The sequence below is a fragment of the Pseudoalteromonas phenolica genome (assembly GCF_001444405.1).
In the GTDB taxonomy this organism is placed as follows: Bacteria; Pseudomonadota; Gammaproteobacteria; order Enterobacterales; family Alteromonadaceae; genus Pseudoalteromonas; species Pseudoalteromonas phenolica.
In genome coordinates this window covers 3,229,603-3,287,273 of sequence record NZ_CP013187.1, presented here as the reverse complement: position 1 = coordinate 3,287,273, position 57,671 = coordinate 3,229,603, and the positions used below count along the sequence as shown (strand labels likewise).

Annotated in this window: 49 protein-coding genes (2 of these 49 only partly in view); 34 read left to right on the top strand and 15 right to left on the bottom strand. The window is 41.7% G+C overall.

Going from position 1 to position 57,671, the window contains the following annotated elements:
- From truD to rpoS, 5 genes are all read left to right on the top strand, one after another.
- Window positions 1–1,003, top strand: partial view of a tRNA pseudouridine(13) synthase TruD gene (gene truD / locus PP2015_RS14725; protein ID WP_058031028.1) — the 3' portion only. It extends 29 nt beyond the left edge of the window; only the last 1,003 of its 1,032 coding nucleotides appear in the window; its start codon lies beyond the left edge, outside the window; it ends in the stop codon at window positions 1,001–1,003.
- Window positions 1,000–1,749, top strand: a complete 750-nt coding sequence (surE, locus tag PP2015_RS14720; RefSeq protein ID WP_058031027.1) for a 5'/3'-nucleotidase SurE — start codon at window positions 1,000–1,002, stop codon at window positions 1,747–1,749. Before truD ends, surE begins: the two co-directional genes overlap by 4 nt.
- Window positions 1,750–2,391: a protein-L-isoaspartate(D-aspartate) O-methyltransferase gene (locus tag PP2015_RS14715; RefSeq protein ID WP_058031026.1), complete on the top strand. Its 642-nt coding sequence runs from the start codon at window positions 1,750–1,752 to the stop codon at window positions 2,389–2,391.
- A 67-nt stretch (window positions 2,392–2,458) separates the two neighbouring features.
- Entirely contained in the window at window positions 2,459–3,280 is an 822-nt protein-coding gene (locus PP2015_RS14710; RefSeq protein ID WP_058031025.1) for a peptidoglycan DD-metalloendopeptidase family protein, read from the top strand.
- 58 nt (window positions 3,281–3,338) lie between these two features.
- Window positions 3,339–4,322, top strand: a complete 984-nt coding sequence (gene rpoS, locus PP2015_RS14705; protein ID WP_058031024.1) for an RNA polymerase sigma factor RpoS — start codon at window positions 3,339–3,341, stop codon at window positions 4,320–4,322.
- A 64-nt stretch (window positions 4,323–4,386) separates the two neighbouring features.
- Here the strand turns inward: rpoS and mutS are convergent, their stop codons facing one another.
- Entirely contained in the window at window positions 4,387–6,978 is a 2,592-nt protein-coding gene (gene mutS / locus PP2015_RS14700; RefSeq protein ID WP_058031023.1) for a DNA mismatch repair protein MutS, read from the bottom strand.
- Window positions 6,979–7,000: 22 nt separating this feature from the next.
- Between mutS and PP2015_RS14695 the strand changes: the two genes are divergently transcribed.
- The 3 genes from PP2015_RS14695 (at window position 7,001) to PP2015_RS14685 (ending at window position 9,530) form a co-directional block, all read left to right on the top strand.
- On the top strand, window positions 7,001–7,492 hold the full coding sequence (locus tag PP2015_RS14695; protein ID WP_058031022.1) for a CinA family protein: 492 nt from the start codon (window positions 7,001–7,003) through the stop codon (window positions 7,490–7,492).
- A 66-nt stretch (window positions 7,493–7,558) separates the two neighbouring features.
- Window positions 7,559–8,605, top strand: a complete 1,047-nt coding sequence (recA, locus tag PP2015_RS14690; protein WP_058031021.1) for a recombinase RecA — start codon at window positions 7,559–7,561, stop codon at window positions 8,603–8,605.
- 250 nt (window positions 8,606–8,855) lie between these two features.
- Window positions 8,856–9,530 carry a site-specific integrase gene (locus tag PP2015_RS14685; protein ID WP_058031020.1) on the top strand — a complete coding sequence of 225 codons (675 nt, stop codon included), beginning with the start codon at window positions 8,856–8,858 and terminating at the stop codon, window positions 9,528–9,530.
- Between the two features lie 846 nt (window positions 9,531–10,376).
- Here PP2015_RS14685 and recG read toward each other — a convergent pair.
- Genes recG through asnC form a run of 3 tightly spaced genes read right to left on the bottom strand, consistent with a single transcriptional unit; the run spans window position 10,377 to window position 13,696 of the window.
- Window positions 10,377–12,464, bottom strand: coding sequence for an ATP-dependent DNA helicase RecG (gene recG / locus PP2015_RS14680; protein WP_058031019.1), 2,088 nt, complete (start codon window positions 12,462–12,464; stop codon window positions 10,377–10,379).
- A 26-nt stretch (window positions 12,465–12,490) separates the two neighbouring features.
- Window positions 12,491–13,186, bottom strand: coding sequence for a tRNA (guanosine(18)-2'-O)-methyltransferase TrmH (gene trmH, locus PP2015_RS14675; RefSeq protein ID WP_058031018.1), 696 nt, complete (start codon window positions 13,184–13,186; stop codon window positions 12,491–12,493).
- A gap of 51 nt (window positions 13,187–13,237) precedes the next feature.
- Entirely contained in the window at window positions 13,238–13,696 is a 459-nt protein-coding gene (gene asnC, locus PP2015_RS14670) for a transcriptional regulator AsnC (protein WP_058031017.1), read from the bottom strand.
- Between the two features lie 191 nt (window positions 13,697–13,887).
- Between asnC and asnA the strand changes: the two genes are divergently transcribed.
- Window positions 13,888–14,883: an aspartate--ammonia ligase gene (gene asnA, locus PP2015_RS14665; protein WP_058031016.1), complete on the top strand. Its 996-nt coding sequence runs from the start codon at window positions 13,888–13,890 to the stop codon at window positions 14,881–14,883.
- Between the two features lie 238 nt (window positions 14,884–15,121).
- Here the strand turns inward: asnA and PP2015_RS14660 are convergent, their stop codons facing one another.
- Both PP2015_RS14660 and PP2015_RS14655 read right to left on the bottom strand, forming a co-directional pair.
- Window positions 15,122–16,726: a DUF342 domain-containing protein gene (locus tag PP2015_RS14660; protein WP_058031015.1), complete on the bottom strand. Its 1,605-nt coding sequence runs from the start codon at window positions 16,724–16,726 to the stop codon at window positions 15,122–15,124.
- Between the two features lie 224 nt (window positions 16,727–16,950).
- Window positions 16,951–18,141, bottom strand: a complete 1,191-nt coding sequence (locus tag PP2015_RS14655) for a conjugal transfer protein TraF (RefSeq protein WP_058031014.1) — start codon at window positions 18,139–18,141, stop codon at window positions 16,951–16,953.
- Window positions 18,142–18,386: 245 nt separating this feature from the next.
- Here PP2015_RS14655 and PP2015_RS14650 point away from each other — a divergent pair, with 245 nt between their 5' ends.
- The 3 genes from PP2015_RS14650 (at window position 18,387) to PP2015_RS14640 (ending at window position 23,672) form a co-directional block, all read left to right on the top strand.
- The gene (locus PP2015_RS14650; protein WP_058031013.1) at window positions 18,387–18,755 is read left to right on the top strand and encodes a hypothetical protein; all 369 of its coding nucleotides are present in this window, start codon (window positions 18,387–18,389) and stop codon (window positions 18,753–18,755) included.
- Window positions 18,756–18,855: 100 nt separating this feature from the next.
- Window positions 18,856–22,488 carry a hypothetical protein gene (locus PP2015_RS14645; protein WP_058031012.1) on the top strand — a complete coding sequence of 1,211 codons (3,633 nt, stop codon included), beginning with the start codon at window positions 18,856–18,858 and terminating at the stop codon, window positions 22,486–22,488.
- 107 nt (window positions 22,489–22,595) lie between these two features.
- Entirely contained in the window at window positions 22,596–23,672 is a 1,077-nt protein-coding gene (locus PP2015_RS14640; protein ID WP_058031011.1) for a hypothetical protein, read from the top strand.
- Window positions 23,673–23,765: 93 nt separating this feature from the next.
- Here PP2015_RS14640 and gorA read toward each other — a convergent pair whose 3' ends face one another.
- Entirely contained in the window at window positions 23,766–25,124 is a 1,359-nt protein-coding gene (gene gorA, locus PP2015_RS14635; RefSeq protein WP_058031010.1) for a glutathione-disulfide reductase, read from the bottom strand.
- 177 nt (window positions 25,125–25,301) lie between these two features.
- Between gorA and prlC the strand changes: the two genes are divergently transcribed.
- The 4 genes from prlC to PP2015_RS14615 all read left to right on the top strand — a co-directional run bounded on the left by prlC (window position 25,302) and on the right by PP2015_RS14615 (window position 31,704).
- Window positions 25,302–27,338, top strand: coding sequence for an oligopeptidase A (gene prlC, locus PP2015_RS14630; protein WP_058031009.1), 2,037 nt, complete (start codon window positions 25,302–25,304; stop codon window positions 27,336–27,338).
- A 280-nt stretch (window positions 27,339–27,618) separates the two neighbouring features.
- Window positions 27,619–28,779, top strand: coding sequence for a response regulator (locus PP2015_RS14625; RefSeq protein WP_058031008.1), 1,161 nt, complete (start codon window positions 27,619–27,621; stop codon window positions 28,777–28,779).
- Between the two features lie 92 nt (window positions 28,780–28,871).
- Complete coding sequence (locus PP2015_RS14620; RefSeq protein ID WP_058031007.1) at window positions 28,872–29,651, top strand: class I SAM-dependent methyltransferase; 780 nt, start codon at window positions 28,872–28,874, stop codon at window positions 29,649–29,651.
- Window positions 29,652–29,781: 130 nt separating this feature from the next.
- Window positions 29,782–31,704 (top strand): methyl-accepting chemotaxis protein, encoded by a 1,923-nt coding sequence (locus PP2015_RS14615; RefSeq protein ID WP_058031006.1) that lies wholly within the window; start codon window positions 29,782–29,784, stop codon window positions 31,702–31,704.
- Window positions 31,705–31,789: 85 nt separating this feature from the next.
- Here the strand turns inward: PP2015_RS14615 and PP2015_RS14610 are convergent, their stop codons facing one another.
- Window positions 31,790–33,022 (bottom strand): helix-turn-helix transcriptional regulator, encoded by a 1,233-nt coding sequence (locus PP2015_RS14610; RefSeq protein WP_058031005.1) that lies wholly within the window; start codon window positions 33,020–33,022, stop codon window positions 31,790–31,792.
- A gap of 165 nt (window positions 33,023–33,187) precedes the next feature.
- On the opposite strand from PP2015_RS14610, the gene PP2015_RS21680 reads away from it, so the two are divergent.
- Window positions 33,188–34,006: a DUF2306 domain-containing protein gene (locus tag PP2015_RS21680; protein ID WP_083496599.1), complete on the top strand. Its 819-nt coding sequence runs from the start codon at window positions 33,188–33,190 to the stop codon at window positions 34,004–34,006.
- Window positions 34,007–34,112: 106 nt separating this feature from the next.
- Window positions 34,113–34,430, top strand: coding sequence for a hypothetical protein (locus PP2015_RS14600; protein ID WP_058031004.1), 318 nt, complete (start codon window positions 34,113–34,115; stop codon window positions 34,428–34,430).
- Window positions 34,431–34,556: 126 nt separating this feature from the next.
- On the opposite strand, the gene PP2015_RS14595 is transcribed toward PP2015_RS14600, so the two are convergent.
- Window positions 34,557–35,432, bottom strand: a complete 876-nt coding sequence (locus PP2015_RS14595) for a YicC/YloC family endoribonuclease (protein WP_058031003.1) — start codon at window positions 35,430–35,432, stop codon at window positions 34,557–34,559.
- 202 nt (window positions 35,433–35,634) lie between these two features.
- On the opposite strand from PP2015_RS14595, the gene rph reads away from it, so the two are divergent.
- The 7 genes from rph to trmB all read left to right on the top strand — a co-directional run bounded on the left by rph (window position 35,635) and on the right by trmB (window position 41,708).
- Window positions 35,635–36,348: a ribonuclease PH gene (gene rph / locus PP2015_RS14590; protein ID WP_058031002.1), complete on the top strand. Its 714-nt coding sequence runs from the start codon at window positions 35,635–35,637 to the stop codon at window positions 36,346–36,348.
- Window positions 36,349–36,369: 21 nt separating this feature from the next.
- Window positions 36,370–37,014: an orotate phosphoribosyltransferase gene (gene pyrE / locus PP2015_RS14585; RefSeq protein WP_058031001.1), complete on the top strand. Its 645-nt coding sequence runs from the start codon at window positions 36,370–36,372 to the stop codon at window positions 37,012–37,014.
- Window positions 37,015–37,323: 309 nt separating this feature from the next.
- Entirely contained in the window at window positions 37,324–38,691 is a 1,368-nt protein-coding gene (gene mpl / locus PP2015_RS14580) for a UDP-N-acetylmuramate:L-alanyl-gamma-D-glutamyl-meso-diaminopimelate ligase (protein WP_058031000.1), read from the top strand.
- Window positions 38,692–38,721: 30 nt separating this feature from the next.
- The gene (locus tag PP2015_RS14575) at window positions 38,722–39,345 is read left to right on the top strand and encodes a flavin prenyltransferase UbiX (protein WP_058030999.1); all 624 of its coding nucleotides are present in this window, start codon (window positions 38,722–38,724) and stop codon (window positions 39,343–39,345) included.
- Between the two features lies 1 nt (window position 39,346).
- Entirely contained in the window at window positions 39,347–40,267 is a 921-nt protein-coding gene (locus PP2015_RS14570) for an ABC transporter ATP-binding protein (RefSeq protein WP_058030998.1), read from the top strand.
- The gene (locus PP2015_RS14565) at window positions 40,264–41,037 is read left to right on the top strand and encodes an ABC transporter permease (RefSeq protein WP_058030997.1); all 774 of its coding nucleotides are present in this window, start codon (window positions 40,264–40,266) and stop codon (window positions 41,035–41,037) included. Before PP2015_RS14570 ends, PP2015_RS14565 begins: the two co-directional genes overlap by 4 nt.
- Window positions 41,037–41,708, top strand: coding sequence for a tRNA (guanine(46)-N(7))-methyltransferase TrmB (gene trmB, locus PP2015_RS14560; RefSeq protein ID WP_058030996.1), 672 nt, complete (start codon window positions 41,037–41,039; stop codon window positions 41,706–41,708). Before PP2015_RS14565 ends, trmB begins: the two co-directional genes overlap by 1 nt.
- Before the next feature lie 64 nt (window positions 41,709–41,772).
- Here trmB and PP2015_RS14555 read toward each other — a convergent pair whose 3' ends face one another.
- A complete protein-coding gene (locus PP2015_RS14555) occupies window positions 41,773–43,650 on the bottom strand; it encodes an EAL domain-containing protein (RefSeq protein ID WP_058030995.1) in 1,878 nt (625 codons plus the stop codon).
- Window positions 43,651–43,899: 249 nt separating this feature from the next.
- On the opposite strand from PP2015_RS14555, the gene panP reads away from it, so the two are divergent.
- Together panP and PP2015_RS14545 are read left to right on the top strand one after the other, a co-directional pair.
- Window positions 43,900–45,525 (top strand): pyridoxal-dependent aspartate 1-decarboxylase PanP, encoded by a 1,626-nt coding sequence (gene panP / locus PP2015_RS14550; RefSeq protein WP_058030994.1) that lies wholly within the window; start codon window positions 43,900–43,902, stop codon window positions 45,523–45,525.
- Window positions 45,526–45,789: 264 nt separating this feature from the next.
- Window positions 45,790–46,179, top strand: coding sequence for a VOC family protein (locus tag PP2015_RS14545; RefSeq protein WP_058030993.1), 390 nt, complete (start codon window positions 45,790–45,792; stop codon window positions 46,177–46,179).
- Here PP2015_RS14545 and PP2015_RS14540 read toward each other — a convergent pair.
- The 4 genes from PP2015_RS14540 to PP2015_RS14525 form a co-directional block, all read right to left on the bottom strand.
- Complete coding sequence (locus PP2015_RS14540) at window positions 46,156–46,506, bottom strand: DUF2750 domain-containing protein (protein WP_058030992.1); 351 nt, start codon at window positions 46,504–46,506, stop codon at window positions 46,156–46,158. The genes PP2015_RS14545 and PP2015_RS14540 overlap by 24 nt on opposite strands.
- A gap of 21 nt (window positions 46,507–46,527) precedes the next feature.
- Window positions 46,528–47,109: a glutathione S-transferase family protein gene (locus tag PP2015_RS14535; RefSeq protein ID WP_058030991.1), complete on the bottom strand. Its 582-nt coding sequence runs from the start codon at window positions 47,107–47,109 to the stop codon at window positions 46,528–46,530.
- Window positions 47,110–47,193: 84 nt separating this feature from the next.
- Window positions 47,194–47,475: a peptidylprolyl isomerase gene (locus PP2015_RS14530; RefSeq protein ID WP_058030990.1), complete on the bottom strand. Its 282-nt coding sequence runs from the start codon at window positions 47,473–47,475 to the stop codon at window positions 47,194–47,196.
- Window positions 47,476–47,556: 81 nt separating this feature from the next.
- On the bottom strand, window positions 47,557–48,096 hold the full coding sequence (locus tag PP2015_RS14525) for a glutathione peroxidase (RefSeq protein WP_058030989.1): 540 nt from the start codon (window positions 48,094–48,096) through the stop codon (window positions 47,557–47,559).
- Window positions 48,097–48,172: 76 nt separating this feature from the next.
- On the opposite strand from PP2015_RS14525, the gene PP2015_RS14520 reads away from it, so the two are divergent.
- The 3 genes from PP2015_RS14520 (at window position 48,173) to PP2015_RS14510 (ending at window position 51,898) form a co-directional block, all read left to right on the top strand.
- Window positions 48,173–48,658 carry a GNAT family N-acetyltransferase gene (locus PP2015_RS14520; protein WP_058030988.1) on the top strand — a complete coding sequence of 162 codons (486 nt, stop codon included), beginning with the start codon at window positions 48,173–48,175 and terminating at the stop codon, window positions 48,656–48,658.
- Window positions 48,659–48,750: 92 nt separating this feature from the next.
- Window positions 48,751–50,712, top strand: coding sequence for a hybrid sensor histidine kinase/response regulator (locus tag PP2015_RS14515; RefSeq protein ID WP_058030987.1), 1,962 nt, complete (start codon window positions 48,751–48,753; stop codon window positions 50,710–50,712).
- Between the two features lie 58 nt (window positions 50,713–50,770).
- Complete coding sequence (locus PP2015_RS14510) at window positions 50,771–51,898, top strand: response regulator (RefSeq protein WP_058030986.1); 1,128 nt, start codon at window positions 50,771–50,773, stop codon at window positions 51,896–51,898.
- 60 nt (window positions 51,899–51,958) lie between these two features.
- Here the strand turns inward: PP2015_RS14510 and queG are convergent, their stop codons facing one another.
- Window positions 51,959–53,092 carry a tRNA epoxyqueuosine(34) reductase QueG gene (gene queG / locus PP2015_RS14505; protein WP_058030985.1) on the bottom strand — a complete coding sequence of 378 codons (1,134 nt, stop codon included), beginning with the start codon at window positions 53,090–53,092 and terminating at the stop codon, window positions 51,959–51,961.
- Window positions 53,093–53,104: 12 nt separating this feature from the next.
- Between queG and PP2015_RS14500 the strand changes: the two genes are divergently transcribed.
- The 4 genes in view from PP2015_RS14500 to mutL are tightly spaced (at most 6 nt apart) and all read left to right on the top strand, a layout consistent with a single transcriptional unit that may run on beyond the window.
- Window positions 53,105–54,583: a bifunctional ADP-dependent NAD(P)H-hydrate dehydratase/NAD(P)H-hydrate epimerase gene (locus PP2015_RS14500; RefSeq protein ID WP_058030984.1), complete on the top strand. Its 1,479-nt coding sequence runs from the start codon at window positions 53,105–53,107 to the stop codon at window positions 54,581–54,583.
- A gap of 2 nt (window positions 54,584–54,585) precedes the next feature.
- Window positions 54,586–55,071, top strand: a complete 486-nt coding sequence (tsaE, locus tag PP2015_RS14495) for a tRNA (adenosine(37)-N6)-threonylcarbamoyltransferase complex ATPase subunit type 1 TsaE (protein WP_058030983.1) — start codon at window positions 54,586–54,588, stop codon at window positions 55,069–55,071.
- Window positions 55,049–56,389 carry an N-acetylmuramoyl-L-alanine amidase gene (locus tag PP2015_RS14490; protein ID WP_058030982.1) on the top strand — a complete coding sequence of 447 codons (1,341 nt, stop codon included), beginning with the start codon at window positions 55,049–55,051 and terminating at the stop codon, window positions 56,387–56,389. The genes tsaE and PP2015_RS14490 overlap by 23 nt, the downstream gene beginning before the upstream one ends.
- A 6-nt stretch (window positions 56,390–56,395) precedes the next feature.
- Window positions 56,396–57,671, top strand: the 5' portion of a protein-coding gene (gene mutL, locus PP2015_RS14485) for a DNA mismatch repair endonuclease MutL (protein WP_058030981.1). It continues 584 nt past the right edge of the window; 1,276 of the gene's 1,860 nt are visible here — the first part of the coding sequence; its start codon is at window positions 56,396–56,398; the stop codon falls past the right edge of the window.

Genomic DNA, 57,671 nt, shown 5'->3' with positions numbered 1-57,671 from the left:
GCCTGAAGCGGTAGCTGATTTTAAAAGTCAGCCAGAAGACTTCATTGTAGATGAAATATTGGATATTGAGCTGACCGGCGAAGGTGAACATGTCTGTTTGCATATTATTAAAAAACAGATAAACACGTTAGATGTCGCTAAAAAAATTGCAAAACAAGCTGGAACACATGTAAAAAACGTCAGCTATGCGGGACTGAAAGATCGCCATGGTGTTTGTAGCCAGTGGTTTAGTGTCCCTGTTCCTATTAAGAAAGACGTTGATTTTACCGAGCTAAACGATGACTTTATTTTTGTTGCAAAACAAAAGCGTCACAACAGAAAGCTAAGAACAGGCTGTCACTCAGGTAATCGCTTTACGATCACACTAAGAAACATTGATAAGCCATTAGATATTTTGTCACGTATTAATGCGGTGCGTCAGGGCGTGCCAAACTACTTTGGTGAACAACGCTTTGGTCATGATGGTCATAACCTTACTATGGCTGAGCGCATGTTTGCAGGTGAACATATTCGCGACAGAAAATTACGTAGTATCGTTATTTCTGCTGCTCGCTCACACATTTTCAATCAGTTAGTGAGTATGCGTGTAAAAGAACATGGCTTAGCGAAAACCTGGCATAGAGAAATCTTTATGCTAGAAGGCTCTAATGCGTTCTTTGAAGATGATATCAGCGATGAAAACATTGCAAGGCTAACCTCCGGAGACATTTGCTTGTCGGCACCTCTGGTCGGTAAAGGTGAAAAAGGGTTAATTGCGCAAGAAAAAGACTTTCTTAAAGCCTTTAATGCTTGGCATCATGGTCTTGCCGAATTAGGATTAAAAAATGAGCGCCGTGCTCTGCGATTGATCCCCATAGATCTTGAAGTGAAGACCTTGTCGTCAGACAGTATCGAATTACACTTTGCATTACCTAAAGGGACATTCGCCACAGCTGTACTTAGAGAGCTAGTTAATTACGTTGATGTGAATAAAAGCGCATTTGCAAATAAGGACGAACGATGAAGATTTTACTCAGTAACGACGATGGAGTTCATGCAAAAGGGATCTCTGTATTGTATGAAGCCTTGAGCAAAATTGCCGATGTGACCGTTATTGCCCCTGATAGAAACTGTAGTGGCGCAAGTAACTCTTTGACATTGTTAAATCCATTGCGCGCAACACAATTAGAAAATGGCTTTTACTCAGTGAATGGCACGCCGACAGACTGTGTTCACCTTGGTGTGAATCAGCTTTTAGATGAAGAGCCGGACCTAGTTGTCGCAGGTATTAACAATGGGGCTAACTTAGGTGATGATACGCTTTATTCAGGTACTGTAGCAGCGGCAACAGAAGGGCGTCATTTGGGGTTACCAGCAATTGCAGTTTCTCTCTGTTCAAAAAAAGAAGCAAACTACGAAACCGCTGCGGCTGTGGTGGTGAAAATAATTAAACAATTAAGCTCTCACCCGTTGCCTAAAGATCAAATTATCAATGTTAATGTGCCAGACATTCCTTTAACTGAATTAAAAGGAGTTAAGGTGACACGCTTAGGAGCACGTCACAAAGCGGATACTATGACTGAGCAAATTGATCCTTGGGGTAGAAGTGTTTTCTGGTATGGCTCGCTTGGTTCTGAGAGTGATGCCGGTGAGGGTACCGACTTCTTTGCTGTCAATCAGGGCTACGTTGCTGTGACTCCACTCAAGGTTGATATGACGGCATATGAGACGATGGATGCGATGTCTTCTTGGTTAGAAGAGGTGAGCTAAGTGCTTGGCAATTATACTCGCAGTGCTGATGCTCTAGTAGAACAATTAAAAGCATCTGGGGTTCAAGATAAAAAAGTATTGCAAGTTATTAAAGACACTCCACGCCACCTTTTTATTGATGATGTGTTAAAGCACAAAGCCTATGAAAATACTGCATTGCCCATAGGTAATGGGCAAACTATTTCTCAACCATTTATTGTTGCAAAGATGACAGAAATTTTGCGACAAGTCGGTGTAAAAGGTAAGGTTTTGGAAATAGGAACTGGCTCTGGTTACCAAAGCGCGGTTTTAGCACAAGTTTTCGAGCAAGTGTTTAGCGTTGAGCGAATTAAATCTCTGCAGTGGCAAGCTAAGCGACGTTTGCATCAATTAGATTTATATAATGTTTCTATGAAGCATGGTGATGGTTGGCAGGGCTGGCAAACTAAAGGACCATTTTCTGGCATTATTGTGACGGCAGCAGCAAAAACAGTACCACAAGCTTTGCTTGAACAGCTTGAAAACGATGGCGCTTTATTGGTTCCCATCGGTGAAGAAGAGCAAGTGTTAACTTTAGTGGTACGAAAGGGCGAGCAATTTGTTGAACATAAAATGGCGCCAGTACGTTTTGTTCCATTAATAGCGGGAGAAATTTCGCTATGATCTTGCCTAAACTCTTCTTATCTTGTTATTTTTAATAAGTTAATCGTCAACTTTACCGGGTAAGTGAATGCAAGCAGTGAACACGTTCATTATTTTGTTACTAATTGTGTTCATTTCAGGGTGTTCATCAACGCAAAAACCCGCACCTGTAACTTCATTGACTTATGCTGATTCATTATCATCACGTAAAATCACAATAAAAAATAATCGGTACACGGTACAAAAAGGTGATACGCTGTTTGCCATCGCATTTACCGCCAATAGGGACGTGCGGACAATCGCAGCCTTAAATAATATCAAACCGCCATATACAATTTTTCCAGGTCAAAAGTTAGTACTAGCTAAACCTAAACCGCGCACTAAAAAAAGCACTCCACATAAAGTTGTTAAAACAAAGACCGTTGATAAGAAACAAAAAAATAACAAATTGGCAAAAAAAGATCTTGCGAAGCCAAAACAACGGGAGTATGTTCAAAAACAAGCCACTCAAAAAGTAAGTACAGCAGCATCGAAAAAGAATGGCAAAATTGATTGGCAATGGCCAGCCCAAGGGCAAATAACTAAGCGCTTTTCTAGTAAAGAGCAAGGTTATAAAGGTCTTCAAATCAAAAATAAATTAGGAACATCAGTAAGTGCGGCAGCAGCAGGGACAGTCGTATATGCAGGAAGCGCGTTGAGAGGGTATGGTAATTTAATCATCCTGAAACACAGTGATGATTACCTAAGTGCCTATGCTCACAACGATCGACTACTTGTTCGGGAGCAGCAAAAAGTTAAAGCTGGGCAGAAAATTGCCGAAATGGGAAATACGGATGCAACGCAAACGGCTTTGAGGTTTGAAATTCGCTTTAAAGGCCAAGCGGTAAATCCTAAGAAGTATTTACCATAAATGCTTTATTACTGACTGTATGATGGATTAATACCACTCACTCGCTTGGGAGGATGATATGGCTCAAACAGCAAAGAAAGAGACTAAGAAGCTAGTCACTGCAGAAGCTGAAGTTGAAGAAGCAGTACTAGATGACGAAAAAATGGAGCTTTTGGAAGATGTCGAAACGGAAGATGATGTTTTTGCAAAAGAAGAAACCGTTAAAAACTTAGATGCAACGCAATTGTATCTAGGTGAAATTGGTTTTTCCCCTCTATTAAGTGCAGAAGAAGAAGTTTATTTCGCTCGTAAAGCACTTAAAGGCTGTGAAGCTTCTCGCAAACGCATGATCGAAAGTAACTTAAGATTAGTTGTAAAAATTGCTCGACGCTACAATAATCGTGGTCTTGCGCTTCTAGATTTAATTGAAGAAGGCAATTTGGGCCTGATCAGAGCGGTTGAAAAATTTGACCCAGAAAGAGGCTTTCGTTTTTCGACTTATGCAACTTGGTGGATAAGACAAACCATCGAACGTGCAATAATGAACCAAACTCGCACCATTCGTTTGCCTATCCATGTTGTTAAAGAACTTAACGTATATCTAAGAACAGCTCGAGAGCTGACACAAAAGCTAGACCATGAGCCCACTGCAGAAGAAATTGCTGAATGCTTAGACCGCCCGGTTGAAGACGTTACTAAAATGCTTCGTCTGAACGAAAAAATCACTTCAGTTGATACGCCGATAGGTGGTGAAAATGACAAAGCACTGTTAGATATTATTGCTGATGAAAAGGGTTATGGCCCTGAAAATGAAGTACAGAACAATGATATTAATAAGCATATTGTTGATTGGCTTGGAGAGCTTAACCCTAAGCAGCGTGAAGTACTAGCAAGACGTTTTGGTTTACTTGGATATGAACCTTCAACATTAGAAGATGTTGGCAGAGAAATAGGGTTAACACGTGAACGTGTAAGACAAATTCAAGTTGAAGCCCTTAGACGCTTAAAAGATATTTTGCAGCATGAAGGCTTAAATATCGATAGCTTATTTGAGCAACAATAAGCTTCATTTAATAATAAAAAACCACTTCAATTGAAGTGGTTTTTTATTATCTATCACGGTCTGATTACTTGAGTAAGCCTTTTAATTTATAGAGTAACTCATGTGCTTGGCGAGGAGTTAGATCATCAGGATCAATGTGCGCAAGTTGTAGTTCAACTTCTGATTCTTGCATAACCGGCTCTAATGGTAACTGACCTTGTGAGTGAGCGGTTGGCTTTTGTTCATCAATCACACTTTCATGTTGCTCAAGGCGTTTTAACTTTTCTTTCGCCATGGCAAGAACAGGTTTTGGTACTCCAGCGAGTCCAGCGACTTGCAAACCAAAGCTTTTACTCGCAGCGCCATCTAAGACTGTGTGCTTAAAGGCAATAGTATCGTTGTGTTCTACCGCATCTAAATGTACGTTTACAAGCCCTGTTTGTTGCTCTGCAAGCTCTGTTAACTCAAAGTAATGCGTCGCAAAGAGGGTTTTAGCATTGAGCTTACTTGCTAGGTAGTCTGCGGTTGCATAGGCCAACGATAAACCATCATAGGTGCTGGTACCTCGGCCTATTTCATCCATTAACACCAATGAGTTTTCGGTCGCATTGTTAAGAATCGTGGCGGTCTCAGTCATTTCTACCATGAAGGTTGAGCGACCTGAAGCAAGATCATCACTCGCGCCAATACGTGTAAAGATACGGTCAATGTGGCCGATACGCGCTGCACTTGCTGGTACATAAGAGCCAATATGTGCCATTAAAGTGATAAGCGCTGTTTGACGCATATAGGTAGATTTACCACCCATATTAGGACCTGTGATGATCAACATTTTACGTTGTTCATTGAGTTTTACAGGGTTGGCAATGAATGGCTCTTGACTTACATGTTCAACAACTGGGTGGCGACCATCAATGATGTCGATGCCACTCTCTAGCGTTAATTGTGGTTTGCAGTAATCGAGCGTTTGCGCACGTTCAGCTAAGGTATTTAATACGTCTAAGTCAGCGAGTGCAGAAGACATTAATTGCAGTTGCTCTAAGTAAGGCGCAATATATTCAAATAACTGCTCATATAGCTGCTTCTCAAGTGCTAGGGCCTTACTTTGGCTGCCAAGTACTTTGTCTTCATGCTCTTTCAGTTCAGGAATAATATAGCGCTCATTGTTTTTAAGCGTTTGGCGACGAATATATTCTGGTGGCACAAGGTGTGAGTTGGCACGGCTGATTTCAATGTAAAAGCCATGCACCTTGTTGTAGCCAATTTTAAGGGTGCTGATCCCAGTACGCTCACGTTCGCGCACTTCTAACTTCTCAAGAATATCTGTTGCGCCTTGGCTCAGTGCTCTCCACTCATCAAGTTCAGCGTTATAACCTGTTGCAATTACGCCGCCATCACGGATCAGCACGGGCGGATTATCAATAATCGCTTGCTCTAAGAGTGACTGTAGCTTAGGTAATACAGGAGATTGATCGCAAATCAATTTTATACGTGGATCGGCTGCCTCATCGAGTAATGCATGCAGCGGTGCAAGGGCTTGTAAAGCTCCTCGTAAACGCGTTAAGTCACGAGGGCGCGCAGTACATAGTGCAAGGCGCGCCACTACACGCTCAATATCGCCAATATGTCTTAAGCTGTCATAGAGCTCCAGACAAATTTGGCTATTGATCAAGCTGGCAATGGCATTTAGTCGGGCATTTAATTCATTGTGATCACGAACTGGTGTATGAATACGACGCTTTAATAAACGCGAGCCCATCGGTGTCGCGGTTTTATCTAATACTTGTGCTAGTGTGTTTTCGATCCCGCCAGATAGGTTTACTGTCAGTTCTAAGTTTTTACGCGTTGCTGCATCTAGGATCACCGCATGTTCGTTTTTCTCAAGGGTAATGGCACGAATATGTGGCAGAGCAATGCGTTGTGTATCTTTAACATATTGCATCACACAGCCTGCAGCGATTAAACCTGTATGCGCTTTTTCAACGCCAAAGCCGATTAGATCTTGTGTACCGAACTGTTGGCAAAGCAAATGTTTAGCAGTATCTAAATCAAACTCCCAATCAGGACGACGACGACCGCCTTTGACTTGCTCAAGTAAAAATAGATTTTGGAATGACTCAGGGTAAAGTAATTCAGCGGGCTGCAGGCGTTGCAGCGTCGAAATCAATGCTTCATCGGTGTTTAGTTCAACGATGTTAAAACGGCCTGAATTGATATCAAGATAAGCGACGCCGTATTGGTCTTGTTTATTTTGATAGACACTTGCAAGTAAATTGTCTTGACGCTCTTGTAATAAAGCTTCATCACTGACTGTACCTGGTGTGACAATACGTACCACTTTTCGCTCAACCGGCCCCTTGCTGGTTGCAGGATCACCAACTTGCTCACAAATTGCTACTGACTCCCCCATTTGCACTAGGCGCGCAAGATAATTTTCTACCGCATGGTAGGGTACACCGGCCATTGGTATGGGGGCACCGCCCGCTTTGCCGCGATGGGTTTGTGAAATATCGAGTAGTTGAGCGGCACGAATAGCATCGTCAAAGAACAATTCATAAAAGTCACCCATGCGATAAAACAGTAAAATGTCTTGATGATCCGCTTTGATCCGCAGATATTGCTGCATCATGGGAGTTTGTTGTTTTATAGTATGTTCTGAATATAAATCTATCGACATGCAATGACCTAAAAGGATAATGATGGAGCTACAGCAACAAGTAAGTACTCTAGCGTCAAAGTTGGGCGCTATTTTAGCTGATAAACGACTGACGATCACTACCGCTGAATCATGTACTGGTGGAGGAGTGAGTTACGCGCTTACCGATACATCGGGCAGTTCACGATATATTGACCGCTGTTTTGTCACCTACAGTAATGAAGCGAAGCAGGCATTGCTGGGGGTAACCGAAAGTACTATACAGGAGCATGGTGCAGTCAGTGAACAAACCGTGTTAGAAATGTGTGCAGGCGCTGCGAAAGCTGCCAATGCAGACCTTGCTATTGCAATTTCGGGAGTCGCTGGGCCTACAGGGGGGAGTGATGAAAAACCGGTAGGTACTGTATGGTTTGGTCTATTTTTGTCGGGAAAACAGCACACTTATCATTGTGTTTTTACTGGAAATAGAGCTGAAGTTAGAGAGCAAGCTATTGTTTTTTCTTTAGAAAAGTCAATTGAGCTATTAAATTCATAAAAATATGCTTGATACTGTAATTTCATACAGTATACTTACTGGCATTACGCAAGATTGGAGAAGCAAATGAACGACAATAAACAAAAGGCACTAGATGCCGCGTTATCACAAATTGAACGCCAATTTGGTAAAGGTTCAATCATGAAGCTAGGTGATAGCCAAGCGTTAGACATTGAAGCAATTTCTACTGGCTCACTAGGTATTGATATCGCGTTAGGCATAGGTGGTTTACCAACAGGTCGTATTGTCGAGATTTATGGTCCTGAATCATCAGGTAAAACCACGCTTACTCTTCAAGTTATTGCAGAAGCGCAAAAGCAAGGTAAAACATGTGCATTCGTTGATGCTGAGCATGCATTAGATCCAGTCTATGCAGAAAAGCTGGGTGTTAACGTGGACGAGCTACTTGTTTCTCAGCCTGATACGGGTGAGCAAGCATTAGAAATCTGTGACATGCTAGTTCGTTCAGGTGCAGTAGATGTGGTGATTGTTGACTCGGTAGCAGCATTAACACCTAAAGCTGAAATTGAAGGTGATATGGGTGATGCACACGTAGGTCTTCAAGCGCGTCTAATGTCACAAGCTTTGCGTAAACTAACTGCAAATATCAAACGTTCAAATACGCTTTGTATCTTCATCAACCAAATTCGTATGAAGATTGGTGTGATGTTCGGTAACCCAGAAACAACGACGGGTGGTAATGCACTTAAGTTCTACTCATCAGTACGTATTGATATTCGTCGTATTGGCTCAGTGAAAGATGGCGATGAAGTAGTGGGTAACGAAACTCGAGTTAAAGTTGTTAAGAACAAAGTTGCACCGCCATTTAAGCAAGCTGAATTTATTATCATGTATGGTCAAGGTATCTCTAAAGAAGGTGAGTTAATTGACCTAGGTGTGAAGCACAAACTGGTTGAAAAATCAGGTGCATGGTACAGCTACAACGGCAGCAAAGTTGGTCAAGGTAAGTCTAACTCAATTAAATTCCTAAAAGAGAACGTTGAGATCGCTAACGAGATTGAAGGTAAGCTAAGAGATATGCTTTTACTTCAAGCGACTATCGAGCCTGAAGAAGGTGAAGATAAAGGTTTAGCGGAAGGCGCAGAACTTTAACCACAACTAAATTCAGAATATCAAACAACATCTCCAAAGCCTGCTTAGCAGGCTTTTTTTGTTTTTATAACTCGTTGATTATTCTTACTAGAGGTTGCTGGTGAATATGCCATAGCTAAGCAACGTAAAGAAAAGTGCATAGGTAAACATCTACTCAGATTAAAGAAATTTAAAATTGGTGGTTTATCTTTTTTATAATCCCTTTAAACTTATCGTGTTTCTTATTTATAAATAAGGTTACCGTAAATCTATGAAAGTACACCTTGGTCGTCGCGCATTTTCAGCTATGGAATTACATACTTTGTTCCATGGGTATATTTACGGTGATGAAAAGCAAAAGCGTGAACAGCCAAAGCACTGGCACTTCTGGTTGCCTTTGATTGCTTATTATACCGGTGCTTATAGTGATGAAATTGGCAATTTGACCCTTGATGATGTGGTAAAAATTGAGGGCGTGCATTGCTTTAAATTTGCGACACACCAGAAAATTCAATCCAGAGTGGTGCCTATTCATACAGCACTATGGCAGGCAGGATTAGAACCTTACCTAGAATTTGTGAAAAGCCAAAACGAACAGCGTTTGCTGTTTGATCTACCAGCTAAAACAGGTCGTTACAGCGAAAAAGTGCGCATTTGGTTTTCTGGTGAAGGCAAGCGTTTAGGGTATTTACAAAAGTGCGATATTCCAAGTATCGACCAACAAGGACATAAAACGTCTGTGAGTAGCTTGCGTTTGAACTTCGAGCAGCAAATTCGAATTTCAGCCATTCAACACTTAAACAAACCTGCATTTCATTATTTATTAGGCTTAAAAGATAATGACCTATTAAAAGAACCCTCTCCACAGTTATTAAAAAAGATCATTGCCCCAGTAAGGGTGATCAATTCGTCTGTGCATTGGCAGCGCTTTTTAGAAAGGCATTGATACCTGTTTATTAGTTAGTTTACATGTTTTAGAGATTGTCGGAGCAAAGCCGTGACCTACAGGTGAAAAGAAATCTTTTTGGTGTAGGTCGTCATCTATGGCGACATGTTTTAAAGGTTGTCGGGCTGAAGCCACGACCTACAGGTTAAAGGGGACTCTTTGATGTAGGTCGTCATTTATGGTGACATGTTTTAAAGACCGTCGGGCTGAAGCCGCGACCTACAAATGAAAAGCGGCTCTTTGGTGTAGGTGGTGATTTATGGTGACATGTTTTAATGATTGTCGGGCTGAAGCCACGACCTACAGGTGAAAAGCGGCTCTTTGGTGTAGGTGGTCATTTATGGCGATATGTTTTAAAGATTGTCGGGCTGAAGCCGTGACCTACAGATGAGAGGATCTCTTTGGTGTAGGTCGTCATTTATGGCGACATGATGCAAAGGTTGTCGGGCTAAAGCCGTGACCTACAGATGAGAGGATCTCTTTGGTGTAGGTCGTCATTTATGGCGACATGATGCAAAGGTTGTCGGGCTGAAGCCACGACCTACAGGTGAAAAGCGGCTCTTTGGTGTAGGTCGTCATTTATGGCGACATGTTTTAAAGGTTGTCGGGCTAAAGCCGCGACCTATAGGTGAAAAGGAGCTTTATGGTGAAGGTTGCCATTCATGGCGGCATGATTTAATAGTTGTCGGGCTAAAGCCGCGACCTACAGGTGAAAAGGGGTTCTTTGGTGTAGGTCGCCATTCATGGCGACATGATTTAAAGATTGTCGGACCAAAGCCGTGACCTACAGGTGAAAAGGGGGTCTTTGGTGTAGGTCGTTAATTATGGCGACAATTTATTTAGCAATCAGGCCATCGCTAACTCTGATTTACCACCTAACCAGCGGGCAACCAGCGGCTTCACCGTCTCAGGCTGTTGCTGCATCAAGGTAAAAGCCAGTGCGCGAACTTGAGGTAATAAGTGCTTATCACGAGTTAGGTCTGCCACTTTAAACTCGGCTAAGCCGGTTTGTTTAGTGCCAAGCACCTCACCTGGGCCGCGAATTTCTAAATCCCGCTCTGCAATCACAAAACCATCATTGCTGTCTCTCAGAACGCCTAGACGCTTTTGTGCCGTTACAGACAGTGGCGCATGATAAAGAAGTAAGCAATGCGATGCGATTGCACCACGGCCAACACGGCCCCTTAGCTGGTGGAGTTGGGCCAGTCCTAAGCGTTCAGGGTTTTCGATAATGATTAAACTGGCATTGGGGACGTCGACCCCAACTTCAATCACCGTTGTCGCAACTAACACATGGTATTCACCAGCTTTAAAAGCCGCCATGATCTCTTGCTTTTCTTGTGGTTTCATTCGGCCATGTACTAGGGCTATTTTTAATTCTGGCAGTAATTCTTTTAGTTGCGCAGCAGTGTCTTCTGCGGCTTGGCATTGTAAAACTTCAGATTCATCGATAAGCGTACACACCCAATAGACTTGCCGCTGATCTTCTATACAGGCACTCTTCACCCTTTGTATGACTTGTTCTCGACGCGTATCTGGCACCGCAACTGTGGTGATTGGCGTGCGCCCCGGAGGGAGTTCGTCAATGACCGACGTTTCTAAATCGGCATAGGCAGTCATGGCTAATGTTCGCGGGATAGGCGTGGCTGTCATGACTAATTGGTGCGGGTAGCAGTTATTAAATTTGCCCTTTTCTCTGAGCGCTAAACGTTGATGTACACCAAAACGATGCTGCTCATCTATGATAATCAATGCAAGATTATGAAATTCGACTTGCTCTTGGAAAAGCGCGTGGGTGCCGATCACCATCTGGGCTTTGCCATAAGCAATGCTTTCGAGTACTTGTGTGCGCTCTTTGCCTTTGGTCTTGCCACCTAACCAAGCGGTCTCTATACCTAAGCTACTGAACCAATTTTTAAAACTAATGCCATGCTGTTCAGATAAAATCTCAGTTGGGGCCATTAATGCAACCTGATAGCCCTTGGCAATTGCAGTCAAAGCGCTGAGTGCGGCAACTAGGGTTTTACCAGAGCCTACATCACCTTGGACTAAACGCATCATGGGGTAGGGCTGTTGCAAGTCTTGTTTAATTTCTGCCACGACGCGACTTTGTGCATTGGTTGGACTAAACGGTAGCTGAGCTAAAAATTCAGGTTCGAGTTTATTTGTCGGTGGTAAAGACACTGCTTGCACCGCCTGACCTTTCTGGCGCAGCTGCAATAAACTGAGGTTTTGCGCTAACAGTTCTTCAAACGCCAAACGTTGCTGTGCGGGATGCTCACCTAATTCGAGTAAGCTCAAATCGGTATCTTGAGGTGGTCGATGAAGTTGTAATACAGCGTCTTTTAAACTCAGTTGATTAGGGCGATATTGCTGCGGTAAATATTCTTCTAAGTCGTATTTATCTAGTAAGTCGAGTGCTTTATTGGCAATACTCCGAATACTCAACTGCTTTAGGCCTTCGGTTGTAGGGTAAACCGCGGTTAGGGTTGCGAGGTTCGGATCTTGCGGCTCTGTTGGGCAACTGCGAATATTGTATTCTGGATGTGCCATTTCAAGCCCAGCACGTCCTCGCCTTACTTCACCGAAACAACGGATGATCTTGCCGGGTGACATGGCATTCTTTTGTGCAGCATTAAAATTAAAGAAGCGCAGCGTAAGCCTACCCGTTCCATCATTTACGTGGCAAACCAACATGCGACGTTTACCGAAGGTAATATCACTGTGCTCAATTTCAGCTTCAATACTGACATGAGTATGCGGCATTAACTCATTAATCGTATAAGTGCGTGCGCGGTCTTCGTAGCGAAGCGGTAAGTGAAACAGCATGTCTTGCACAGAAGCAATGCCTAATTTAGCTAAACGTTCGGCAACTTTAGGCCCAACACCTTTGAGCTCAGTGATCGGGTAGTTGGCTAAATTAGGACTCGACATACTATTCCTTAATGATTTTTATATGACTACTTTTGCTTGAACTTAAGCGTGTTCCAAAACGCTTCATCTGCGACAATTTCACCTTCATCATCGAGTGCAGGGTAAGGTAAGCCTTTCTCCACACAACGATTCGCAATAATCGGATGGCAGCCTTCAAACAAGAGTTTGTGTTTAACCTCAGCATCTAACATATCGTTGCGATCGTAAAGGCCTGCTTCTTCACGCTGTCTTTGTGCTTCATATAAAATCAGTGCTGCAGCCACAGATACATTGAGTGATTGCACCATACCAGCCATTGGAATAACAATGTGCTTGTCGGCGTGGGCAAGTGCTTTGTCTGAGATGCCTAAACGTTCTTGACCCACGATCACAGCCGTCGGCTTGGTATAATCAATTTCGCGGAAATCAACGGCTTCATCACTGAGGTTGGTTGCTAACAGTTGAATGCCAGGGTTTTGTTCACGGATTGCAGCAACCGCCTGATCGATATCATCATGCATATGTGTCTCAACCCAGTTTTTACTGCCGCCAGAGGTGTTGTTGGTTAAACGACGCTGATCTTGTGGCCATACTGCATGTACATGGTGGCAGCCTACAGCGTCAGCTGTGCGCACAATGGCAGATAAATTATGATGTTTATGCACTTCATCTAAACATACCGTTAGGTCGGTTTGGCGTCTGTCTAAAACCTGCTTTACGCGATGAAAACGTTTATTGTCCACGGTTACTACTCTAATTCTTAAAATTGCACCGATTATACGCGTTTATCGCGCTTAGGGCATTACTTCACGGCAAATTGGGTTTTGCAATGAAATCAGTGTTTCTGTTGATTGAATGGCTTCTATGGTTTGTATTTTATTGATCAGTACATCTTGTAGGTGATCGATTGAACGTGCCATGACTTTAATAAAAATACTGTAGTTGCCTGTGGTGTAATACGCTTCTACTACTTCGTTAAAGCCTCTTAGCTGCTCAATGGTGCTCGGGTAGTCACCCGCATGTTTTAGGTTAACGCCAATAAAACAGCAAACGTCATAACCCAGTTGCTTTGGATCTATGGTGACTTGCGTACCAAGGATGATCCCAGCTTGCTTCATCTTCTCAACTCGGACGTGAATAGTTCCCGAACTCACAGCAAATCGTTTTGCTAATTCGGCATAAGGTGTACGCGCATTATCCATTAATGCGTGCAAAATCGATTTATCGAGATTATCGATCTGATAATTTTCCATGCTTTTAAAGGCTCATAATTTAAGAATCGTTAAAATTTACCTGAAATTTTTAATGAAAAATATAGCGTAAAGGTATTTTTGTTATTGGATCTTGTTTTTATGTTCGAATTTGTTGACGATGGATTTAACAGCACAGAGCGAGCTGGGTTGCAGACTCCGTGTCATCGAATATTGGGAATGAGGAACCAAATATGAAAACAAGTTATCTAGAAACACAAAAACAGATCAGTGCCGTGAAACGTTTTTTCTCGGATCAACTAGAAAGCCAGCTTGGCTTGTTAGAAGTTCAAGCGCCTATTTTGGCTAAAGTAGGCGACGGCATTCAAGATAACTTGAGCGGTACTGAAAAAGCGGTTTCGGTGAAAGTAAAAACATTACCTGAAGCGAGTTTTGAAGTCGTGCACTCACTGGCAAAATGGAAGCGTAAAACTTTAGGCGATCATGGCTTTGCTGTTGGTGAGGGGTTATATACACACATGAAAGCGCTGCGTCCTGATGAGGATAAATTATCGCCGATTCACTCTGTCTTTGTTGATCAGTGGGATTGGGAAAAAATCATCTGCGCTGACAGTGAGCGCTCTCTGACAAAGCTTAAATCTACTGTTGAAACATTATTTTCAGCCATTAAAGCAACTGAGAAAATGGTGGCGAGCGAGTTTGGTTTAACGCCATTTTTACCAGAAAAAATTACTTTTGTGCACAGTGAAGAATTACGCCAAATGTATCCTGACTTTACTGCTAAGCAACGCGAAAAAGCCATTGCTCAAGAATATGGTGCGGTATTCTTAATTGGCATTGGCGGTGCATTAGGCGACGGAGAAATTCATGATGTGCGCGCACCTGACTATGATGACTGGTCTACAGCAACATGTGATAAATATCAGGGCTTAAACGGCGATATCCTGGTTTGGAACCCAGTACTTGAAGATGCATTTGAAATTTCGTCTATGGGTATTCGTGTTTGCCCTGAGTCGTTAAAGCGTCAGTTAGCCATCACTTCAGATGATGCGCGTTTAGAGCAAGATTGGCACCAGCAGCTGGTGGCTGGAGAGATGCCGCAAACCATAGGCGGTGGTATTGGGCAGTCACGCTTAGTGATGCTGATGCTACAAAAACAGCATATTGCACAGGTGCAAGTGGGCGTGTGGGGCGATGAGTTAAAGCAGCAAGTAGAAGGAGTGTTGTAAGCTCGGTGGCACCTATTTTACGTCGGTTTTGTTTAGCTAGCGAGTTCTTAGGGTAAGGTTAGCGAGTTGACATGATGATTTGTAGGCGCAGGTTTACCCTGCGCTTTTTTGTGCGCGACATAAAGTCGGCGCTTACAGGTTTTAATTGTGAATCAGAGGCTTGAATCGTCACCCTAAACTTGTTTCAGGGTCTATATAATTAAGCTAATGCACAGCCGCCGAACAGCAAGCTTGGCCCTTAAAACTCAATCTTTACTTCATTGTCGACGAGCTTGGCTGTACATGGGGGATATTGCCTTTGCGTTTTATAAACACGATCAAAAATATGGATCTCAACATCACTATTGAGCGTTTTGTTGACCACTAATTGTGTATTATCGAGCAAATCGTGCAAATGGTGATCTAAATCACTTAACTTCTTTTCTAATTGTTCAGCTTGCTGGCAATAATGTTGTTGTGTTGCCAGTATTTTTTGCATGATAATTTTTTTCTTTTCAGCATCTTTGAATTTATCTGCTTTTTCTACAGCCTGTTGGAGCGAACTTAATTGCTCATCTACAGTTGCTAACTCTTTGATACATTCATCTGTAGTCTTGGTTAAGGTCATACCACTACGAGCCAAAAATATATGCATTTTAGTACCGGATGATGTACCTATCTCTCCTGCTATGACTTTTTGGGCATCAGAGATCTCACCACCGATTAATTTACCAATCGGCTTGTCTCCATCACCAATAACAATGGTATCAAATGCTTTTAATTCACAGTGATTACTTTGTTTAAACACTTGAATGTTATTCGCTTCCAAGTAAGCATATTGCCCATGTGAAATTTCAATATCACCACCAGCGATTAATTTGCAGGTAAGGTATTCATCATTATGTTGATGATCTAAGTGGCCAATGACAGCTTGTTTAACTTCAATATTACCTTTGGTTTGAATTTCAGCCGATTCGACACTGCCTAAAATAGTCACATCACCTTTGGCAATGATCTTCATACCGGGTGCTACGTTCTTGCTAACAACCACGCTGCCATCAAATTTAATATGGCCTGTTTTTACGCTAACTTCGTCAATAACAAATATATCATCGACTCTTAGGCCATTATTTATTTCACTAGGGCATCCCGATATAGCTGCAATGAGGTCAAGCGGGTTAGAAGAAGATATTTCTGTACCATCGCCTGCGGTAAGTTGAAATGTTTCGCCTGGTTTTGCGGGCAAGGTTTCTCCTAAAACATTATACCCATCTGTACCATTAGTTGCGGGAACTTGGCTAGCAAGTAAAGTACCTTTCTCAACACTTGCTAAAGCGCCAAAGTCACGCATATCAACGCTGCCATCTTCACGAAGTTTTGGTTGTTTTAAACGCTGCTTTAAAGTGCACACATGAAGCTTTAAGGTGGCCGGCTCGCCATTAGTTGGTAACCGACCTTGCGCAAGTAATTCTGAGATTTCGTCTCCGGGCTGAGCTAGGTGTTGCTTTTTAAGTAGATTTTCTAGGTAGGCATTCTTGAATCCACGGGTAATTCCTGCACCAATGAGTGCTTTTTTAGCCTCCTCGAGCGAAATGGCTTTACCACCATAGGCAACCGTAATAGACCCAATCGCTTGCATTTTGTCTTCACAAATATCGACTTTAAATGTAGCGTCATGCTTAATAGCGACTGCTAATATTCTTTCTGTTTGGTCACCTTTGAAATACGCTTTTATGCTTTCGTGATCAATTTGACATTGTGAAAATGGGGACTGTTTTAAAGCATCGAGAATGAAGCCTTCACTTGGAGGTGCGGCCTGAGCGATATCCATCAAAATTTTGCCATTATGTGCAAGTTTAAACACGTTACCCACCTTGTAAAGCGTGATTCTAATACTTTAGTTTGGTTAGAGATGCAATCTAACTACAATCAGATTGCTTAAAAGTACGACATTAGTCAAGTCTGTAATATCAAAGGTTTGAATTAAAGATGTAAGCCTAGCAAGACAGAAAATGAAGCGTGATATGAGAGGGTTTTAAATATGTAATGATAAGCTCGATCTTTACCGAGCTTATCAAGTAAAGATGATTACATGGTGAAGCTAAGCTGTAAACCTGCACCTAACTGATTATCACCAGATGTTTGCGCCATGAGATCTAGGCGTACAACACCAAATGGGCTTAATCCAAAGCCAAGGCTATAGCTGTCTTCTTTATCACCATTGAAGTCATGACGGTAACCAGCTCGAATTTGCACCCAATCAAATGCATTTAATTCAAGGCCAAGGCGCGCATACTGACTTTCTTTAACTAAATTAGAATGCTGAGGTGCTGTTAAGTCAATATCTGCTGCAAGTGTTACTACGTCACCGTTGTAAGAGATACCTGCAATATATTCAGGGCCGACTTTGTACGAAGGAGTGAGTCCCTGACCAGCTACAGAATCATAATCGTTTTCAATCAGGTTTTTAGCTACTAAACCAACAGTGACTCTTTCTGTTAGTTCTGTCGCTAAACCAATATCAAAGTTGAAGTTATTTTCTGTTTTCGTGTAATCGCTTGCATCAAAATCATCTTCGTCAAAGTCATTAATGGTCGATACATAGTTAAACGAGTCAACTTGCTGGAACTTTGGCGTAACACTCCAGTACACTTGTTTATTTGATACTGTAAACTGATTCGCATAAACAAAACCAATTTCGCTAACTGCAGCACCGACAACTTGTAAACTCGAAGTTAGCTCTTCCAGCTCTTCTGGTGTCTGTGCATTTGCAATCACATTCACATCATCATCAGAAATAAATAGATTTGCATTTGCATCAACGTCTGTATTTGCATAAAGCGCAAAACCACCAATACGGCTTGGTGATGCCAAAGCCAAAGCTAAGTTTGCTTCGATATTAATACCGCCATTTAGCATGGCTAAATCAGAAGATAACTGTTTACGCGCTTTGTCTAATTGCTCTGCAGTTACATTACCACCTGATTCAGCCAGTTCTAATAAGTCTGATAGCTCATCAAAGCTATCTTGGAAAGTATCAATGTGGTCACGTAGCTCTTGTTCGTCACGAACAAATACGTTGGCAGAAGGCAGAATTAAACCAAAGTCGTCAGTGTCATCTGAGTGTCGGTTAATCAATGCTGGATTAATTAATACTGAAGATAGGTAATCTGCAGAAGCGACACCGACATCACCCATACCTTGAGATCGAGTATCAGCAGCTGAGACAGCAGCAGACGTTGCACTTGCTAAAAGTGCTAAAGCAATACGTTTTTTCATCTATGAAAACCTTGTTGTATTGAGAGCAGGAAAGTTGACAGTATTTTAGCAGTTAATACTCATGCATTTAGAAAATTTTGATGAAAAAAATATTAAATGTTAACTTAAATCAATAATTAAAAGTTGCGTTTGCTTAAATAATACCTATCTACTTACATAAGATTGAATATACATAAAATAGCGCTTAGAATTGCTTGGCTTTTTTAATAAAGCATAGAGTTTGACAAAATGGTATGGAGAAAACCATGACGCCCGCATCAGTATTAAGGAATAAGATACTAACCAGTGAGATCTATTCGACTCTCGCTTTTCTTGATTGTTGCGAGTTGGTTGATGTTAACTCGTTCTCGAAACTGACTCTTTCTCCAAATAACACTTCAACAGCAAGCACCAATTTCAATATTCATACACACGCAAAAACCGCCGAGAATGCTTTGAAATTATCAGGCATACATGAAAATAAGGAAGCAGCTCTTAACAATCATGATGCAGAGCTGTACCCAAATAGCATAGATTTATTACTAAATAGCAATATTAAAAATGGAGCTGTGCTTTGCTATTACTTCGCTTCAGGCATTGCAAAACTGCCAAACAAATTCAACTTAGTTTCTTAAACCAATAAAACAAGGCAGGAGCTTTTTTATAAGGCCCCTAAGTTAACTGACAGGAAAAAATTACTGACTGTCAAATACTCACAGAAAAGAGATGGAAAATATGGAATTCAAAAAATCACTATTAGCACTTGGTGTTTTAACTGTATTAAGTGGTTGCGGTTCATCAGATGATGACAAAACGCCAGAGATAACAAAACCGCCAGTTTCAGAGACGGTTACAAGTGATATTAAAGGAGTGGCGTCTAAAGGTACTTTAATAAACGCGCCTGTTTATTTCTACAAGTACGTAGATGGAGCTCCTGTAAAGTTAACTGAAGACGAACTAGGCTCAGCTAGCACAATGACTGATGATAAAGGTCAGTTTAGCGCGCAAGTGAAAGTTGAAGGTTTAGTTAAAGTTGAAATAGGTGTTAGTCAAGATGCTGATAGCCCAACATATATGATCTGTGATGCACCTGTTGGCTGTGGTCAGAATGCAGAAGATGAAGCGATTGCATTTGGTGAACAAATCAATATGACGGTGAAAGATCCGACATTTACTTTAACGTCTTTAATCAATGCAGTTAAAAATGACGGGGATATTCAAAATACAGCCAATATTACACCACTTACGCATTTTGCTGCAGCGCTTGCCGAGGAACGTGGTGATGTAACCGCTGAGTCAGTTAACAAAGCTCAATCTGAAATCGCAGATACTTTTGGCTTGATTGGTGCGTTAAATGAATTAGTACCAGCAAAAGTTGAAGATCATGCCTCTTTGGTTGATGGAGATGAATCCGATGACTTACGTTATGCACTGATCAACGCTGGTATCGCTCAGGCTTTGTTTACTGGCAGTGAAGGTAATGTAGGAGATATAAGTGAGCGTTTAACTTCTGCCCTTACTGACTTAGTTGCAGCGGATGGTGCATTTTTAGTAAGTCGAGATAATGACGATGATGATGAGTTTGAGTTAACTTTAGAAGATATCTTAAAAGGTGCAGAGCAAGCCACTCAGCAAATTATTGTCTTGATCAAAAAAGATCCTGAGTTATCGAAAAACCTTTCAAGCATTGCTGACTTAGAGTTATTAGTCACCAAACTAAACAATGAAATGTCGAAGAAAAAGGCTGATTCTGGTGATGACGGTCGATTAAAAGGTACAGAAATCGATAAAACTGAAGGGGATGCAGTTGCAAAAGCGGCTGCTATGGTTAACGACGTTCGTATTTTTGCAAACTTATTTGATGTAGCGGATACATCGGGTGAAGAGATGCAAACACAAGGTGAAGAGTTTGTTCAACTTGTAGAAGACGCCACTATGATGGTTGAAGAGCAAGCTGATAGCTTTAAATTATTAGGCGATGTGAGTGAAGCATTAGCTATCATTGATTCATTGCGTCGTGCTGAGCGAATTACCGAAAAAACAGTGCAGCTTAACGACTATTTGGCAACGCCAGGCGCAACAGGTGTTGTGACTATCGACGAAGAGGGTCTGTTGTTTAACGTGCAAGCGACTGCTGGTGCTGAGTCACTTTCAGCAAGTGCTGTTATTGAAACGAATGATACAAGCACAGAATATACGTTGAGAATTGACGGTGAAATCGAGAACGACGAGGCTAAGTTTACTCTAAATGAAGGCACACAAGTTTCGATTTTATTGAATAAAGCCGTAACTGAGGATGAATTGAAGTCAGGAACTTTAGATTTTGGTGAGCATGATATAGAAGCAATCGGCGGTGCCTTAAATCTAGAGATCACACTTGCTCAGAAGAAAACAGATGAAGTCACTGATCCTGTCAGTTTTAGTGGCAAGTTATCTGCTGAATTGATCTCTGTATCTACACAGTCACTTGATCATTTTTATTTCTATGAACAAAACGATAATGGCTCAACGTCTTCATCGGGTTATCGATTTAATACGCGAACCGTTGTAATGCCTGAAATGATCACACTAGCTGGTGGGTTTAAATCAGAAGCAGGTAATGAACTAGCAGCAAACTTAACTGTGAATGTTGCTAATGTAGACGGGTATGAGGCTGCTGGTTTTAAAGAAGCAGGTCGTACTGTCGAAAATGTTGCAACCATGAAGTTTGTTAATAACAACGAGGCCGTCATTACGAGTGTAGATGAGAATCAATCTCGAAAAATTACGTTATTATCAAATGGAACGGATGGTACTCTAAATTACGAATTTGAATATCAGTCTGAACTTGCAGGGGAATATAATGGTAAACAAACGTTTATTCATACACAGTTCGATGATGCGGCTTATCGATTCTCTGCCTGGGGTTTAGATAGAGGAACGCCATCTGGGTACGCGACTCGTATTATTTTTGATAACTACAATTTTGCCTATCAATACGCATGGGTTCCTGGCGGTGTTAAGTCATTTAATAATGGTGTGATCACGACTTATACTGATGAGGAAGTCGCTTTAGGTGATCTTGATTTCTACACCTATAATCGGGATGAAAATCAAGGTGAACTACTTCTTCACTACAAATTCGTTAATGACATTGAGTCAGTCACTGATCTGTTTGATTTATTTAAACAACCAGAATTTAAGACGATTCTAGCTTTTACAAATGAAGAGCAAGGGGTTGTTTCTGTTTACTCTCCAACCGTTATGCCAGACATTGATCAATCAATCTCTCTTGATGGTCGGTTTATCAGAATGCCAGCCGATAATGAATATGAAGTGACTGTTAACGAAGATGGTACTCAAGTAACGGCATCTATCAATGAGTTTGTAGAGTCTCATGTCGTCACAAAGTCTGAGCAAGAAGCATTCACATACAGTTTCTCAATCACAGATAAAGAAGAAGTCGTTGAATCTCAGCAAGTGTCTTTCGAGCTGGTTAATGTAGCAGATGAATTAAAGCCGTATGTGCTTAAGTCTAGCAAAACTAAATCTAATGGTTGGCAAGAGAATTATTACGTTCTCTTCGCACCTTCATATGCAAATGATAAGCAGAATATTGTTTATCAAACCTACAGGCTTTATCCGCATTCATTTGACGAAATGGGTCAACCACTGAATGAAGAGGGTGAGGTATTAGATCCTAAAACAGATGGTGAAACATATGATTATTCTAGTAGCTTACATACGGCCTTTGACGATGTTAGATATAATACTTTGAGCTTTGGATTATACGGTGAGGCGCCTGCGCTGGATTCTTTTAAATCTCGAATTTGGTATCAAGGTAATGATGAACACACTATACATCGCAAAGGATACGGTAAATATAATATCTATTACCATAGATACAACAGTAATACAGATTCAGACTATTTTGATTCGATTCAAGTCAACACAGCGACGGTTGTACCGACATACTTTATGCCGGAAGACACTTTTGAGCTTGAAGATGAAAATAACTTCTTAGACATTAGTGCTGCGCTCAATCTAGACGTTGTTTTGGGTGACTATGAGGTTGATTTAACTTTAAGTGGTCAACGTACAGAGCTTGAACAAGGTGAACTTGATCTTGATATCAAATATGCGATCCCTGGTTCAGATGCTCAGCGTAGTTTTACGGTCGAATACGATACTAAAACTGAAACTCTTTCAGCAAAAAATGCTGAAGGCGTAAGTTTAGAAATCATTGAACCTGAAACGGTGGAAGGCGAAGAAGACGCTGAAGTTGAAATCGGTAAGATTATGGTCGGTGAAGAGGTTGCAGCAACTATTTTGAAGCGTGGCAGCATTGTACTTATTAAATATACTGGTGGAGTAATCGAGTCACTTTAAGGTGATAAGAGCACACTAACTTAGTGCAGAAAAGGCCAGTTTTTGCTGGCCTTTTTTATACCTATCTTTACGGCCTAGTTATTAAATAAAAGTTATGGACAGTAATAATGATAAAAAAAGCCTGTTTAAGCGCGGCACTTTTAATATCGACCAGCAGTTTGGCAAATCAGCATGAAATTGAGTTTTATTTAACTTCAAATAGCTTCACAGATATAGCTCCTGTATTGCAAATTGCCGATGATGAATGGCAACAAGGTCCTCAAAGCGATGCCAGCATGGGCTTTTCACAATCAAGAGTTGGCATAGCATATCAATACCAGTCATTGTCGAGTCTTCGTTGGCACATTATGCAGCGCATTGATTACCATCTAGTTACCAATCCACATACGGCATTAGGGTATTATCAAGAACAAAATGAATTGCCGCTTACCTCATACGACGAATATGATGTTGAGATAGAGCTTGTTGGATCACGAAATCGTGGATTAGGCGTTGAGTATCAAGAGCAAATTGGTCAGCTAGCTATCTCTATACAAGCTAACTATTGGCAATTAAATTATCTGCGTCACTCGAATGTGAGTGGTACGATCTCAGGCAAAGAAGACTTGCAATTGTTAGGTAATCTCGAGTTTGAAGAGTTTTATACTGACAATAACTTCTTAAAGCGTCCTAATAGTGAGGGAGGCTGGCAAACTTCTGGTGATGGATATTCACTCGATATAGCTTTTACTTATAAACTGTCTGACACCATGATGTTATATGGCGAATTTGTTGATTTAATAAATCGCTTTGAAGTTACAGGTGTGGGGTATACCAAAGCTGATATTAATACCAAGGGTAGCTTTGTTGATAATGTTGGTTTCAGTAGTTTTAGGCCTTTACTTAAAGGCATAGAAAAAGAGCAAAGCTTTGAGTTTGATTTAAATAAACAAATACAGCTAGGGCTAGATTATGCAAAAGGTCCTTTTGTGTATCACCTAAATACCTTTAAACAGGGTGATAGGCAGTTCACTCAGCTAGGAGTGAGTGAAGGTGCATGGGGGTTATTAATCGATCCTGTCAATAAAGTAGTAGATATAAAATATCAAGGTGAATCTATAGATTGGCAGTTGGGCTTAGATCAATTTAACCCTAATGATGCATTGGCAATACGAGTTGGATTCAGCGGCAAGTTTGCTTGGTAGGTTTTATGTTGATTTATAGGCGCTGGTTTACCCAGCGCTTTTTTGTGCGTGACATAAAGTCGACGCCTACCAGTTCGTCATAACTGGCAGTGTCTATCTCATGGTCACAAACTCTTCAGAACCCGTTGGGTGTATCGCCACAACAGAATCAAAGTCTGCTTTAGTCGCGCCCATCTTCATTGCTACAGCAAAACCTTGGATCATTTCGTCAACCGCAAAACCAATACCGTGTAAACCAACGATTTTCTCGTCTTCACCCACACAAACTAATTTCATTTTACAAGGCTGACGATGTTGCGTCACAGCGGTGTACATAGCAGCAAACGTAGAAGTGTATACTTTCACATTTTCTTCACCGTACTGTGCGATCGCTTGTGGCTCAGTTAAGCCGATTGTGCCGATAGGCGGGTGGCTAAATACTACTGTTGGTACTAGTTCATAATCCATTTTGGCATCAGGTAATTCTGGGTTAAATAAACGCTCAGCTAGCATGCGGCCTGCTTTTACAGCCACTGGCGTCAGTTCAATGCCACCTTCCATAATGTCGCCCAGAGCATAGATCCCCGGTACAGACGTGTTTTGGTATTCATCTGTTTTAATAAAACCACGTTCATTGGTTTCAACATCAGTGGCTTGTAGATTGATTAAATCAGTAACAGGTTCACGGCCAATTGCCCAAATGACTTGATCAACCGTATGGCTGTCACCATTTTCTAAATGCAAGGTTACAGAGCCATCAGTTTCTTTTGTCAGCGCTTTTGGTGTGGCGTTGGTATGAAGTGTAGGGCCTTCTTTTTCCATCACTTCAGTGAGCGTTTCAACAACTAAAGGGTCGAAGCTACGAAGTGGTGCATGTTTACGAACAAAAAGATGTGTTTCAGTACCAAGGCTATTTAAAACACCTGCAAGTTCTACAGCAATATAACCTGCGCCAATTACTGCCACACGGCGTGGTTGCTCGTCTAATTCGAAGAAGCCGTTTGAGTCGATACCGTACTCAGCACCTGGAATATTTGGAATCGAAGGACGGCCACCTACCGCGATAGAAATATGATCAGCCGTATAGTGCTCACCGTTCACTTCGATGGTTTTGTTATCAACGAATTTAGCAAAACCGTTGATCACGGTTACGCCATTTTTTGCTAAATAACCTTCATAACCTTTATGAATACGGCCAATATAGGCTTCGCGGCTTTCTACTAACTTAGCCCAATCGAAGTTTTTAAGTTCAACATCAAAGCCGTAATCTGGTGCGTAAAGCTTAATTGCTTCAGCGACTTGTGCACCGTGCCACATCACTTTTTTTGGTACGCAACCCACATTTACACAAGTACCGCCCATGTGTTTAGCTTCAATTAAAGCGACTTTTGCGCCACGCATTGCCGCACGGTTAGCCGATGCAATACCACCGCTACCACCACCAATGGCAATATAATCAAAATGTTGAGCCATAAAAACTCCTTAAAAATTGGTTTTATGTTCTAAGCTTTCAGTAATAGAAAGGCGAAGTATCAAGAATATTTCAGTCTAACTTGTAATTGCGGCATTTGCCCCAATTTCAATGTTAATACGGTAAATATATGACGAAAGCGCATATTTTATAAGAACAGATTAAAGGAAAGAGCATTTATGAGTAACCCACTGATCGGTCTTGAAGGTTTGCCTCCATTTTCGAAAATTAAGCCAGAGCATGTAGTGCCAGCATTAAAAGCTGCAATTGAACATTGTCGTAAAACCATCGACGAAGTATTGGCACAACAAGCATTCACTTGGCAAGGGCTGGTAGTGCCACTTGAAGAGGCGGATGACAAGCTTTCTCGTATGTGGTCGCCAGTATCGCATATGCACTCAGTAGTTAACTCTGAAGGTTTACGTACAGCTTATGATGAATGCTTGCCACTTATTTCAGAATACTCAACCTATGTGGGCCAGCACCAGGGTTTATATGAAGCTTATAAAGCGTTAAAAGACTCAGAAGAATTTGCATCCCTGAGCATTGCCCAGCAGACCTCAATTAATAACGCGTTACGTGATTTCACTTTGTCGGGTATTGCGTTAGATAGTGATAAACAAAAGCGTTATGGCGAAATTTCAGCGCGTTTATCAGAGCTTGCTGCAAAATTTGGTAATAATGTGATGGATGCAACACAAGCATGGCAAAAACATATCACAGATGAAAGCGAACTTGCCGGCTTGCCTGAGTCGGCGATTGCGTTAGCGGCGCATACGGCGCAAAGCAAAGAGCTTGAAGGTTGGGTGTTTACTTTAGATATTCCGTCTTACCTTCCTGTAATGACTTACGCTGATAACCGTGAGTTACGTGAAGAAATGTATCGTGCATTTTGTACACGCGCATCAGATCAAGGCCCGAATGCCGGTGAGTTCGATAATTCAGAGATTATGGCTGAAGAGCTAAAGTTACGTCATGAATTAGCTCAGCTGCTTGGTTTTGACAGCTTTGCAGATAAATCATTGGCGACAAAAATGGCCGAAAGTCCGGCGCAGGTTTTTGAGTTTTTAAATGATTTAGCGGCTAAGTCTAAACCACAAGCTGAGCAAGAGATAAAAGAGCTACAAGCTTTTGCTGAGTCTGAATATCAAATGACAGACTTACAAGCATGGGATTACGGTTACTTTGGCGAGAAGTTAAAGCAAGCTAAGTATGCTATTTCTGACGAGCAGTTACGTCCTTATTTCCCTGCAGATACGGTTTTAAAAGGCTTATTCACCACAGTTAATAAGCTATTTGGCATTAAAGTCACTGAGCTTTCTGATTTTGATACTTATCATGAAGATGTTCGCTTTTTTGCTGTGCACGATAAAAATGATGAACTTCGTGGTCACTTCTACCTAGATTTGTATGCGCGCGAGCACAAACGCGGTGGTGCGTGGATGGATGACTGCATGGGTCGTAAAATTCGCGCCAATGGCGAGCTGCAAACACCTGTTGCGTACTTAGTATGTAACTTCAATAAAGCCGTAGGCGACAAGCCTGCTTTGTTTACCCACAACGAGGTGACCACTTTATTCCACGAGTTCGGTCATGGCATTCACCACATGTTGACGCAAATCGACGCTTCAGCGGTGGCGGGTATTAATGGGGTGGCGTGGGATGCAGTTGAGCTACCAAGTCAGTTCTTAGAAAATTGGTGCTACGAAGAAGAAGCGCTAAGCTTTATCTCTGGTCACTTCGAAACGGGCGAGCCATTACCTAAAGAGTTACTTGATAAACTATTGGCGGCCAAAAACTTCCAATCAGCAATGCAGATGTTACGTCAATTAGAGTTCAGTTTATTTGATTTCCATATTCATGCTGATTTTAAGGCCGAAGAAGGTTGTCAAATTCAGTCTATTTTAAATGAAGTACGTAAGCGTACAGCCGTTGTTAAAGCACCTGAGTTTAATCGTTTTCAACATGGCTTTAGTCATATTTTCGCTGGTGGCTATAGCGCGGGCTATTACTCTTACAAGTGGGCGGAGGTTTTATCGGCAGACGCGTTTTCTCGTTTTGAAGAAGAAGGCGTGTTTAACCCACAAACTGGTCAAGACTTTATGCAAAATATTCTAGAGAAAGGCGGTTCAGAAGCGCCAATGGAATTATTCAAACGCTTTAGAGGAAGAGAGCCACAAGTTGACGCACTACTTCGTCACAGTGGAATCGCGTAAGATTGTCCGAGTGCTGGCTCTAAAACCCTGTGTTTGCCTTACAAAACTGAAATTGTAGGCTTGGCTTTATGTCATGTTTAATTGCTAAAAGAATAGGGTAAAGCTTTGCCTGCTCATTCATTCGCGAGTACTTAAAGCAAAAGTTGCGTAATAATTGCACATAGTTTGATGCAGTTATGAAAATAAAAGCGTCTTAGGGCGCTTTTGTGCTTTTTGGGGTTCGCAAAATTATTAACTCAAGCTATGCTATTTAAAGACATGATTTATTAAGGGAAATGGTATGAGCAGACTGGTGCTGGCTATCGATGACGACAAGTTAGTGCATAAGATCATCGAAGACGCGTTGGCTGAAAGCTGTAAATTGATCCGAGCTAAAAATGGCGACGAAGGATTACGGTTAGCCCTTAAATATCAACCTGATATTATTCTTCTTGATGTCGAAATGCCTGGTATGAATGGCTTCGAAGTATGTGAAAAGTTAAAAAAATCTTCAGAAACAAACGCAATTCCAGTGATGTTTTTATCATCACGCACTGATATTTCGGAGCGCATGCGTGGTTATAACTCTGGTGCGGCTGACTATATTGTCAAACCTTTTAATAAAGAAGAGCTACTAGCCAGAATTAATGTACTTGATGAGTATCGCCAAGTCTCTCAGCGTTTAAAACAGGATATGGAACAGGCCCAGATTACTGCAGAAATCGCGATGACAGACTCTGGAGATATGGGTCGCATAATGCGTTATGTAGGTCAGTCATATCACGCACATGACTTAGATAGCTTATCTAATTTTTTCTTTGAGTTTTTTATTCCGCTGCAACTTGAAGTAGCCGTCGCATTTTGGCACGAGCAGGGTGAAGTATTTAAATCGGCTGAAGGGGCTATTCAACCGATAGAGCAAGAGCTTTTAGAACAAAACCGTGGTGGAAATCGCTTTGTAGACTTTGGCCGTCGAACTATTATTAACTACCCTAAAGTCTCTTTGCTTATTAAGAATATGCCAACAGACGATCCAGGTATGTATGGTCGCTACAAAGATTTATTACCGCATATTTTAGAGGCGACGAATGCCAAGATCCAAGATATGGAAGAAAGCGATCAGGCACTCATTCAAATAAATCAGATTGGACAAGTATGTGATGACATCGCTCAACAATTAGTTTTTTTAGATATGCATCACAGCACACAATCAGAGAACTTTAAAAAGCTGTTAGAGCATGCAAACGAGCACCCAGAAAAGCTATCCAGCATTACAAGTCCTGAGCAGCTCGCTGAATTTTACCAACACTTTGCATTCTTGAATGAAGAGTTAGAGTTGGTAAAGCAAAAACTGGTTCTAGTAACTGAAACTAGAGAAGCACTGCAGACTAGTTTGAATAAACTTAATCAACCTTGGACCGAAGAGCAAGTCGCCTCTCAAGATGATATTGAGCTGTTTTAATACTTACCTTTCAAATTAAGTATTACAGAGCGTTGGTATAAATAACCGTTTCAACGTTATAATGGGCAAGCTGTTCTATAAGGAGTTTGCCCTTGCTAATCCACACCCCCTATTCTGAAAACCGTCCTTATCTTGATGAATTAGAAAAACGCTTTGAATTAGTCAATTGGGCAGAGCAACAAAATGCTGATGGTGTACCTAACAAAGCTTTATTTAAACTGCAGTTTGATGAGCATGGACTACAGCTTTTTAAAAGTGATGAACCAAAGCTAGGTGCTATTCGGGTAGACTTTGTGACAGGTGCCAGTGCACATCGACGCAAATTTGGTGGTGGTAAAGGTCAAGCAATTGCCAAAGCGGTAGGCTTGAATAAGGGGGCGGTACCACATGTGCTTGATGCAACAGCAGGACTAGGCAGAGATGCCTTTGTATTGGCTGCACTTGGTTGTAAAGTTACCATGCATGAGCGTCATCCTGTGGTGGCGGCATTACTTTATGATGGTTTGCAACGCGCTTATCAAGACGCTGAAATTGGTGACTGGATGAAGGCACAAGTAGGCATGGCGTTTGGTTCAAGTCATGATCTTTTGAATAGCACAGAGGTTGAACCTGATGTGGTTTATTTGGACCCAATGTTCCCACATAGAGAAAAATCGGCATTGGTAAAAAAAGAAATGCGTGTATTCCAATCCTTAGTTGGGGACGATCATGATGCAGACGCCTTACTTGAGTTTGCCATGCAATTAGCGAGCAAACGCGTAGCTGTCAAACGACCTGATTATGCTCCTTTCCTCGATGAACAAAAACCAAGTATGCAAATAACAACGAAGAAAAACCGCTTCGATGTCTATGTCAAAGCAGCAATGAAATAGAGCCCAAACTCTAACCTATGTAGGTAAAAAGTATGCTTTTTTTAGTTATGCATTCTTGTTGAACAAATTACATCAAACTGTCATAAAAGAGTAATACGCTAGCGCCGAAATTTGAAACAAAGGGGGTGTTATGCGTGTTTCTGCTTTTACTCGATGGTTAGCAATCCTGCTGGCTTCGGCAAGTTTTTTCTTAGCTGGCGTGTTATTTTGGGCGTCGAATCTCCTAAGTACACTAGATCAGCAGAATTCCGGATATAACCAACTTAAAAACGCTGTGCTGGTGGAGTTATCGGGCAGTATCGAAAGCTACCTCAGTACTGGAGACAGCCAGTATTTAACTCAGTCTTCTGAGATCATTAAAAAGCTCAAACAAGCGCATATCAGTCAACTACCAAGTGACCTCGCAAACACTATGCATACCAAGTTAGATGCCCTCGATACAGATATTAATGGCAAGTATCGCGCGATTGGTAAGCTATCGGGTAATGAAATGGCGTTACTTGATAATGCACTAAGGCAAATGAGTGGGTCTGCGTCTTCACTCATGAGCTACGCTTCAAAAGCCGATGATAACCCCATAAAAGTTCAATATTACGCACTGGCGTCTGATTATTTTCAAGAAGTAAATCAGTTAAGTATTTTTACATACCACCTATCTATAAACCCAAATGAGAATACGCAAACAAGCTTGCAAAACAGCATAGCTACATTGCAATCAATCGCCAACAAAATTGAACGCTTAGACAACTTAGGGGTCATGAGCGAAGTTGATGAAGATGCGTTATTTTTTGGTGAAGAGGCAGAAGACTTAGCAGATGAAATAAAGTCAGAATTAAGTAGTTGGGCTAACCGTTTTGGTAAAGATGTGCAGAACACTCTAACGCAATCTCAATCACGACAAGCGGGTATTAAGGCGCTCCGTAGTGATATTCAAACTTTAATTGATATTGTTCTATCAGCAGAAAACGATTTAAAAGCCAGTCAAGATGCCTTAAAAAAGAATGTGCTAATACTATTTAGTGTAGCGATTGGTTTGTTGATTTTACTTGCTGCAGGTGTGTACTTTGTACAGCTGAGCCAAGTACTTAACCCATTGCGACAGCTTAGAGATGGTTTTGCTGATTTGATTAATTCAAATGAAATGAAACAGATCCACAGTAAAAATCCGAACACAGAAGTCGGTGAAATAGCCGGTTACTTTAACCAGCTCATTCAACGTCAGCAACTTGAAGCGCAAGAGCGTCAAGAAATGCTATCGCTTGTAAATGAGTTTATGGCCCAGATGAGTCAAAACCTATCGCAAATAAGTCAGCAGTCAGAAAACACCTACAACCAAGTAGAGCAAACTCAGGGGTTGCTGCACAATATTAAAGACTTGGGGGAGCAAGCCAACGATATTAACACTCAGGTGTCTGATAATGCTAATAGCACCTTCGAAGCTATGTCACAAAGCGTGCAGTTTGCTGATGCCATGCTAGAAGCCAGCTCTTCAACTGAGCAGCGCGTAGAGCAAGGGCAAGATAGTTTAAATGAGTTATTAAAAGGTGTGTCTGATGTGGGCACTGTAGTTGAAATGATCCGCACCATTGCAGAGCAAACCAATTTATTAGCACTGAATGCGGCCATTGAATCGGCGCGAGCGGGCGAGCATGGTCGTGGCTTTGCCGTTGTTGCTGATGAGGTAAGAAAACTGGCGCAGCAAACACAAGATTCATTGTCTGATATTCATGAGCAGTTGAATACCTTAGGCGAAAACTCTAAGAAAGTATCAGAGCAAATGGGCGCGTTATCACAAGACGCACAAGCACAAACAGGGCACGCGCAAGAATTAAAACGTAACTCCGAAGGGGTTGCTGAAAGTGCGCAAACAGCTAACCAAGTTGCGAGCCATGCCATGGAGCTTGCGCAGCAGCAAAGCGGTTTAGTAGACGACTTTAGTCAAGCAATGTTGAGCATGAAAGACCAAGTGAATAGCTCTAGTCAGCAAGTTAACGATATTCAAGCTGAGCTACAGCAACAAATGGTGCAAGTAAGACAAACATTAGGTTTGTAATACGATTAACGGGAAGACAAAAGCCGAGCAGAGTTAAGCTCGGTTTTTTATGTCTGTTTTATATTTATTGGTTTATCTAGGTGCTTTAAATACCGCGCTTTTTAAACTCGCTTGGCGTATAGCGAGTATGTTTTTTAAATGCACTATAGAACGCTGATTTAGAATTAAAGCCCACTTGCATGGCAATATCTAAAACCGTTAGTTCTGACTCTAGCAGTAGCTTTTGTGCCGCCACAATGCGTTTATGATTCACATAATCAAAAAAGTTGGTCGCTAAGTTTTCATTTAATGTTTGTGAAATATAGTTAGGCGACGTATGAATGTGTTTGGCAAGTTTTGGTAAAGAGAGGTTCGCATCTAAATAAAGTTGTTCTGAGGTCATTGCAGCTTCCAGTTTCTGTGCGATGTTTTCTGCCATCTCTATAGTGAGTGCAGAGCGTTTGTATTTTTCAGAATCAGCAGTATCAGGGCTTTCAACGTGGTTGCTTTTATTATTCGTTACTAAAGATCCTTCTTGATCAAACCCCATTGCTTCAGTAGAAAACAGTTCTTCAAATCCTGGTTTTTGTCTTAATCCCCAAGTGGCGACAAAGCAAACCGTAATGAGCAAAACAGACTGAAAAATATCTTGAATATATTCGCTGGTGATAAACAAATTATCGAGTAATAAATTGATTGCAGCGAAAGCCCAAGCAATGCCTATAAACAGCAGTAAACCACTAAGCCACCTGATCTCTTTAGTTTCGGTCGAAGCAAATACCTGTTTCAATTGGGTTCTATAGTGCTGTAGACGCTTGATGATTTTAATCAGATAAAACGCCGACTGTGCAATCCAGCCCAAAACCAGCACAAAAGTGGTAATCAGCAATCCGTAGATAAAGTTTCTAAACAGTGCTGGTGTCTGTTCGAGTATCGCCATGTCGCCCTTACCAAGCAGGTTGTAATGAATCTCAGCGGGTAGCAAAAAGGTGATAAGGCTAATCAATAACCCAAGCCCTGGTAGAACTAAATGCCGTGCATCGGCTTTTTCAAATCGCCAAGGTGCATTGTGTGTTAAGCCTTTTGCATATAGCCAAAAGCAGGGCGCGATCAGTAATAAAGCGGGTAATGCCAGTGTTAAGGTTGAAAGCTGTAAAGCGGGCGCAAGAGCCTTTAAACTTGGCTGACAAATGACAATTGCGACGCCAATAAAACTCAAAGCAAGCGGAAAATAAGTGTGATTTTTGTCGGCTCGGACAACCAGTAAATTTGCGCTAAAGAATAACACGCTCAAAGTCGCAATATTAATTGCCAGTAAATTTAAATCAGCTGCTGGCATATGGTAATCCTTTTTATCCTTACTTTACAGTTGGTTAGTTTTATTCTTATGGTGTTCTATTGGTTAGGCGAAGTTCAAAAATGGTCTTAATCAATAGGCCAGAACGACACACTAGCATTGATATTACAAGATTGTCTCAAGCAAAACGAGAAACAAGGCAATGTTATGAACTTAATCACTGCAAATAAAAATCAACGAGACCCGCAGCTAGCAAACCCAAACTGTGAGGTCGCGTCACCATCAAGTAATTCAAACGTAATACACGGTAGTCAGGAAAAAAGTAATCACAAAACAAGCCCAACTAACTGGAAAGTAGTCAGCCTATTGTTCTTTTTAATTGGTCTGCCCGCTATACCAGCAGTTTTTATTGTCGCACTGGTCTTACTCGGCCCAGATGCAATCGCCGAAGCATCAGGTTTGATTAATGCCCGTTACTTTGAACTCCCAGCAGCCATTTTGGTGCATGGGGTAAGCGGTATTGTTTTCTTCTTTTCATTACCCACTCAGTTCTCGACTCGATTACGCGTAACTCGACCTAAGATGCACAGAGTAATGGGGCGCTTGGCCGTTGTGTCTGCGTGCCTAATGGCAATATCTGGCGTATGGATGCACCTAGTATTTTCACCAACAGACTTAGGTGCGCGTTTTATATCCTTGGTGATTGTGGCTATCGCTATTTGTATTAGCTTCATTACAGCTATTGTGTTTGCAATGAAGAAAAACATCGTCGTCCATAAGGTATGGATGACACGTGCCGTCGCAATCACCTTAGCTGTAGTGACACCACTATTTTTAGAAGTAATTTTAAGTTTGTTTATCGATGTTGAGAGCCCGATGGGAGAGCTAGCAATTAGCATTTTGCACGACTACGATCGTTTGATTGGATTAGCTTTAAATGTGTTGGTGGTAGAGGTGTTATTGGCTAATAAAAAGTGCTTTCATTTATCTGTAGAAAATGTGAAAGATGTCACTCAGCTTAAGTAAAACTGCGAATATTGTTTAATAAATTTATAGTTGTTTTGTCACTAAAGTTATTGAGTATATTCAGCGCTGATTTTCAGCATGTTTTTTTAATTTAAGGATAAAAGCAATGAAAAAACTAGCATTAACTTTAGCGCTATGCTTGGTTTCTATAACTTCTGTACAAGCAAAAGTAGTCACTTGCGAAGATAAAATTGACTCAATTACAGTTCAACCAAACAATGATGTGTGGATTTGGTTTGAATACGAAGATACCGCAAAATTAAAGGCAAACCACTCTCGCCGTTATGAGTTACTTGGCCGAGCATATATTGCAATGGCAAATAAAGAGACGGTGCGTTTTAAGATCGATAATGGTGAGTTGAGGTCAACGAAGTGTCATGATTTAGACACTGGTTTTAGTACTTTAATTGACATCGTAAATTAATTTCTAGAATCCAGATTTTAGAATTTAAAACGAGTTTTATTCGATTAGTACTAATTTATAACTGAAGAAGACTAAAAAGCCCAGATAATCTGGGCTTTTATGTAATATGCTGAAAATATTACAGCGTTACTCAATATTCTGGATCTGCTCGCGCATCTGTTCAATTAACACTTTAAGTTCAACCGCTGCATTGGTGATCTCAGTGTTGATTGATTTTGACGCTAGGGTGTTTGATTCACGGTTAAACTCTTGCATCATAAAGTCTAAGCGACGACCACATGCGCCACCTTTCTTTAAGATTTTATTTGTTTCTTTAACGTGAGACTTCAAACGGTCTAGCTCTTCAGCGACGTCTTGTTTTTGCGCAAGGTAAATAAGTTCTTGCTCAAGGCGGCCTTCGTCGATGTCTGTTTTAAGTTCATCTAAACGGCTGGTTAGTTTGTCGCGCTGCCATTTAGCCACTTCTGGCATATGACCCTCAACAATCGTCACTTGCTCGATGATGGCATCAAGGCGTGTCGTGATCATGGTTTCAAGGTTTTCACCTTCACTTGCACGCGCCGCTTTGAAATCTTCAACCAGTAAATCAAAACCAGCAAGCAGCTCGCTGTTTACTGTGTCTAAATCGATTTCTTCGGCTTCCATCACGCCCGGCCAACGTAAAATATCAACTGGGTTGATGGTACTTACCGCTTGGTCGCCATTGCTTTGTGATTGAACCCACTGGGCACTTTTAATTAGCTGTTGTGCCAGAGTCTCGTTGATAGACAATTCGCCAACATGGGCTGGGTTGGCAGCAAACTTTAAGAATACTTCAACCTTGCCGCGTTGTAGGTGCTTGCGAAGGCGTTCGCGTATTACCGGCTCCATACCGCGAAATTGTTCAGGTGCTCGGATAAAGGTTTCTAGGTAACGCTGATTAACTGAGCGGATTTCCCAAACCCCTGTGCCCCATTCACCTTTAACTTCTCGGCGTGCGTAGGCGGTCATACTGTGGATCATGTAAAGATTCCTAAAATCATAAAATTAAAACCGATGGCATTATAGCTACAGGGCAGGCCAGTTTGAAGTGCAATTTCTGCCCAGTCACAAAATCATCATTTTTGTTGAGAGTAAGTTATAGCCCGAATTAACACAAATGTCCGTGGCAAGATAACGCATGACCCTTTATAATATTGAAAATTTTGAATATAGGGGAACGTGGATGCGTCCAAGTGAAAGAACAGCAAATCAAATTAGGCCTGTGACCTTTACCCGTAACTATACTATGCACGCCGAAGGCTCTGTGCTGGTTGAGTTCGGAAACACAAAAGTACTTTGTACAGCAACGGTTGAAGCCGGTGTACCTCGCTTTATGAAAGGCCAAGGTAAAGGTTGGATCACAGCTGAATACGGTATGTTGCCACGTTCTACTCATACGCGTAATAACCGCGAAGCTGCAAAAGGCAAGCAAGGCGGCCGCACAATGGAAATTCAACGCTTAATCGCGCGCGCGCTTCGTGCAGCGGTTGATTTAAAAGCGCTTGGCGAAAACACCATTACAATTGATTGTGATGTACTTCAGGCTGACGGTGGTACGCGTACGGCGTCTATCAGCGGTGCGTGTGTGGCATTGGTTGATGCACTGACTAACATGCGTGCAAAAGGCATGATCAACAATAACCCGCTTAAGTTTATGATCGCAGCAATTTCTGTTGGTGTTTACAAAGGCCAAGCGATTTCTGATCTTGAATACCTAGAAGATTCAGAAGCTGAAACTGATATGAATGTGATCATGACTGAAACAGGCAAGCTGATTGAAGTACAAGGCACAGCTGAGGGCGAACCGTTCTCATTTGAAGAATTAGATGAGCTGTTAGGTCTGGCGAAGCATTCAATTCGCGAAATCATCGATATTCAAAAACAAGCATTGGCATAATTTAAATAGGGTTAAGTTGACATGAAAGCATATCAAAAAGAGTTTATTGAATTTGCTCTAGAGAAGCAGGTATTAAAGTTTGGTGAGTTCACTTTAAAATCTGGCCGTACTAGCCCTTATTTCTTTAACGCGGGTCTGTTCAACACAGGTCGTGATTTGGCACGTTTAGGTCGTTTTTATGCAGCAGCACTAGAAGATGCAGGCATTGAATACGACTTACTATTTGGCCCTGCATACAAAGGTATTCCAATTGCAACAACGACAGCAGTTGCACTGGCTGATCACTACAACAAAGATGTACCGTATTGCTTCAACCGTAAAGAAGCAAAAACCCACGGTGAAGGCGGTAGCTTAGTAGGTTCTCCACTTGAAGGTCGTATCATGTTAGTTGATGACGTGATCACAGCGGGTACCGCAATTCGTGAATCAATGGAAATCATTGCTGCGGCAGGTGCTGATCTTTCAGGTGTTTTAATTGCCCTAGACCGTCAGGAAAAAGGTAAAGCGGAATTATCTGCAATTCAAGAAGTTGAGCGCGACTTTGGTACACAAGTGGTATCAATCGTGAAACTTGCTGACCTAATTACTTACCTAGAAGAGCAAGGCTCAATGGGCGAGCATTTAGAAGCAGTTAAGGCCTACCGAGACCAATACGGCGTAGCCTAATACTCGTCGTCTTTCGTATCGTACGGGTGTTGGCTTCACATATATCGCTGGGTCGCCAGCCCGGCCAATCACATAGGCAACCTATGCTCATGGGTCTCATATGTTTGCCGCCTACGTACAATAAGAAATACTTAGAGTTTGAACCTGTTCTATGTGCTGTTATAAATGCGTTTCTTTAAGAGAATAGGTACAAATATAAGATAGAAGATGCCAGTCTAAGACTGGCATTTTTTTTATTCATTTTGCCCACATTAAGTTTAAATAAAGTAATATGGCAAACCATATATTCTTCACCCAAGGTCTTGGTTTATGAGCAACAACAATAATAAACACATTCATATTTTAGGTATTTGCGGCACATTTATGGGCGGTATTGCGGCCATTGCTCAGTCTTTGGGTTATAAAGTGACAGGCTCAGATCAAAACGTTTATCCTCCCATGAGTACTCAGCTTGAAGAATTAGGTATTGAGCTCACTCAAGGTTACGATCCTAAACAGCTAGACCCTGCGCCTGATATGGTGGTGATTGGTAATGCTATGAGTCGTGGTAATGCATGTGTTGAGTATGTGTTAGAGCAAGGCTTAAATTACACCTCAGGTCCTGAGTGGCTGAAAAATCATTTACTGCGTGACAGCTGGGTATTGGCAGTGGCGGGCACACACGGTAAAACCACGACGGCGAGTATGTTGGCCTGGGTGTTAGAATACGCAGGTTTGCGCCCTGGCTTTTTAATCGGCGGCATAGTACAAAATTTTGGGGTGTCGGCTCGCGTGAGTGACACGCCGTTTTTTGTGATTGAAGCAGACGAATACGACACGGCCTTTTTTGATAAGCGCAGCAAGTTTGTACATTACCTGCCGCGTACGCTGATCATGAACAATCTAGAATTTGATCATGCCGATATCTTTGCTGATTTAAACGCCATTCAAACGCAGTTCCATCATCTTATTCGTACTTTACCGGGCAAAGGCAAAGCCATTTATCCGGCGGATGATGCGCCTATACAAGAGGTGGTTGAGCGCGGCTTTTGGAGTGAACAAGAAACTTTAAAAGGCGATTGGGACTATCACTTACTCTCAGCTGACGGCTCGCAATTTGAAGTGCTTTTACATGGTGAAGTACAAGGGGTTGTGACGTGGGATGCAATTGGGGAGCACAATGTGAAAAATGCCATGATGACCATTGCCGCAGCGCGACATGTGGGCATTCCAGTTGAGGTGTCCATCGATGCCTTAGCTGAGTTTATATCACCAAAACGCCGTATGGAGTTGATCGGTGAAGTAGCAGGTATTCGTATTTACGACGACTTTGCACATCACCCAACGGCAATTAAAACCACTTTGGCAGGCTTAAAAGCTAAAGTAGGCAGTGATGAGGTCGTTGCTATTTTAGAGCCTCGTTCTAACACCATGAAAATGGGCGTACACAAACAAACCTTGTTGGCGTCACTTGAACAAGCGAATAAAGCGTATTTATTCGAGCCTGAAGGGTTAGATTGGTCACTGAAGGCCCAAGCCCAAGAAGCAGGGCGAGAGTGCGATAGCACGATTGAGTCTATTATTGAGAAGGTGTGTGCAAACGCTCAAGCAGGTCAGCATATTCTTATCATGAGTAATGGTGGTTTTGCGGGTATCCATCAAAAATTATTGGCAGCGTTGCAGGCTAAATTTAGCTAGGTTGCCAACGTCGAGCTTAAAGGTTTAAAAATGAAACAGTATAAAGAGGCCATTACACTGGCTTTTAGTGGTGCATCGGGCGCACCTTATGGTCTTCGTCTACTCGAAGTGCTGGTGGCAATGAACTACCAAGTCTATGTACTTATTTCGAGCGCAGCGCGAGTGGTGCTTGATACCGAATCAAATATAAAGTTGTCGGGCAATGAGCAAAAATGCACTGAACAGTTAAGTGAGCTAGTAAAAGCTGGGCCTGAGCAAGTTAAAGTATTTGGCAAAGACAACTGGTTTAGCCCGGTGGCTTCTGGTTCAGCGGCACCGAAAAAAATGGTGGTTTGCCCATGTAGCGCAGGTTCTGTATCGGCTATTGCGGTGGGCGCATCAGATAACTTATTAGAACGTGCGGCTGATGTGGTGATCAAAGAACGTGGACAACTGATTTTAGTGCCGCGTGAAACGCCATTTAGCTCAATTCACTTAGAGAATATGCACAAACTGAGTCAGATGGGTGTGACCATCATGCCTGCGGCTCCGGGTTTTTATCATAAACCTGAATCGATCGACGACCTTGTCGACTTTATGGTGGCGCGAATTTTAGACCACTTACATATCGAACATACACTCACTAAACGTTGGGGTTATGGAGACCACAAATAACATGACCATCGCATTAAATATTCAAGGCTTACGCAAAGTCTATAAAAATGGCGTCGAAGCGGTAAAAGGCATCGACTTGCAAGTAGAGCAGGGCGATTTTTTTGCGCTGCTTGGCCCTAATGGTGCAGGTAAATCAACCACCATTGGCGTCATTTCGTCATTGGTAAATAAAACCGCAGGCACAGTTGAAGTCTTTGGTCATTCAATTGATACAAAGTTAGAAGATGCGAAACAAGAGCTAGGTTTAGTGCCGCAAGAGTTTAACTTTTCTCAGTTCGAAACACTCAACCAAATTTTAGTGAACCAAGCGGGTTACTATGGTGTGCCACGTAAACTTGCCCATGAGCGTGCCGAGAAATATTTAAAAAAGCTGGGTCTGTTCGATAAAAAAGACAAGCAAGCGCGTACGCTTTCGGGTGGTATGAAACGCCGCCTGATGATTGCGCGCGCATTAATGCACGAACCTAAGTTGCTTATTTTAGATGAGCCAACCGCAGGTGTAGACATTGAACTACGTCGCTCAATGTGGGATTTCTTACGTGAAATCAATGAGCAGGGTGTAACCATTATTCTGACAACTCACTACCTTGAAGAAGCGGAGTTACTGTGTAAAAACATCGCCATCATCGACCAAGGTACGATTGTTGAAAACACCACGATCAAAGCCTTACTTGCCAAGTTAGACAAAGAAACCTTTGTACTCGACTTACAGTCACCCGTGAAGCCCGTTACCTTAGAGGGTTATGAGTTCGTGATGACTGACGACCACACATTAGAGGTTGAGGTGGCCAAATCTCAAGGGTTAAACGAGGTGTTTTCACAGTTATCAGCGCAAGGTAATACCGTGCTGAGTATGCGAAATAAAGCCAACCGATTAGAAGAATTGTTTGTAAGTTTACTAGAGCAGGGGCGTGAAGCATGAGTTTAAGTCGTTATTCAGTCGCGTTAAAAAGTATTTGGATCAAAGAATGTATCCGCTTTTTGCGTATTTGGGTGCAAACCTTAGTGCCACCTGCGATCACTATGACCTTATATTTTGTGATCTTCGGTAGTTTAATCGGCTCGCGAATTGGCGAGATGGGCGGCTTTAGCTATATGGAATTTATTGTTCCTGGTCTGATCATGATGTCGGTGATCACCAACTCCTATTCGAATGTTGCATCGAGTTTCTATTCGACTAAATTCCAAAAGAGCATTGAAGAGCTGTTAGTGGCGCCCGTGCCAAATTACATTATTGTGCTTGGTTACATGGGCGGCGGTATGGCTCGTGGCATGCTAGTAGGTTTAATCGTCACAATTGTGTCTTTGTTTTTCGTTGATATTCAAATTCATAATGTGTTTGTGATCATTGCTACTGTGGTACTGACATCGGCAGTATTCGCCTTAGGTGGCCTCATCAACGCCGTTTATGCAAACAGCTTTGACGATATCAGTATTATTCCAACCTTTGTCCTGACGCCACTGACATACTTAGGTGGAGTATTCTACTCTATCACGCTGTTGCCTGAGTTCTGGCAAGGTGTGTCGCAGGTAAATCCGATCATTTATATGGTGAACGCATTTAGATTTGGCTTTTTAGGTGTGTCTGATGTCAGCATTTACACCTCATTTGCGGTATTATTAGTGCTAATTACTGGTTTATTTATTACGGCACTGACATTAATTCGCCGTGGGATAGGGTTACGTCACTGATGAGTGAAGCAAATTCGAGAAGCATTGTTTCAAACCAACCAGGGCTGCATGAAAAGCTCGATGAAATAGTACAAAAGCACCTAGCGGCAGAGTTTAAAAAGCCCATTGCCGAACATACGCAACAAGCGTTTGATGAGGTCAATGAAAAGGTTCAGGCTTTTAACGGACCTTTGATTTTGGACTCATGCTGCGGAGTAGGTGAAAGCACCGCCAACTTAGCTAAGCTGCACCCAGATGCCTTGGTGATTGGTATCGATAAGTCGTCGCACCGCTTAGATAAGCATGATGTGGAATATAAGCAAACTGAATCAGGGCACTATATTTTAGTTCAGGCTGATTTAAACGATTTTTGGCGCCTTGCGCTAGAAGCTGGTTGGCAGCCAACGCATCATTATTTGTTATATCCAAACCCTTGGCCTAAAGCCAAGCATATTGGTAGACGTTGGCACGGTGCCCCCGTCTTCCCATTTATTGTGAAGTTAGGCGGTATTTTAGAAGTGCGCTCTAATTGGGATATTTACGTTAAAGAGTTTGCACGAGCGCTAGAATTAGCAGGCCACCCAGCTGCGGTTGAAGCATACGAGAGTGACACTGCCATCACGCCGTTTGAGCGAAAATACTGGGCGAGCGGGCAATCTAGTACACGTTTGAAACTAGATTTATCTCGCTAAAGCCTGTTTTCAAACTCATTAAAAAAGGGCTATTTGGCCCTTTTTTAGATTGGGTTATACATGCCTATGCACTTGCCTGATACGTTGCATGCTCTTCGGGGCATTTGATATGTGGCGTGGCCTTGCCAATATAACTCCCTTGTAAATAAGTAACGCCCGCGGCACAAAGAAGTTCGTACTGTAACTCAGTTTCTACATTACCAACGATTAAGTGCATTTCCCTGTCGCGACATAAGCGGGCTAAATGCTCAATAAAAGACAATACTTGCTCATCATTTTCTAGATGGTTAGATATACCATCGTCGAGTTTAATGGCATCAATACTTAGTTTCATCACTCGACTCACTGTAAGCAAACCACTGCTCACTGAGTTGACCAAAATCTTCACACCCTTACTCTTTAATATATTAATTGCAACGGCCATAGCATTGAAGTTATCGAGTATGTCTTGCTCATCAAGTTCAAAGGTGATTAAGCTTGGTTGCGGGTACCGACGTAGTTCTTGAGAGATAAAGTCGATTAATTGTGGGTCAGAGGCATCTTGATAGCTCAGACCGATTGACCAAGCAGTGCGTGATTTTCTAAATCGGGTTACACATTGAGAAAAGATATGTCTGGTAAGTTGTCCTTCCATACGTGACTGTTTAACCACTTCAGAAAAAGCGTTATCGGTAATAATGCCACCTTGCTCATCGAGTACTCTAGCATTACATAAATACTGGCATATATTGTCATGGTTTGGGGCGCAGCGCGGAGTAAAGTAAACAACTACGCGATTTTGAGAAAAGGCGTCATTAAGCGTTTTAGCCATCGCTAGGCGAGCATGCTGTAACTGCTTTGCTTCATGCTTATCAATGCTGTAAATACAGACCAATTCTTTTTGTTGCACGGCTTGGCGGCATGCAACATAGGCATTTTCTAGGAGAAGAGATTTATTGCCTTCTGCTATACCAGCATTTAGCTGAACATATAGATGAGGCCTATTTAAAACTGGTGAGCTGGCAGGGAATTGTTGTACTAAGTTACTTAAAAAGTGCTCCCCTCGTTCACTATCACAAAATAGCACTAATTTTGATGTTGCAAGTCGATAAACATACACAGAGTTAGATTGCGACGCAAAGTATCCCATCACTTTACTCATTACCTGATCGCCAACATTGGCACCATAAAAACTGACGATATTTTCAAGCTCATGTATTTCAACAATTGCGAGACTTAAATGTTCGTTTTTATGTTGATTAATATCATGCTCTAACGCAATGCGATTCCCAAACCCTGTTCGAGGATCTGTAGTGAGTGACTTTCGATATAAGATAAAATAAAAACAGGCGACCAGTACGGCAATGAAGAAGAAAAAGCTACCACTTAAAATTGCGCGGGTGACACTGGCATTTAGCTGGGCTTGTACTGAGTCCATAGTTATATCAGCACCAACTAGATAAGTTTTACCTGTATTACTTATATAAGGTACGAAAATAGTTTTAAAACGCCCCCATTGATCTTCTGAAATTTCAAACACGGGTTCAGTTGAGCGAAAAGCGCTTTTATTTATTACTGTTGCTTCAGGGTAAGGGTCTAAAAAGCGCGTAAGCATATCCGTTTGCACATCTTCTTTTGTATAACTTGAGGAAGTAAAGAGTACAAAAGGTTGTTCATATACCATGCTATAGACGTACTCAACATTGAGCGTATCAGCTAGAAGTGAAAGCTGTTTACTTAAACGTTTATACTGCTCTGGCTGAATTGTTGCTAAATCATCATGGTATTGTTCACCAAGCAACAATTGAGCACTTTTTGCTGCATGTAATAGCCGCTCATCAATGTCGCTAACGATTGCTGTGCGCGTTGTTTCGTAGGTGTAATACACGTAACCTACTAGGCACGTTAAAAATATAAAAAAGCCTGCAAAAAGAAGATTTGCTGGCGAGGTCCTTCTGATCATTGTCAGTCCTTATTCTAAAAAGCAAAAACTGCCTTTAAGAGTGATCATCATTTTCCCAAATAGTAGGCAAATATATCTCTTAAGTCCACTTCAAGATTGCCGAGTATACAAAGCAAGTTTAAGTTTTATAGGCGCAAAACGAGACTTTAATGAAAACTTAAAGTACAGTTAGCGGTTTAGTCATATAAGAATTATAAGGCCAGTGAAGATATTTCTATTGTTCATTGGTTTGTTTAACTAGGTAGAAACATGGGTCCTAAGCGTTGTGCTGTAGCTTCTGATGAAACTTTAATGCGTATATTTACGGTGCCGGAAGCGCCAGATTCAACTTTAAGTAAGATTGAACTGGAAATCTCCAATAATTTGGTGGGCTTTTTAAACGAGAATATTGCTGCAATTGAAAAACCTTTGCACGAAGTGGAAAAAGATTTTCAGTCGGCTGCTATTCCAGAACAGCCCATGTTTGTGTCTGATTATGCCCAAGATATAATGGAGCAGCTTGTCGCGCATTCGGTGCATACAGCTTCACCTAGCTTCATTGGTCATATGACATCTGCTTTGCCACATTTTGTTTTACCTTTGTCAAAATTAATGGTGGGGTTAAACCAAAATTTAGTAAAAATCGAAACCTCCAAAGCATTTACGCCACTAGAACGCCAAGTATTAGGGATGATGCACCATCTTGCTTATGGTGCTGATGAATCTTTTTATGGCAAATGGATGCACAGTGCAAAAACGTCGTTAGGTGCGTTTTGCTCGGGCGGAACAGTTGCCAATATCACAGCACTTTGGATTGCTCGAAATCGTCTGTTACAACCGCAAGGTGATTTTAAAGGCATTAATAGTCAAGGTCTGGTCGCTGCCATGATGCACTATGGCTATAAAGGTTTGGCGGTGTTAGTGTCTGAGCGAGGACATTACTCTCTGGGCAAAGCGGCAGATGTACTAGGTATTGGCCGCGATAACTTTATTGCTATAAAAACCAGCGATGATAACAAAGTTGATGTTCAGGCTATGCGTGAGAAAGCGTTAGAGCTTGAGGCACAAGGCATAAAGGTCATGGCGTTAGTGGGGGTTGCTGGCACAACCGAGACAGGTAATATTGACCCCCTTAGTGATATGGCCGACTTAGCTCAAGAGTTAAACTGTCACTTTCATGTTGATGCGGCTTGGGGTGGAGCGACTTTGTTATCGGCGAATGCCCGCCCGTTGTTAGCTGGTATTGAGCGTGCAGATTCAATCACCATTGACGCGCATAAACAAATGTATGTGCCAATGGGCGCCGGTATGGTGCTATTTAAAGACCCGCATGCTACTGATGCGATTGAGCATCACGCCGAATATATTCTTCGTAAAGGCTCTAAAGACTTGGGGAGTCATACGCTTGAGGGAAGCCGTCCAGGCATGGCGATGCTTGTACATGCATGCTTACGTGTGATTGGTCGTCAAGGCTATGAAATGCTTATCGATAAGGGCATTGCAAAGGCGAAATATTTTGCAGAGCTTATCAAACAAGAGGAAGATTTTGAGTTAGTGTCAGAACCTGAGTTATGTTTGTTAACTTACCGTTATGTACCGAAGGCAATTAAGCAGGCAATCGCCAATGCGAATGAAGACGAGAAAATCGACATTTATGCTGCATTAAACCGATTCACGGCAAGCATGCAAAAGCGTCAGCGTGAAGCTGGGCGTTCATTTGTCTCTCGTACTCGTTTAACGCCTGTACAATATGATAATCAGCCTACGGTTGTTTTCAGAGTTGTGTTAGCTAATCCATTAACCTCTGAAGCTATGCTTAAAGAGATTCTAGACGAGCAAAAGCAATTAGCGAAAACAGATCCTATCTTCAAAAAGTATTTAGCTAAGTATATTTAACTTTATATAACTAAACGCTATTTATAAATTAAAGCCAACTGAATAAGTTGGCTTTTTTATACCAATCCTCTTAATTAAGTGAGCTATTTTAAGGCAAGGAAAGCTTGTCGATAAGAAGGCAAAGATCTTGTAATTTAGTTATTCTAAATAAGGGGTTTTTAACGCAGTTAGCGATAGCTTTAGTCCATATGTATTATTGAAGATTGGTATTTTGCTGTTCAAATAGTATGCTTAGTTTAAGCGATTTTTAACCTACTTCTGAACATGCAGTATTTAAAAACAATCATTTATGTCGACTCAGTTGAAGAGGCGTTAGATTTTTACTATCAAGCTTTTGGTTTTGCGACTACGGCACTGACAGAAACGGCTGATTATGGTGAGTTAGATACCGGTATGGTGACACTTGGCTTTGCCTCACACCCTTTGGCGCAAGCACAGTTTAAGCAAAGTTATATTCGTAGCCATCCAAAGCAACCCGCACTGGGGTTTGAATTGTGTATCGAGTGTGAAAATGTCGTTGAGAGTTATGATAAGGCGGTTTCAGCGGGCGCAGAGCCGCTTATGCCGCCTAGCCACAAAGGCGAGCACACACAAGCTTATGTGCGTGCTATTGAAGGTACATTGATTGCATTAATCACACAAAGCGCGCGCTAAGCCAGTAGGCTCAATTTCCACACACACGTTTTCATCGTTCCAGTTTAGGCCAAATAATGCTTGGTCTTCGTTTAAGTCTTCAACCCACTCGTCTAATAATTCGTCTAGGTCGATAGCCATTGGCGAGTATGCTTGCCACTCGTCTTTACATTGTGCTTTTGCTTTTTCTTCACTGTCCCATAACAAAAGGACATCTGCATTTTCAAACTGGTTTGATTCGCAAACAACGACGCCACCATCTTCTGCGCCTAAAGCCCAAACTTGCGCACCAAGGCGGGCTTGCTCAACAAATGTGACTAATTCTGATTCAATTTCGATTTCGCTCATCATCTTATCCTGTTTAAGCTATCAAGAGTGTCGAGGATCAGTTTGTGCTACACCCGGCAAGTCTTCTTGTACTTGATGAAATGCCACCAAGGCTGCAAAGTCTTGCAAATTATAGAGATCACGAAACAAGATCCAATCTAGCAGGCAGTATAAACTGATCTTGAGGTAACTGCTTTCTAAAAACGCTTCTTTCATACATTGTTCATTTAAATAGGCTAAAAGTGCAGCAATGCGTTCATATTGCAGGTTAAAAAATAACTTATCATCGGCAGTATCAAAGCCTGAGCGGTGGCAAAGTAGTAACTCAATTAGTGAGTCATTACAGGCATCTATTTGTACCAACTGATTAGCTTGCCACCAAGACATTTCTGGTAACTGCTGTTGCTCAGTCAAATAACGCATAATTAACCCCGAGTCTGCAATATTTAAGTCACCGTCAGTCAAGAATGGAATTTTCCGAGTTGGATTGTGCTCAACCATAGTTTCTCGATCTGTTTGTGCAAATATATCTAAACATGTGTAAGGCAGATCAAATTGGTGAAAATGAGCAAACATACGAATACGGCGAGCGTAGGGGGAGGTATCAGAACCATATAAGCGCATAAACCGGCTCCTATCTTTTATGTTATTTGAAAATTAAATGGGTATAAAAAAAGCCGCTGGAGCGGCTTTCGAATAAATATTTGATTATTCTGTTCGACTTGTCACTTCTAATAAGTGATAACCAAATTGAGTTTGAACAGGGCCTTGTACTTCGTTAACTGGCGCCGAAAAAACCACCTTGTCGAACTCAGGTACCATCATACCTGGGCCAAATTCGCCGAGCTCACCACCATCTTGACCAGAAGGACAGCTTGAGTGTTTCTTTGCAAGTTCTGCGAAGTCTGCACCTTGCTCTATTTCCGATTTTAATTCTAGGCAAAGCGCTTCGCTTTCAACTAAAATATGTCTTGCACTTGCAACTGTCATACATTCTCCATAATTCTGATTCTGAGCAATATTTACTCATAGTTTATTCTAGTATAGATAGAATTTTTTCTCATGCAACGGTTATAGTGAATTTTCAATCGCTTGAGTTAAATTCGCAGAAAGCGGCTTAGTGCGGCTATTGAAGCGTTGTACTGTTTTTCTGTCTGCTGAAACAAGGTATTTGTAAAAGTTCCACTTTGGTGAACTAGTCTCTGCATTTAGATGTTTAAAAATTGGGTTTGCATCGTCACCGCGCACTGCTGATGTTGACAGCATTGTGAATGTTACACCGTAGTTGACGTAACAAACTTCGGCAGTGTCAGCTTCATCGTTCTCTTCTTGAAAGAAGTCGTCGCTTGGAAAACCAATAACTACTAGGCCCTTGTCTTTATATTTATTGTGAAGCGCTTCAAGTTCTTCAAACTGACCTGTAAAACCACAATTACTTGCCGTATTCACAATTAGAAGTGGTTTATCTTTAAATTCGCAGAAGTTCACTGATTCATCAGAGTGTAGTTTGCGCATTGTGACATTCGTGAAGTCATCGCAGGTATTTGCCTGCACTGGCGTTGTTAGCAGCGCATAGCACAAAATCATTAAACTTAATAAATACTTACACATATGTTTTCCCATTTTTTATTTGACTAGTTTAAGATACGAATTCTTCGTTTACCACGATCATTGTAGAGTAAAAGTAATGAATATTCGCTATGCAAAAGCATCAGATTTAGAGGCGATAGTTGCCATTTACAACGAAACCATTGCCAGCCGTATGGTGACTGCTGACACCGTGCCTGTGACTGTTGAGTCTCGGATAGCTTGGTTTGAAAGTCATAACACGCATTCGCCTATTTTTGTCTGTTGCGAGGGAGAGCATGTGCAGGGATGGTTAAGTTATAAAGACTTTTATGGGCGACCTGCATATCAAGGTTGTAAAGAAATCAGTATTTACATTACTCACAAAGCACGTGGCCAAGGGTTGGGTAAGAAATTACTTGAATTTGCCGAAGAGCATGGTCGAGAAATAGGTCTAAAAGTATTACTTGGTTTTGTATTTTCACATAACACCCCAAGTATTAAGCTATTTAAACAGCATAGCTACGCCGTATGGGGGGAGTTTCCTCAAGTGGCGGAAATGGACGATCAGACATATAGTTTGACTATTCTAGGGAAGCACCTTTGATCGTTCAAAAACGATCATTAAGTTGCTCATGTGTGGGTTTATCCTGTCAGCGGACATTTGTTTGGCAAGGAAATAGAATTTAAGAATAAGCTATGTCTAATAAAATTCTGATAATTGATAGCAACAGTGTACTGGCTATGCGACTAAAGGTGCTGTTTGAGTTACTCGGCGGTGAAGTAGAGCACATTCATTATCGAATGTTGAATGAGGCCTTTGATTATGATCAATATGGTGTCGTTGCAATTGCGCATGGTATTCCGAGTGAATATTTAGACAGTCTATCTGTTTTACGTGCACACCCTAAATTAATATTACTCGCACCTAAGCCAGACAATACAGAGCACTTACAGGTTTTTAGTCAATTTAACCGCGCTTTACCCAATGGTATTGTGATTTATCCATTCTTCGCCAATAAAGAAATTACTAACTTATTAGAGCGAGTTTTAGAGATTGGAATTGATTCACGATTGGTGTTACCAAAAGTGTTGTTAGTTGATCATTATCACGAGCGGCTTGAATCTCTGGCTACCAGCCTACGCGGTGCTCAGCTTCAAGTGTTAACAGCACTTGGTAAAGATGAAGCGTTAGAGCTAGCTAAAAATAATGATGTGGATTTATTAATCAGTGATTTTAATTTAGAGCAAGGCACGGGGCTTGAAGTCTTTAATGCACTTAAAATGGTTTCTCCACATTGTCGATGTTTATTGTTTACCTCTCGTGCTAATCAAGTAGATATGATGGAAGCCATTCGTCAAGGCGTTGAAGATGTTTTAATAAAGCCTTTTGATGAAAGTGAACTACTGCAATCTCTACACAAGTTATGGCAAACCGAACTATTAAAACGTCACAACCAAGAGCTTGTTGAGCGATTGCAAGATACTGTTGATGCATTAATTGAAAGAGATAGTTTACTGCGGGTCATCTATAAACACACGCCTGATCCTATTATATTGTTCTCTCGAAATGGCAAAATTATTGAAGCGAATGATGCTTGTGGCGAATTATTAAAACTTTCTCCTGAAGAGCTACCTGAGCATTCAATTTTTGAATTATTTGATAAAGAAACCTCATCGGGTCTGAAAACGGCTATCCAAGGTGTTGGTGCTCATCGACATTTTAACTTTGAACTATTACTGCCAAGAGAAAATGGTTCAGTGCCTCTCATGGGCACTTTCACCGAAATAGATCATCATGGTGAAATGGCATTTGCAGTGATATTAAAAAATGTGACGCAGCTTAAGAAAAAGCAACAACTGCTAGAAGAGGCGAAAGAAGTATTAGAAGTTGAAGTACAGGCACGAACTGCGCAGTTACAAAAAGCAAAAGATGATGCTGAAGCGGCTAACCAAAGTAAATCTGAGTTTTTAGCCAATATGTCCCATGAGCTGCGTACTCCCATGCATTCTATTTTAAGTTTTGCTCGCTTTGGGTTAGACAAACTTGGCGCTGGCGAAACACCAATTGATAAACTGAAAAAGTACTTATCTCGAATAGAAACCAGTGGTGAGCGTCTGCTTTTATTGTTGAATAATTTGTTAGACCTTTCAAAGCTTGATGCGGGTCATTTCCCGTTTAATCCAAGTAACCATGATTTAATGGCGATCATCAAAACGGGTATTGAAGATGTCGCAGGCTCAGCAATGGAAAAGGGCATACAAATTCGCGTTAATTCACCCGTTGATCGGTTACCACTGTTTTGCGACCAAGAGCAGCTTAATCAGGTAATACGAAACTTGTTAGGTAATGCGCTTAAATTCAGTCCCAAAGACAGTGAAGTTGGCGTTGCAATTACATTAGACGAAGAAAAGGTTCATATTTCGATTAGTGACCGTGGGGTTGGTATTCCTGAAGATGAACTAGAACAGGTATTTTCTAAGTTTGTACAGAGCAGTAAAACTAACAGTGGCGCTGGTGGTACAGGTCTTGGTTTGGCCATTTGTAAGGAGTTTATACTACTACATAAGGGTTATATTTGTGCCGAAAACAACAATAATGGCGGTGCTACCGTGATGATTGAGTTACCATTAAAGAAACAAAACGAATTAATGGTTTAGCAAACTTGCAAAACCAAGACTATAACTATTCTACAGGTATCAAGAAAAGGAATAGCTCATGGCATTACAAAGAATTTTAGCCGTTGATGACGAACCGTTTAATTTAGAGATCATAGAAGAAATCCTAGAAGATTTAGACTTACAACTTGTGACTGCAGAGAGTGGTCCAGAGTGTTTGGAAGTATTAGAGTCGTTTTCTCCACAAGTCGTCTTGCTCGACGTAAGTATGCCGGGTATGGATGGCTATGAAGTGTGTCGTCAAATTAAGGCAAACCCTGCAACTAAAGACATTGTAGTTATGTTTGTATCTGCTCGAGGCTCTGTTGAAGAGCGTATGGAAGGATATTCCGTGGGGGCAGAAGACTACATTGTGAAGCCTTTTGCACATGGTGAACTAAAAAGTAAGCTAAGTAATTTAGGCCAGATATTACTTGAAAAAGAAAGTCTCGAACAACAAGTTGAAGATGCTACGAGTACTGCCTTTAGCGCCATGGCGACAAGCAGTGAAATGGGGCAAATTGTTAATTATATTGAGCAAATAGGCCAAATTGATCATGTAACAGAATTGGCGCAAGCATTAATAAGTTGTTTATCGAGCTTTGGTCTAAATTGTAATATGGAATTAAGGATTGACGACGATAGGCAGCATTTTGCGTCATCAGGTTTGTGTTCTCCGATTGTGCTTGAGCTCTTTGAGATACTTAAGTCAAAAGGCCGACTACATGAGTTTCAAAATCGCATACTTGTAAATTATGAAAACCTCAGCTTATTGATCTTAAATATGCCAGAAAATGATGAAGAAAAGCATGGTCGTATTCGTGATCATATTTGCTTCATTGTGAGTGTGACTGAGCAGCAACTTTTGTCAATTTTGACTCGCAGAGAGTTACAGGAACAGCAGCAAAACCTTTCAGAGGTTATTTCTATGGTGCACAGCAAGTTCACTGGACTCATGTCGCTGCTTGACGATAACCGTAAACACAACGAAGAGGTGTTTCGTTCATTACAGGAGCAGTTTGAAAGCCGTATTCCAACCATGGGGTTAGATGAAGACCAGGAGGTGTTTATCTTTACCAATGTAGATCAGGCGATTCAAAACTCAGTGGCACGTGAAGAGTCAATCACTAAGGTTCGAACCGCTTTTGCTGAAATTGAAGCCGATCTATCGTTAATAAATAAGAAGTAGTGGCAACTACTATTTGTTATACCAATCCTCAAAATGATTGAGTATTATTGAGGATTGGTATTAAGCATCGCGTGGAAGTCCCTTTTCTATAATGCGGATCAAGCGCAATTGCTTTCTATCTTCATCACACTGTTTTTGCCTTTGTTGCTCTAAAGCCCATTCAATATGCTCTTTGACCAAGTCACTACTTTGATGAAAGGCACTTTCTAATGCGTCCACTATGGTTTGATTAAATGGTGCATTTCCTAACCCAACAGCTAGGTTCCTTTGCCAGCGTTCGAAACCAATCCGACGAATGGGACTACCTTCAGTATTTTTTAGAAATGTATCTTCTGTCCAACTAAATAGCGTCAGTAATTCTTGATCTTTGAGGTTCTTTCGAGGTGCAAAATCATCCTCTTGGGTGAGTTGTCCAAAACGATTCCATGGGCAAACAAGTTGGCAATCATCGCACCCATATACGCGATTACCAAGTAGAGGACGATATTGTTCTGGGATGGGGCCCTGCAACTCGATGGTTAAATACGAAATACACTTTCTAGCGTCAACAACATAGGGTTCAACGATGGCGCCAGTAGGACACAGTGTTAAACAGGCGGTGCATTTTCCACAGCCTTCCTCTTTATTTGATTCATCAATAGGAAGTGGTAAGTCGACAAATAACTCCCCTAAAAAAAACCATGACCCAGCTTGTTTATTGATTAATAAGCTATTCTTACCACGCCACCCAAGGCCTGCTTTTTCTGCGAGTTGGCGTTCTAATACTGGCGCTGAATCAACAAAAGGGCGAAAGCCAAATTGTCCAACTTCTTGCTCAATTTTTTGGCCAAGCTTTTTTAATTTGTTTCGGATCACTTTATGATAATCACGACCCAACGCATAGCGGCTAATATAGGCAGTTTCTTTGTTTCCAAGCGCCTTGGCAAAACTCGCTTCAGGCGGTAAATAGTTCATTTTTACACTGATTATCCGCTGAGTACCCGGGACAAGTTCCGCAGGTCTTGCTCGTTTCATGCCATGGGCGGCCATATAACTCATCTCACCATGATATCCATTATCTAACCAGCGTTGTAGTTGGGCTTCATGCTCACTCAGATCAATGTCAGTGATCCCAACTTCGGCAAAGCCAAATTCTTTACCCCATTGCTTAATTTTTGCAGCAAGTTCAATATAATCAATCTTAGTGGCAGTCACGGAATCATAATCTTGGAAGCTAAATACACCGCTAATTTACCACAATACGCGTATCTCGCCCAACAAGTACAAGCGTATGAGGCACAGGCAGCTCAAAAAATGGGTCTATCGTTATGGCAATTAATGCAACGAGCAGGTGAGGCGCTATTTTGCTTGTTCGACGCTGAGTTTGTCGACGCTGAGAGAATTTTGATCTTAGCGGGAAAAGGAAATAACGCAGGAGATGCTTACTTGCTGGCCGCGCATTTACAACAAACGGGCCGACAGGTGGTGGTTTATAGCGTATTTCCTCCCACTTTATTAGAAGGAAATGCGCTTAAAGCCTATCAGCATGCAAAATTGTGCGAAGTTGAGTTTAGTGCAGGTTGGCCTCAGCAGCAAAAGTTTGATGTGATAGTTGATGGTATATTTGGCACAGGGTTTAAAGGTGACTTAAGCGCTCCGCTTATCTCTATATTTAATCAATGTGAAAAAAGCACTGCAATTAAAGTAAGTATCGATGTACCAAGTGGAGTTAATGCAAATTCTTCAGAGGTCGCAATTGGTGCTTTTAGGGCTGATGTCACATTGACTTTTATCGCTTTAAAGCAGGGCTTATTAACGGGTAAAGCAACGGCGTATTGCGGTCGGCTCTACTTAGCTGAGTTGGGAGTTGCAGAGGCTTTCAGTGAGCTTGTCCAACCATCTGCAACTTATCTTAATCAACAAACGCATCTTGCAAATAACCCTGTGAGAACCATTGATACCTACAAAAACCAATGTGGTCACGTGTTATTGATTGGTGGTGGTAAAGGGATGGCTGGTGCCATAAGGCTGGCAGCCGAGGCCTGTTTACGTTCTGGCGCAGGGCTTGTCAGTGTTGCAACGCATCCAGATAATGTTGCTATGGTTTTGCAAGGGCGATATGAGCTTATGGTGCATGGTGTTGAAAATAACACTGATTTATTGGCACTTATGAATAAAGCTGATGTCTTAGTCTTGGGGCCGGGGTTAGGTCAATCTAGCTGGGCTGAAGCGTTGTTTGATACAGCTTTACAATTTAGTGGTGAAATAGTCGTAGATGCCGATGGCTTAAACTTACTGGCAAAACGGCCAAAAAAATTACCAAAGTGTGTGCTAACGCCACATGAAGGGGAGGCAAGGCGATTGTTAGATACGCATTGCAATATGTCTGCTCGCTTTGAAGTAGTGAAGTTACTCCATGAGAAATATATGGCTACTGCTGTATTAAAGGGGCCGGGTAGTTTGATATATGATGGCAACTGCACAGCGATTAACCGCTCAGGCACTGCAGCGATGGCAAGCGCTGGGATGGGAGACGTTTTATCTGGTATGATTGCTGCTTTAATTGCACAAGGTTTAGCTCCAAGTATTGCTGCGCAGTTGGCTGTGTATATTCATGGGTTAGCAGCGCAGATAGCCGCTAAAGATGGCGCAAAGGGGTTATTAGCCAGTGATTTATTCGTTTATATTCGACGTTTATTAGGATAAACATGCTTAACACGTTTACTTTATTGTTAGAGAATGAAGCTGCTACTGTGACTATGGGAAGAAGGCTTGCTCAAGTTGTTCAACAGGGCGCTGTGATTTTTTTGCATGGTGATCTTGGAGCAGGAAAAACCACCCTTACACGCGGTATTGTGCAAGGTTTAGGTCATACAGGTAAGGTTAAGAGCCCCACTTATACCTTAGTTGAACCATACGAATTAACACATTGCGCTGTGTATCATTTCGATTTATATCGTCTGGGCGACCCAGAAGAGTTAGAGTATATGGGCATTCGGGATTACTTTGCACTATCAGCGATTTGTGTGATTGAGTGGCCCGAAAAAGGGCAAGGTTTTATCCCAACTCCAGATTTAAACATTACTATGCAGTACCAAGGTGAGCAAAGGCAGATCAGTATAGAAGCTGAATCTGAGCGAGGTATTGCGTTATTAAAAACACTACAAAACGATGAACAATCTAAGAATAATTAAAATAATACAGTTCAGTCTTATCTTTTGCCTATTATTGAGCGTATCAGTATGGGCAAAAAATAGTATAGAAGGGGTTCGGGTCTGGCCTTCGCCAGAAAGTACCCGCGTAGTACTAGATATGTCTGCCAAACCTGAATTTAGCTATTTTATGCTAAAGAACCCACTTCGTTTAGTGGTTGACCTAGAAAACACAAAAAAACATAACAAACTGCCTGCGATCCCCAAAGAGCATCGTGTGATGTCTAAACTGCGTTACAGCAAACCCAAAAACGCCAAAAGTACGCGTTTGGTATTTGACTTAACGCGTACTGCTCGGCCTGTCATTTTTGCATTGGCACCTACTGGGCCTTATAAAAATCGTTTAGTTATAGATTTATATGGCAAGCAAAAGAGTTTAGAAGCGAACGATACGAAGAAAAAACGAGAACGCGTGACTGATCGAGATATTATTGTTGCGATTGATGCCGGTCACGGTGGCGAAGACCCAGGTTCAATTGGTCCTTCTGGCACCTATGAAAAAAATATAACGTTACCAATAGCCAAAAGGCTGGCGAGAATGATAGACGCAGAGCCAGGTATGCAAGCAAGGCTCACTCGTACTGGAGACTACTTTCTCAAGCTGAATACACGTACTTCAAAAGCCAGACAAAAGCGTGCTGATTTTTTTGTGTCTATTCATGCAGACGCATTTACTAGACCAGAGCCCAACGGCACTTCGGTTTGGGTATTGTCGCTCCGACGCGCGCAGTCAGAAACTGGTAAATGGCTAGAAGATAGAGAAAAGCACTCTCAATTATTAGGTGGGGCAGCTGATCTAATTAAAGATACAGCGAACGAACGCTATCTTGCGAAAGCGCTCTTAGATATGTCGATGGACCACTCGATGAAAACCGGCTTTACCGTGGCTGAAGAAGTCGTGAAAGAGCTAAAAAAAGTATCAAAATTACATAAAAAGACACCGCAATCAGCTAATTTTGGTGTGTTAAAGTCACCAGACATACCATCTATCTTGGTAGAAACTGGGTTTATCTCGAATCCAAAAGAAGAAAAAATGTTAAAAACGGCACGTCACCAAGAGCGATTGGCTCGAGCTGTTTTCAAAGCTATCCGTACTCATTATCAAAAGAACCCGCCAGATGACTCGCTATTTGCACGCTTGAAAGAAAATAAGCCTATGCAACATAAAGTAAAGCGAGGCGAGTCGTTAAGCTTGTTAGCACAGCGTTATGGCACCACGGTATCGGCGCTGAAAAAGGCCAATAAACTCAGTAAGAATACCTTGTATATTGGTCAGGTATTGAAGATCCCTAAAGTGTAGAGTTGCATGAGCATTGAAATTTTACCTGCCCGTTTAGCAAACCAAATTGCCGCGGGTGAAGTGGTTGAAAGGCCAGCTTCTGTTGTAAAAGAGTTAGTCGAAAATAGCATTGATGCTGGGGCAAATCGCATCACTATCGATATTGAACGCGGTGGACATAAGCTGATCCGCATTCGTGATAATGGTCACGGTATTGCAAAAGATGAACTCACATTGGCGCTCTCTCGCCATGCGACCAGTAAATTGAAAAGTTTAGATGATCTTGAATGCATCTCATCTCTAGGGTTTCGTGGTGAAGCCTTAGCATCTATAAGCTCAGTGTCTCGTCTAACGCTAAGTTCAAAGCCTGCCGCGCAAGAAACTGCTTGGCAAGCATTTGCAGAGGGAAGAGACATGGCTGTGCAGGTACAGCCAACCGCTCACCCCAATGGCACCACGATTGAAGTTAAAGATCTATTCTTTAACACCCCTGCTCGACGTAAATTTTTGCGCACTGAAAAAACAGAATTCAGTCATATTGATGAGTTGGTGAAGCGCATTGCGTTAAGTCGTTTTGATGTGGCAATTACTTTGACTCACAATAAAAAGGTGGTTCGCCAATACCGCGCTCGAACGCCAGAGCAGGGAACCGACAGAGTCGCGCAAGTGGCAGGAAAGACATTCGCAACTGACGCAGCATATATCGAATCCGGTGCTGAAGGGCTAAAGCTATATGGATGGGTATTGCCATGTGGAGATAGTGGCAATTCACAGTACACTTATGTGAATGGCCGAATGATGCGAGATAAACTCATTTTGCATGCAATACGCCAAGCATTTGAAGAGCAGATGGGGCAAATTGAATTGCCAGGCTTTGTAATTTATCTCGAATTGGACCCAAGACAAGTGGATGTTAATGTGCATCCAGCCAAGCATGAAGTGCGCTTTCACCAAGCGCGTTTAGTTCACGATTTTATTGTGCAAGCTGTGAAACAAGCTGTATTTATGCCTGAGCAAAGTGCTTTGAGTACAGATGTACATTCAGATTATGTCGAAGATGCGCAGCAGCAAAACTATCGCTCTGAACTTATACCGTCCTCAGAACCACTCGTTTCAGTGCCCTCAGGGTTTGATTTTACGCCCAAACCGAGTCAATTCTCATCAAGTTCTGGTCATAGTAGCAGGATGACTTCAGGCACATACTCAGGTGCGCGTTCAAAGGAAAATCAGCGTGCTACTGAGCAAACACAACATCAATATAATGCCAATGAGTTCTACCAAGCACTGACACCGCAAAATCAAG

What these genes read in the sequence shown, in the direction of transcription:
- PP2015_RS14575 (WP_058030999.1), top strand. Translation starts at nt 38,722, where the DNA reads ATGAAACAGTATAAAGAGGCCATTACACTGGCTTTTAGTGGTGCATCG.
- PP2015_RS14530 (WP_058030990.1), bottom strand. Translation starts at nt 47,475, where the DNA reads ATGACAGTTGCAAGTGCAAGACATATTTTAGTTGAAAGCGAAGCGCTT.
- PP2015_RS14710 (WP_058031025.1), top strand. Translation starts at nt 2,459, where the DNA reads ATGCAAGCAGTGAACACGTTCATTATTTTGTTACTAATTGTGTTCATT.
- PP2015_RS14595 (WP_058031003.1), bottom strand. Translation starts at nt 35,432, where the DNA reads ATGATCCACAGTATGACCGCCTACGCACGCCGAGAAGTTAAAGGTGAA.
- PP2015_RS14510 (WP_058030986.1), top strand. Translation starts at nt 50,771, where the DNA reads ATGGCATTACAAAGAATTTTAGCCGTTGATGACGAACCGTTTAATTTA.
- PP2015_RS21680 (WP_083496599.1), top strand. Translation starts at nt 33,188, where the DNA reads ATGAACTTAATCACTGCAAATAAAAATCAACGAGACCCGCAGCTAGCA.
- PP2015_RS14555 (WP_058030995.1), bottom strand. Translation starts at nt 43,650, where the DNA reads ATGATCAGAAGGACCTCGCCAGCAAATCTTCTTTTTGCAGGCTTTTTT.
- recG (WP_058031019.1), bottom strand. Translation starts at nt 12,464, where the DNA reads ATGTCGAGTCCTAATTTAGCCAACTACCCGATCACTGAGCTCAAAGGT.
- asnA (WP_058031016.1), top strand. Translation starts at nt 13,888, where the DNA reads ATGAAAACAAGTTATCTAGAAACACAAAAACAGATCAGTGCCGTGAAA.
- surE (WP_058031027.1), top strand. Translation starts at nt 1,000, where the DNA reads ATGAAGATTTTACTCAGTAACGACGATGGAGTTCATGCAAAAGGGATC.
- PP2015_RS14535 (WP_058030991.1), bottom strand. Translation starts at nt 47,109, where the DNA reads ATGCGCTTATATGGTTCTGATACCTCCCCCTACGCTCGCCGTATTCGT.
- PP2015_RS14545 (WP_058030993.1), top strand. Translation starts at nt 45,790, where the DNA reads ATGCAGTATTTAAAAACAATCATTTATGTCGACTCAGTTGAAGAGGCG.
- prlC (WP_058031009.1), top strand. Translation starts at nt 25,302, where the DNA reads ATGAGTAACCCACTGATCGGTCTTGAAGGTTTGCCTCCATTTTCGAAA.
- rph (WP_058031002.1), top strand. Translation starts at nt 35,635, where the DNA reads ATGCGTCCAAGTGAAAGAACAGCAAATCAAATTAGGCCTGTGACCTTT.
- recA (WP_058031021.1), top strand. Translation starts at nt 7,559, where the DNA reads ATGAACGACAATAAACAAAAGGCACTAGATGCCGCGTTATCACAAATT.
- PP2015_RS14650 (WP_058031013.1), top strand. Translation starts at nt 18,387, where the DNA reads ATGACGCCCGCATCAGTATTAAGGAATAAGATACTAACCAGTGAGATC.
- gorA (WP_058031010.1), bottom strand. Translation starts at nt 25,124, where the DNA reads ATGGCTCAACATTTTGATTATATTGCCATTGGTGGTGGTAGCGGTGGT.
- PP2015_RS14565 (WP_058030997.1), top strand. Translation starts at nt 40,264, where the DNA reads ATGAGTTTAAGTCGTTATTCAGTCGCGTTAAAAAGTATTTGGATCAAA.
- PP2015_RS14645 (WP_058031012.1), top strand. Translation starts at nt 18,856, where the DNA reads ATGGAATTCAAAAAATCACTATTAGCACTTGGTGTTTTAACTGTATTA.
- PP2015_RS14610 (WP_058031005.1), bottom strand. Translation starts at nt 33,022, where the DNA reads ATGCCAGCAGCTGATTTAAATTTACTGGCAATTAATATTGCGACTTTG.
- mpl (WP_058031000.1), top strand. Translation starts at nt 37,324, where the DNA reads ATGAGCAACAACAATAATAAACACATTCATATTTTAGGTATTTGCGGC.
- PP2015_RS14615 (WP_058031006.1), top strand. Translation starts at nt 29,782, where the DNA reads ATGCGTGTTTCTGCTTTTACTCGATGGTTAGCAATCCTGCTGGCTTCG.
- PP2015_RS14520 (WP_058030988.1), top strand. Translation starts at nt 48,173, where the DNA reads ATGAATATTCGCTATGCAAAAGCATCAGATTTAGAGGCGATAGTTGCC.
- PP2015_RS14695 (WP_058031022.1), top strand. Translation starts at nt 7,001, where the DNA reads ATGGAGCTACAGCAACAAGTAAGTACTCTAGCGTCAAAGTTGGGCGCT.
- PP2015_RS14540 (WP_058030992.1), bottom strand. Translation starts at nt 46,506, where the DNA reads ATGAGCGAAATCGAAATTGAATCAGAATTAGTCACATTTGTTGAGCAA.
- PP2015_RS14640 (WP_058031011.1), top strand. Translation starts at nt 22,596, where the DNA reads ATGATAAAAAAAGCCTGTTTAAGCGCGGCACTTTTAATATCGACCAGC.
- PP2015_RS14625 (WP_058031008.1), top strand. Translation starts at nt 27,619, where the DNA reads ATGAGCAGACTGGTGCTGGCTATCGATGACGACAAGTTAGTGCATAAG.
- panP (WP_058030994.1), top strand. Translation starts at nt 43,900, where the DNA reads ATGGGTCCTAAGCGTTGTGCTGTAGCTTCTGATGAAACTTTAATGCGT.
- PP2015_RS14515 (WP_058030987.1), top strand. Translation starts at nt 48,751, where the DNA reads ATGTCTAATAAAATTCTGATAATTGATAGCAACAGTGTACTGGCTATG.
- trmB (WP_058030996.1), top strand. Translation starts at nt 41,037, where the DNA reads ATGAGTGAAGCAAATTCGAGAAGCATTGTTTCAAACCAACCAGGGCTG.
- mutS (WP_058031023.1), bottom strand. Translation starts at nt 6,978, where the DNA reads ATGTCGATAGATTTATATTCAGAACATACTATAAAACAACAAACTCCC.
- pyrE (WP_058031001.1), top strand. Translation starts at nt 36,370, where the DNA reads ATGAAAGCATATCAAAAAGAGTTTATTGAATTTGCTCTAGAGAAGCAG.
- PP2015_RS14655 (WP_058031014.1), bottom strand. Translation starts at nt 18,141, where the DNA reads ATGAAAAAACGTATTGCTTTAGCACTTTTAGCAAGTGCAACGTCTGCT.
- tsaE (WP_058030983.1), top strand. Translation starts at nt 54,586, where the DNA reads ATGCTTAACACGTTTACTTTATTGTTAGAGAATGAAGCTGCTACTGTG.
- asnC (WP_058031017.1), bottom strand. Translation starts at nt 13,696, where the DNA reads ATGGAAAATTATCAGATCGATAATCTCGATAAATCGATTTTGCACGCA.
- PP2015_RS14570 (WP_058030998.1), top strand. Translation starts at nt 39,347, where the DNA reads ATGACCATCGCATTAAATATTCAAGGCTTACGCAAAGTCTATAAAAAT.
- PP2015_RS14490 (WP_058030982.1), top strand. Translation starts at nt 55,049, where the DNA reads ATGAACAATCTAAGAATAATTAAAATAATACAGTTCAGTCTTATCTTT.
- PP2015_RS14685 (WP_058031020.1), top strand. Translation starts at nt 8,856, where the DNA reads ATGAAAGTACACCTTGGTCGTCGCGCATTTTCAGCTATGGAATTACAT.
- PP2015_RS14600 (WP_058031004.1), top strand. Translation starts at nt 34,113, where the DNA reads ATGAAAAAACTAGCATTAACTTTAGCGCTATGCTTGGTTTCTATAACT.
- PP2015_RS14525 (WP_058030989.1), bottom strand. Translation starts at nt 48,096, where the DNA reads ATGTGTAAGTATTTATTAAGTTTAATGATTTTGTGCTATGCGCTGCTA.
- rpoS (WP_058031024.1), top strand. Translation starts at nt 3,339, where the DNA reads ATGGCTCAAACAGCAAAGAAAGAGACTAAGAAGCTAGTCACTGCAGAA.